Annotated in this window: 52 protein-coding genes, 1 tRNA gene and 2 pseudogenes (1 of these 55 running past the window's edge); 28 read left to right on the top strand and 27 right to left on the bottom strand. The window is 72.2% G+C overall.

From position 1 onward, the window contains the following. A protein-coding gene (locus ACFVWU_RS03525; RefSeq protein ID WP_387614980.1) for a BTAD domain-containing putative transcriptional regulator crosses the window boundary here: on the bottom strand, positions 1-2,742 show its 5' portion. The gene continues 183 nt to the left of window position 1, outside the view; the window shows 2,742 of its 2,925 coding nt (coding positions 1-2,742); the start codon lies at positions 2,740-2,742; its stop codon lies off the left edge, out of view. Positions 2,743-2,873: 131 nt separating this feature from the next. Here ACFVWU_RS03525 and ACFVWU_RS03530 point away from each other — a divergent pair, with 131 nt between their 5' ends. Continuing rightward, positions 2,874-4,346, top strand: a complete 1,473-nt coding sequence (locus tag ACFVWU_RS03530; RefSeq protein ID WP_387614982.1) for a BTAD domain-containing putative transcriptional regulator — start codon at positions 2,874-2,876, stop codon at positions 4,344-4,346. Between the two features lie 19 nt (positions 4,347-4,365). On the opposite strand, the gene ACFVWU_RS03535 is transcribed toward ACFVWU_RS03530, so the two are convergent. From ACFVWU_RS03535 to ACFVWU_RS03555, 5 genes are all read right to left on the bottom strand, one after another. Next, positions 4,366-4,848 carry a hypothetical protein gene (locus ACFVWU_RS03535; RefSeq protein ID WP_387614985.1) on the bottom strand — a complete coding sequence of 161 codons (483 nt, stop codon included), beginning with the start codon at positions 4,846-4,848 and terminating at the stop codon, positions 4,366-4,368. A 189-nt stretch (positions 4,849-5,037) separates the two neighbouring features. Beyond that, a complete protein-coding gene (locus tag ACFVWU_RS03540) occupies positions 5,038-6,246 on the bottom strand; it encodes an esterase/lipase family protein (RefSeq protein WP_387614987.1) in 1,209 nt (402 codons plus the stop codon). A gap of 232 nt (positions 6,247-6,478) precedes the next feature. Next, positions 6,479-6,619 carry a hypothetical protein gene (locus tag ACFVWU_RS03545; RefSeq protein ID WP_387614990.1) on the bottom strand — a complete coding sequence of 47 codons (141 nt, stop codon included), beginning with the start codon at positions 6,617-6,619 and terminating at the stop codon, positions 6,479-6,481. 128 nt (positions 6,620-6,747) lie between these two features. Beyond that, positions 6,748-6,948 carry a DUF397 domain-containing protein gene (locus ACFVWU_RS03550; RefSeq protein WP_387614992.1) on the bottom strand — a complete coding sequence of 67 codons (201 nt, stop codon included), beginning with the start codon at positions 6,946-6,948 and terminating at the stop codon, positions 6,748-6,750. A gap of 10 nt (positions 6,949-6,958) precedes the next feature. Beyond that, positions 6,959-7,792 (bottom strand): helix-turn-helix domain-containing protein, encoded by an 834-nt coding sequence (locus ACFVWU_RS03555; RefSeq protein ID WP_387614995.1) that lies wholly within the window; start codon positions 7,790-7,792, stop codon positions 6,959-6,961. On the opposite strand from ACFVWU_RS03555, the gene ACFVWU_RS03560 reads away from it, so the two are divergent. The 5 genes from ACFVWU_RS03560 (at position 7,709) to ACFVWU_RS03580 (ending at position 10,813) form a co-directional block, all read left to right on the top strand. Next, entirely contained in the window at positions 7,709-8,104 is a 396-nt protein-coding gene (locus tag ACFVWU_RS03560) for an ATP-binding protein (RefSeq protein WP_387614998.1), read from the top strand. The genes ACFVWU_RS03555 and ACFVWU_RS03560 overlap by 84 nt on opposite strands. Then, complete coding sequence (locus ACFVWU_RS03565) at positions 8,101-8,349, top strand: hypothetical protein (RefSeq protein WP_387615001.1); 249 nt, start codon at positions 8,101-8,103, stop codon at positions 8,347-8,349. Before ACFVWU_RS03560 ends, ACFVWU_RS03565 begins: the two co-directional genes overlap by 4 nt. Before the next feature lie 105 nt (positions 8,350-8,454). Next, positions 8,455-8,778 (top strand): hypothetical protein, encoded by a 324-nt coding sequence (locus ACFVWU_RS03570; RefSeq protein WP_387615003.1) that lies wholly within the window; start codon positions 8,455-8,457, stop codon positions 8,776-8,778. Positions 8,779-9,058: 280 nt separating this feature from the next. After that, positions 9,059-10,348 (top strand): RNA-guided endonuclease InsQ/TnpB family protein, encoded by a 1,290-nt coding sequence (locus tag ACFVWU_RS03575; protein ID WP_387615005.1) that lies wholly within the window; start codon positions 9,059-9,061, stop codon positions 10,346-10,348. Between the two features lie 9 nt (positions 10,349-10,357). Next, positions 10,358-10,813, top strand: coding sequence for a hypothetical protein (locus tag ACFVWU_RS03580; protein ID WP_387615008.1), 456 nt, complete (start codon positions 10,358-10,360; stop codon positions 10,811-10,813). Here ACFVWU_RS03580 and ACFVWU_RS03585 read toward each other — a convergent pair. After that, positions 10,810-11,193 (bottom strand): hypothetical protein, encoded by a 384-nt coding sequence (locus ACFVWU_RS03585; protein ID WP_387615011.1) that lies wholly within the window; start codon positions 11,191-11,193, stop codon positions 10,810-10,812. The genes ACFVWU_RS03580 and ACFVWU_RS03585 overlap by 4 nt on opposite strands. A gap of 201 nt (positions 11,194-11,394) precedes the next feature. On the opposite strand from ACFVWU_RS03585, the gene ACFVWU_RS03590 reads away from it, so the two are divergent. Continuing rightward, entirely contained in the window at positions 11,395-12,621 is a 1,227-nt protein-coding gene (locus ACFVWU_RS03590; RefSeq protein ID WP_387615014.1) for an alpha/beta hydrolase family protein, read from the top strand. Positions 12,622-12,676: 55 nt separating this feature from the next. Further along, a complete protein-coding gene (locus ACFVWU_RS03595; RefSeq protein WP_387615017.1) occupies positions 12,677-13,912 on the top strand; it encodes an IS701 family transposase in 1,236 nt (411 codons plus the stop codon). Positions 13,913-14,082: 170 nt separating this feature from the next. Here the strand turns inward: ACFVWU_RS03595 and ACFVWU_RS03600 are convergent, their stop codons facing one another. Together ACFVWU_RS03600 and ACFVWU_RS03605 are read right to left on the bottom strand one after the other, a co-directional pair. Next, positions 14,083-14,361, bottom strand: coding sequence for a hypothetical protein (locus tag ACFVWU_RS03600; protein WP_387615225.1), 279 nt, complete (start codon positions 14,359-14,361; stop codon positions 14,083-14,085). Positions 14,362-14,405: 44 nt separating this feature from the next. Next, a pseudogene (locus ACFVWU_RS03605) lies at positions 14,406-14,783 on the bottom strand (DUF3592 domain-containing protein); the annotation flags it as partial. Positions 14,784-14,960: 177 nt separating this feature from the next. Between ACFVWU_RS03605 and ACFVWU_RS03610 the strand changes: the two are divergent. Further along, positions 14,961-15,626, top strand: a complete 666-nt coding sequence (locus tag ACFVWU_RS03610) for a hypothetical protein (protein ID WP_387615020.1) — start codon at positions 14,961-14,963, stop codon at positions 15,624-15,626. Positions 15,627-15,682: 56 nt separating this feature from the next. Here ACFVWU_RS03610 and ACFVWU_RS03615 read toward each other — a convergent pair whose 3' ends face one another. Further along, positions 15,683-16,354, bottom strand: a complete 672-nt coding sequence (locus tag ACFVWU_RS03615) for a DsbA family oxidoreductase (RefSeq protein ID WP_387615023.1) — start codon at positions 16,352-16,354, stop codon at positions 15,683-15,685. 174 nt (positions 16,355-16,528) lie between these two features. Between ACFVWU_RS03615 and ACFVWU_RS03620 the strand changes: the two genes are divergently transcribed. Then, the gene (locus ACFVWU_RS03620) at positions 16,529-16,813 is read left to right on the top strand and encodes a hypothetical protein (RefSeq protein ID WP_387615026.1); all 285 of its coding nucleotides are present in this window, start codon (positions 16,529-16,531) and stop codon (positions 16,811-16,813) included. A 58-nt stretch (positions 16,814-16,871) separates the two neighbouring features. Here the strand turns inward: ACFVWU_RS03620 and gcvH are convergent, their stop codons facing one another. Further along, positions 16,872-17,261 carry a glycine cleavage system protein GcvH gene (gene gcvH / locus ACFVWU_RS03625; protein WP_387615029.1) on the bottom strand — a complete coding sequence of 130 codons (390 nt, stop codon included), beginning with the start codon at positions 17,259-17,261 and terminating at the stop codon, positions 16,872-16,874. 90 nt (positions 17,262-17,351) lie between these two features. Beyond that, complete coding sequence (locus ACFVWU_RS03630; protein ID WP_387615032.1) at positions 17,352-18,266, bottom strand: aminoglycoside phosphotransferase family protein; 915 nt, start codon at positions 18,264-18,266, stop codon at positions 17,352-17,354. 192 nt (positions 18,267-18,458) lie between these two features. Between ACFVWU_RS03630 and ACFVWU_RS03635 the strand changes: the two genes are divergently transcribed. Next, positions 18,459-19,673: a serine hydrolase domain-containing protein gene (locus ACFVWU_RS03635; protein ID WP_387615035.1), complete on the top strand. Its 1,215-nt coding sequence runs from the start codon at positions 18,459-18,461 to the stop codon at positions 19,671-19,673. Between the two features lie 77 nt (positions 19,674-19,750). On the opposite strand, the gene ACFVWU_RS03640 is transcribed toward ACFVWU_RS03635, so the two are convergent. Beyond that, positions 19,751-20,470, bottom strand: coding sequence for a chitinase (locus ACFVWU_RS03640; RefSeq protein ID WP_387615038.1), 720 nt, complete (start codon positions 20,468-20,470; stop codon positions 19,751-19,753). A gap of 239 nt (positions 20,471-20,709) precedes the next feature. Between ACFVWU_RS03640 and ACFVWU_RS03645 the strand changes: the two genes are divergently transcribed. Beyond that, positions 20,710-22,644, top strand: a complete 1,935-nt coding sequence (locus tag ACFVWU_RS03645; protein ID WP_387615040.1) for a tetratricopeptide repeat protein — start codon at positions 20,710-20,712, stop codon at positions 22,642-22,644. A gap of 6 nt (positions 22,645-22,650) precedes the next feature. On the opposite strand, the gene ACFVWU_RS03650 is transcribed toward ACFVWU_RS03645, so the two are convergent. Then, positions 22,651-22,842, bottom strand: coding sequence for a DUF6011 domain-containing protein (locus tag ACFVWU_RS03650; protein ID WP_387615043.1), 192 nt, complete (start codon positions 22,840-22,842; stop codon positions 22,651-22,653). Between the two features lie 57 nt (positions 22,843-22,899). Here ACFVWU_RS03650 and ACFVWU_RS03655 point away from each other — a divergent pair, with 57 nt between their 5' ends. The 3 genes and pseudogenes from ACFVWU_RS03655 to rarD all read left to right on the top strand — a co-directional run bounded on the left by ACFVWU_RS03655 (position 22,900) and on the right by rarD (position 24,988). Next, a complete protein-coding gene (locus tag ACFVWU_RS03655; RefSeq protein ID WP_387615045.1) occupies positions 22,900-23,664 on the top strand; it encodes a TetR/AcrR family transcriptional regulator C-terminal domain-containing protein in 765 nt (254 codons plus the stop codon). Between the two features lie 50 nt (positions 23,665-23,714). After that, positions 23,715-23,870: pseudogene (locus ACFVWU_RS03660) on the top strand (KR domain-containing protein); the annotation flags it as partial. A 146-nt stretch (positions 23,871-24,016) separates the two neighbouring features. Further along, entirely contained in the window at positions 24,017-24,988 is a 972-nt protein-coding gene (rarD, locus tag ACFVWU_RS03665; protein ID WP_387615048.1) for an EamA family transporter RarD, read from the top strand. Positions 24,989-25,011: 23 nt separating this feature from the next. Here the strand turns inward: rarD and ACFVWU_RS03670 are convergent, their stop codons facing one another. From ACFVWU_RS03670 to ACFVWU_RS03680, 3 genes are read right to left on the bottom strand one after another with little or no spacing between them, the layout of a single operon-like run. Next, on the bottom strand, positions 25,012-25,884 hold the full coding sequence (locus ACFVWU_RS03670; RefSeq protein ID WP_387615051.1) for an ABC transporter permease: 873 nt from the start codon (positions 25,882-25,884) through the stop codon (positions 25,012-25,014). Further along, complete coding sequence (locus ACFVWU_RS03675) at positions 25,871-26,935, bottom strand: ABC transporter ATP-binding protein (RefSeq protein ID WP_387615054.1); 1,065 nt, start codon at positions 26,933-26,935, stop codon at positions 25,871-25,873. Before ACFVWU_RS03675 ends, ACFVWU_RS03670 begins: the two co-directional genes overlap by 14 nt. A gap of 3 nt (positions 26,936-26,938) precedes the next feature. Continuing rightward, complete coding sequence (locus tag ACFVWU_RS03680; RefSeq protein WP_387615057.1) at positions 26,939-28,177, bottom strand: outer membrane lipoprotein carrier protein LolA; 1,239 nt, start codon at positions 28,175-28,177, stop codon at positions 26,939-26,941. Positions 28,178-28,358: 181 nt separating this feature from the next. Between ACFVWU_RS03680 and ACFVWU_RS03685 the strand changes: the two genes are divergently transcribed. Together ACFVWU_RS03685 and ACFVWU_RS03690 are read left to right on the top strand one after the other, a co-directional pair. Then, positions 28,359-30,947, top strand: coding sequence for a bifunctional FO biosynthesis protein CofGH (locus ACFVWU_RS03685; protein WP_387615060.1), 2,589 nt, complete (start codon positions 28,359-28,361; stop codon positions 30,945-30,947). Between the two features lie 169 nt (positions 30,948-31,116). Next, entirely contained in the window at positions 31,117-32,232 is a 1,116-nt protein-coding gene (locus ACFVWU_RS03690) for an ADP-ribosylglycohydrolase family protein (RefSeq protein ID WP_387615218.1), read from the top strand. Between the two features lie 95 nt (positions 32,233-32,327). Here ACFVWU_RS03690 and ACFVWU_RS03695 read toward each other — a convergent pair whose 3' ends face one another. From ACFVWU_RS03695 to ACFVWU_RS03705, 3 genes are all read right to left on the bottom strand, one after another. Further along, the gene (locus ACFVWU_RS03695; RefSeq protein ID WP_380611855.1) at positions 32,328-32,537 is read right to left on the bottom strand and encodes a DUF397 domain-containing protein; all 210 of its coding nucleotides are present in this window, start codon (positions 32,535-32,537) and stop codon (positions 32,328-32,330) included. Then, positions 32,534-33,397 (bottom strand): helix-turn-helix domain-containing protein, encoded by an 864-nt coding sequence (locus tag ACFVWU_RS03700; protein WP_380611856.1) that lies wholly within the window; start codon positions 33,395-33,397, stop codon positions 32,534-32,536. Before ACFVWU_RS03700 ends, ACFVWU_RS03695 begins: the two co-directional genes overlap by 4 nt. 572 nt (positions 33,398-33,969) lie before the next feature. Further along, positions 33,970-34,710: a GPP34 family phosphoprotein gene (locus ACFVWU_RS03705; protein WP_387615064.1), complete on the bottom strand. Its 741-nt coding sequence runs from the start codon at positions 34,708-34,710 to the stop codon at positions 33,970-33,972. Positions 34,711-35,008: 298 nt separating this feature from the next. Between ACFVWU_RS03705 and ACFVWU_RS03710 the strand changes: the two genes are divergently transcribed. Continuing rightward, entirely contained in the window at positions 35,009-37,552 is a 2,544-nt protein-coding gene (locus tag ACFVWU_RS03710; protein ID WP_387615067.1) for a D-alanyl-D-alanine carboxypeptidase, read from the top strand. Between the two features lie 96 nt (positions 37,553-37,648). On the opposite strand, the gene ACFVWU_RS03715 is transcribed toward ACFVWU_RS03710, so the two are convergent. Next, positions 37,649-39,199 (bottom strand): glycosyltransferase family 39 protein, encoded by a 1,551-nt coding sequence (locus tag ACFVWU_RS03715; RefSeq protein WP_387615070.1) that lies wholly within the window; start codon positions 39,197-39,199, stop codon positions 37,649-37,651. A 178-nt stretch (positions 39,200-39,377) separates the two neighbouring features. Here ACFVWU_RS03715 and ACFVWU_RS03720 point away from each other — a divergent pair. Then, positions 39,378-39,450: transfer RNA gene (locus tag ACFVWU_RS03720), tRNA-Arg, on the top strand. Between the two features lie 68 nt (positions 39,451-39,518). On the opposite strand, the gene ACFVWU_RS03725 is transcribed toward ACFVWU_RS03720, so the two are convergent. Beyond that, positions 39,519-40,331, bottom strand: coding sequence for a phosphatase PAP2 family protein (locus tag ACFVWU_RS03725; protein WP_387615072.1), 813 nt, complete (start codon positions 40,329-40,331; stop codon positions 39,519-39,521). A 436-nt stretch (positions 40,332-40,767) separates the two neighbouring features. Here ACFVWU_RS03725 and ACFVWU_RS03730 point away from each other — a divergent pair, with 436 nt between their 5' ends. Together ACFVWU_RS03730 and ACFVWU_RS03735 are read left to right on the top strand one after the other, a co-directional pair. Next, entirely contained in the window at positions 40,768-41,739 is a 972-nt protein-coding gene (locus ACFVWU_RS03730; RefSeq protein WP_387615075.1) for a sigma-70 family RNA polymerase sigma factor, read from the top strand. Between the two features lie 172 nt (positions 41,740-41,911). Continuing rightward, a complete protein-coding gene (locus ACFVWU_RS03735) occupies positions 41,912-42,145 on the top strand; it encodes a hypothetical protein (RefSeq protein ID WP_387615077.1) in 234 nt (77 codons plus the stop codon). Here the strand turns inward: ACFVWU_RS03735 and mscL are convergent. The 4 genes from mscL to ACFVWU_RS03755 form a co-directional block, all read right to left on the bottom strand. After that, positions 42,142-42,558: a large conductance mechanosensitive channel protein MscL gene (gene mscL / locus ACFVWU_RS03740; RefSeq protein ID WP_387615080.1), complete on the bottom strand. Its 417-nt coding sequence runs from the start codon at positions 42,556-42,558 to the stop codon at positions 42,142-42,144. The two genes, ACFVWU_RS03735 and mscL, sit on opposite strands and share 4 nt — an antisense overlap. A 590-nt stretch (positions 42,559-43,148) precedes the next feature. Continuing rightward, a complete protein-coding gene (locus ACFVWU_RS03745) occupies positions 43,149-43,466 on the bottom strand; it encodes an FmdB family zinc ribbon protein (RefSeq protein ID WP_387615082.1) in 318 nt (105 codons plus the stop codon). A gap of 126 nt (positions 43,467-43,592) precedes the next feature. Then, positions 43,593-44,852 carry an MFS transporter gene (locus ACFVWU_RS03750; protein ID WP_387615220.1) on the bottom strand — a complete coding sequence of 420 codons (1,260 nt, stop codon included), beginning with the start codon at positions 44,850-44,852 and terminating at the stop codon, positions 43,593-43,595. A gap of 417 nt (positions 44,853-45,269) precedes the next feature. Next, positions 45,270-46,754 carry a potassium/proton antiporter gene (locus tag ACFVWU_RS03755; RefSeq protein ID WP_387615085.1) on the bottom strand — a complete coding sequence of 495 codons (1,485 nt, stop codon included), beginning with the start codon at positions 46,752-46,754 and terminating at the stop codon, positions 45,270-45,272. Positions 46,755-47,127: 373 nt separating this feature from the next. On the opposite strand from ACFVWU_RS03755, the gene ACFVWU_RS03760 reads away from it, so the two are divergent. Then, positions 47,128-49,848 (top strand): penicillin acylase family protein, encoded by a 2,721-nt coding sequence (locus tag ACFVWU_RS03760; protein WP_387615088.1) that lies wholly within the window; start codon positions 47,128-47,130, stop codon positions 49,846-49,848. A gap of 78 nt (positions 49,849-49,926) precedes the next feature. On the opposite strand, the gene ACFVWU_RS03765 is transcribed toward ACFVWU_RS03760, so the two are convergent. Then, positions 49,927-50,502 carry a 5-formyltetrahydrofolate cyclo-ligase gene (locus ACFVWU_RS03765; RefSeq protein ID WP_387615091.1) on the bottom strand — a complete coding sequence of 192 codons (576 nt, stop codon included), beginning with the start codon at positions 50,500-50,502 and terminating at the stop codon, positions 49,927-49,929. 62 nt (positions 50,503-50,564) lie between these two features. On the opposite strand from ACFVWU_RS03765, the gene ACFVWU_RS03770 reads away from it, so the two are divergent. From ACFVWU_RS03770 to ACFVWU_RS03795, 6 genes are all read left to right on the top strand, one after another. Next, positions 50,565-51,473, top strand: a complete 909-nt coding sequence (locus tag ACFVWU_RS03770; RefSeq protein WP_387615093.1) for a GGDEF domain-containing protein — start codon at positions 50,565-50,567, stop codon at positions 51,471-51,473. Positions 51,474-51,524: 51 nt separating this feature from the next. Beyond that, positions 51,525-52,445: a UTP--glucose-1-phosphate uridylyltransferase GalU gene (gene galU, locus ACFVWU_RS03775; RefSeq protein ID WP_387615095.1), complete on the top strand. Its 921-nt coding sequence runs from the start codon at positions 51,525-51,527 to the stop codon at positions 52,443-52,445. A gap of 26 nt (positions 52,446-52,471) precedes the next feature. Next, positions 52,472-53,809: a gephyrin-like molybdotransferase Glp gene (gene glp / locus ACFVWU_RS03780; protein ID WP_387615097.1), complete on the top strand. Its 1,338-nt coding sequence runs from the start codon at positions 52,472-52,474 to the stop codon at positions 53,807-53,809. Between the two features lie 348 nt (positions 53,810-54,157). Continuing rightward, positions 54,158-54,598: a cyclic pyranopterin monophosphate synthase MoaC gene (gene moaC, locus ACFVWU_RS03785; RefSeq protein WP_387615223.1), complete on the top strand. Its 441-nt coding sequence runs from the start codon at positions 54,158-54,160 to the stop codon at positions 54,596-54,598. After that, positions 54,595-55,113 (top strand): molybdenum cofactor biosynthesis protein B, encoded by a 519-nt coding sequence (locus ACFVWU_RS03790; RefSeq protein ID WP_387615100.1) that lies wholly within the window; start codon positions 54,595-54,597, stop codon positions 55,111-55,113. The genes moaC and ACFVWU_RS03790 overlap by 4 nt, the downstream gene beginning before the upstream one ends. A gap of 14 nt (positions 55,114-55,127) precedes the next feature. After that, a complete protein-coding gene (locus tag ACFVWU_RS03795) occupies positions 55,128-55,736 on the top strand; it encodes a GNAT family N-acetyltransferase (RefSeq protein ID WP_387615103.1) in 609 nt (202 codons plus the stop codon). Positions 55,737-55,869: the final 133 nt, after the last annotated feature.

Genomic DNA, 55,869 nt, shown 5'->3' on the forward strand with positions numbered 1-55,869 from the left:
GAGCGGGAGGACGGCTTCGGCGGCGTCGACGGCGAGCAGCCAGCGGCCGGCCTCGGCGTGGATGCGGGCGGCGAGGTCGCCGGCCGCGGCGGCGAACACGGTGACCTGGAGGGTGGTGAACTCCTCGCGGGCGCCGACGGCGTGGGTGAGCGCCGCCTCCGGGTCGCCGCACAGCCGTAGCACCCGGGCGAGGTAGTAGCGGCCGATCGCCGCGGAGACCGGCCCCGAGGCGCTCATCAGGTGGGCGCAGCGTTCGGCGGCGTCCCGGGCTTCGGCCCGGCGCCCGGTCTGGGCGGCGCTGAAGGCGAACTCGCCGAGCGCGCTGCCCTCGGCGCGCTGGGCTCCGAGGCGGTGGAAGAGGTCGGCGGCGCGGCCGGCGTGCTCGGCGGCCTCGGCGTAGCGGCCGTGGACGCGGGCGTTGCTGCCGAGGGTGATCAGGGCCTTGGCGAGCACGCGCTCGGTCCGCTCGTCGGTACAGAGCTCGACGGCCCGGCGGATCTCCTCCTGGGACTCGGTGTAGCGGTTGATGTGCCAGAGCATGCTGCCGCGCAGGTAGCGGGCGAGGGCGTGCGGCCCGTGCTCGCCGCGGGCCTCGGCCTCCCGGGCGAGTCGCCCGGCGAGGTCGACGATGACGCCGGTCTGGGTGCGCTCCGGGATCACGGCGCCCATCCGGTCGGCGAGTTCGGCGGCGCGGTCGAGCGGCAGGGCCGGGTCGGCGCAGCTGAGCGCGATGGCGGCGGCGTTCACCTCGGCCTGGTCGCGCATCCACCGCACGGCCTCCGCGCCGTCGGCGATGGCGCGGCCCGGGGAGGCCACGGGCGCGCCGAGCAGGCTGAGTTCGGCCGGTTCGGCCTTGCGGGCGGCCTGGTCGGCGCTGCGGGCGGTGGCGAGGCAGAAGTCGAGCAGCCGGTCGGTGGCGGCGGTACGGTCGGCGGCTCTCTCCTCGTCGGCGAGCCGGCCGCGGGCGTAGGCGCGGACGAGGTCGTGGAAGCCGTAGCGGCCGAAGCGGGGGGAGTGCAGCAGGTTGAGGTCGACGAGTTCTTCGAGCAGCAGGTCGGTCTGGTCCTCGGTGCGGTCGAGCAGGGCGGCGGCACAGGACAGCGGGACGTCGGGGGCGTCGGGCAGCGACAGCAGGCGGAAGGCCCGCGCGAGTTCCGGGTCCAGCCGGTGGTAGGAGAGCGCGAAGGTGGCTTCCACGGTCCGTTCGCCGTCGCTGAGTTCGGCCAGCCGGTGCTCGTGGCGCAGCCCCTCGGCGAGCGCCGCGAGGGTGAGCGAGGGGTCGGCGGCGAGCCGGGAGGCGGCGATGCGGACGGCGAGCGGCAGTAGCCCGCAGGCCCGGACGACCTCCTCGGCGGCCGCGGGTTCGGCGGCGACGCGTTCGGCGCCGACGATCCGGGTGAGCAGTTCCAGGGCCTGGGCGGGGGGCAGGGTGTCCAGGCGCAGCTGGTGGGCCCCGGCGAGGCCGGTCAGCCGGTGGCGGCTGGTGATGAGGACGGCGCAGCCGGCCGAGCCGGGCAGCAGCGGTTCGACGTGGCCGGAGTCGGCGGCGTTGTCGAGCACGAGCAGGACCCGGCGTCCGGCGAGGGCCGAGCGGAAGAGCGCGCTGCGTTCGCCGGTGTCCGGCGGGATCTCGGCGGGGTCGACGCCGAGCGCGCGCAGGAAGCCGGCCAGGACGGTGCCCGGGTCGGGCGGGGCGTGGTCGGCGCCGCGCAGGTCGGCGAAGAGCTGCCCGTCGGGGAAGCGTTCGCGGGCCTGCCGGGCGACGTGCACGGCGAGGGAGGTCTTGCCGACACCGCCCATACCGTCCAGGGCGGAGACCACGACGGCGCGCCCGCCGGCTCCGGAGAGCCGGTCCGCGAGGGTCTCCACCTCCTCGACGCGCCCGGTGAAGTCGGGCAGTGCGGTCGGCAGCTGGTCGGGGGCCTGCCAGGTGTCGGTGGCGGGCTCGGGGACGGCGGGCCCGAACGGGAGCAGTGAGGCGTCCTCGCGCAGGATGCGCAGCTGGAGCTCGGCCGGGGCCGCCTGCTCGTCGGACGCCAGCGTCGGGCGGGCGTCCTCGTAGACGGCGAGCGCCTCGGCCTTGCGGCCCGCCTGGTAGAGGGCGCGCATCAGGACGGTGGTGAGCCGGGGCCGCCCGGGGTGCTCCAGGGCGAGCGCGGCGGCCTCCGCGGTCAGGTCGGTGCGGTCGCCGAGTTCGACGTCCAGCTCCAGCTGCGTTTCCTTGGCCGAGATCCGCTGCTCGGCGAGCCGGGCCCGGACGGCCTCGGCGTGCGGCCCGGGCAGCCCGGCGAGCGGTTCGCCGGCCCAGAGCCGCTGGGCGTCGCGCAGCACCTCCCGGACCTGGCGGGGCGGCGCGTCGGCCCGGCGCAGTTCCGCGGCCTCGGCCAGCAGTGCCTGCCACGCGGCCGCGTCCACCTCGGCCTCGGGCGCCCGCAGCGCGTAGCCGTCGCCGACCCGCACCAGCGGCATCCGCTCCGGGTCGTCCCCGGCGTACGTCCGGAACGCGGTGCGCAGCCGGGAAACGGCCAGTTGGACGGCCTTGCGCGGATCGGCCGGCGCGGCCCCGCCCCACACCCCCTCGACCAGTACCGGCACCGCCACCGCCCGCCCGGCGGCGTCCAGCAGCACGGCGAGCACGGCCCGCTGCTGGGGCCGGCCCAACTCCAGCTCCTGCTCCCCGTACCAGGCCCGCAGCGGGCCCAGCAGTCCGAACCGCAGCCCGGCTCCCCCCATGTCACCCATGTCCCGTCCCCGAAAGTCGTCCTGCACCGGTATCCCGCCACTTCCGTCCGGACAGCGGCGCCCCCATACCCCGGCGGCCTATGCTTCTGTCACAGATTGTGCACCGGATTCCGAGCTTCGAGGGGTGGGCTGTGCGGCTCGAATTCCGCGTGCTGGGGCCGCTGAGCGCCAGGTGCGACGGCCGTGAGATCGAGCTCGGCCGTCCGCAGCAGCGGGCCGTGCTGGCCGCGTTGCTGCTCGCCCCGGGGCAGTTGGTGCCCACGGACCGGCTGGTCGAGGGCTTGTGGGGCGAGGACGACACCCGCTGGCCGAAGGATCCGGTCGGGCAGATCGGCACCCATGTGCACCGGCTGCGGCGGGCGCTCGGCGCGTCCGAGCTGCTGGTGGCGGCGGCGGGCGGCTACCGGCTGGCGGTGGATCCCGCCGCGGTGGACCTGTTCCGCTACGAGGCGGCGGTGGCCGAGGCCGTCGCGCTGCGTCACCAGGACCCGTCGCGGGCCCGGGAGTTGCTCGGTGCGGCGCTCGGGGCCTGGGAGGGCGGCCGCGCGCTGGACGGCGTGCCGGGGTCGTTCGCCGAGCGGGCCCGGGAGCGGCTCGCGGCCGGGCGCTTCGCGGCGGTGAAGGCGCTGCTCGACCTGGACCTCGCGCTCGGACGGCACGCCGAGGCGGTGGAGCCGCTGGCCGGACTGGCGGCGGAGCATCCGCAGGACGAGGAGGTGCACCGGCTGCGGCTGCTGGCGCTGCACCGCTGCGGCCGTACGGCGGAGGCGCTGGCGGCGTACGAGGCGCTGCGGGAGCGGCTGGACCGCGAGCTGGGGCTCGAACCGGCTTCCGCGGTCGTCGAGTTGGTCGACCGCATCCGGCGCGGACAGCCGACGGTGTCGTTGCGGCGGCTGCCCCGGCCGTGCCAGCTTCCGTCCGACATCCCCGACCTGGTGGGGCGGGCCGGGCTGGCGTGGCAGGCGGAGCGGGCCCTGCGGGCGGCCGAGGGGGCGCCGGCGGGTTCGCCGGTGGCTTCGCCGGTGGCTTCGGTGGTGGTCTCGCCGGTGGTCGGGCTGTCCGGTCCGGCGGGCAGCGGGACGTCCGCGCTGGCGGTGCACATCGCCCATGCCGTCCAGGACGCCTTCCCGGACGGGCAGTTGTACGCGAGCGGCGGCGAGCCGGACGCGGTCCTGGCGGGCTTCCTGCGGGCCCTGGGGGAGCGGCCGGCGGGCTCCGCCCCGGTCGGGGAGCTGACCGGGCGCTACCGGGCGGCGCTGGCCGGGCGGCGGGTGCTGGTGGTGCTCGACGGCGCGGCCGACCCCACGCCGCTGCTGCCCGCGACACCGGGTTGCGCGGCGGTGGTGACGGGGGCGGACCCCGGGATGCTGCCCGGCGAGGCGGTCCGGCTGACGGTCGGACCGCTGGAGCCGCACGACGCCCACGAGCTGCTGGCGCGGATCGTGGGCGTCGAGCGGATCAGCCGGGAGCCCGACGCGGCGGTGGAGTTGGCCGGGCTCTGCGGCCACCTGCCCGTCCTGCTGCGGACGGCGGCGACGCGGCTCGCGGCCCGGCCCTGGTGGTCGGTGGCGGACCTGGTCAGGTGGCTCGCCGAACGGGGGTGAGGGCCGGGCGCGAGGTCGTTTAGTACGGGTCGGAGCTGCGGAGCGTGTCCGTGATGACGCTCCACTCGCGGGGGTTGGTGAAGACGACCTTGAGGCCGCCCTTGTCGGCGACCACCACACCGGCGCGCTGGAAGGAGCTGGTCTTGAACGTGTTGCTGGCCCAGCAGACGCGGTTGTAGGCGCCGTAGACGACGAAGTTGCCGTCGCCCTGCATGATCGCCCTGTCGCCGCAACCCAGGGTTCCCGGGGCAACCCACACCACATTGGCCGGCCCGAGCGGGGGAACCCGGTAGAGGACGAGGTTGCCGTCGCCCTGCATGATCAGCTGGGTGTCCCCTGCGACGATGCGATCGCCCTGGGAGAGGATCCCGGGCTCGTCCAACTCCGAGTTGTAGATGGTGTCGGCCTGGGCGGCCCCCGCCGACACCATCGTCCCGACCAGCGCCAGCACACCGGCTGCCGTCCCGACGGCCATGCGCCGCAGCGTCTTCGTCGCCTTCATGTCCCCGTGTTACCTCTCTCGTGCTCCGCACCCGAGATCGTCGGGCGCCCTGTGGAGATGAGCATGGTCGAAGGCGGTAGACAAACGATTAACGTCCCGTCGAGGGGCATCGCGGTGGGGGCGGAACGACCCCCGCCCGCTCGCCGGAGTGGCGAGCGGGCGGGCTTCAGGCGGTGGTGCGGGTGGGGATCAGTCGGGGAGGCGCTCCAGGAGCCAGGAGCCGAGCTCCTCGGTGATGGCGGTGTGGGCGGTGGTGGTGGAGGAGCAGATGAAGTCGTCGACGTCGCTCTCGTCCGGCGAGAGGTCGTCGACCTTCGCGTACAGGTCGTCCTGCTTCTCGATGTCACGGATCGCGACGGCGCTGACGGACGGGACGAAGCAGATGTCCTCGTGCTTCAGGCCCGCGGTGTCCTTCAGGGTGTCGGCGAGGATGCGGTACGTGTGGAGGGTGCCGCCGGGGGCGCCGTCCAGCTCGGGGAAGCCGTCGGTGGTGACCTCCTGCTTGCCCGGCGGGACCAGGCGGAAGAGCTCGGCGGACTTGGCGCCGGCGCCCTGCGCCTGGACGTAGAACTTGCTGCCGCGGTAGAGCTTCTTGAGCTCGTAGGCGACGTCGCCGGGCTTCACGTCCGGCAGGCCGATGCCGTCGCCGCGGCCGTTGGCGAGGGCGATCAGGCGGGGGATGCGGGGCCAGCCGCCGACCTCGTCCAACTTCCTGAGGAACTCGGTGCGCTCCGGGGCGACGCCGATCTTCTTCGTCTTCGGGTCGTAGTGGCGCCACAGGAGCTGCCGGGCGGCCGGGCTGTCCATCTGCCGCGCGAAGTCGTTGGCGAACGGGATGAAGTGCGAGAACGCCTGGAGGCCGACCGGGATGGTGGCGCCCCGGTGCGGGCTGTCCCAGGAGAAGTAGAGCCGGGTGCGGTGGTCCTTGCGCTGCATCTCCAGCCTGGCCAGCGCGTAGCGGGTGACCAGGCCGCCCATGCTGAAACCACCGACGGTCAGCGGGGCGTCGCCCAGCTGCTCGGCGAGGGTGCGCCGGATGGCGACGATCGCGGCCTCGGCGTTGTCGAGGATGGAGGCGCTGCGCTCCTCGAAGCCGAGCAGGATGACGTCCCGGCCGCGCTGGCGCAGCTGCGTCATGAGGGGGTAGTCGGCGTCCAGGCCCTCGGCGAGCCAGCGCAGGTCGCTCTTGCCGAGGTTGAAGCCGTCGGCCATGATCACGGGCCGGGTGATGCCCTGGTTGCCGTCGCCGTAGAAGACCCAGGCGAAGCCGTTCGGGAGCTCCCACTTCTCGTCCGGCTCGCGGAACGCGGGCGGCCGGGCCGGCTGGGTGGTGAGAGGGGCGGCGATGGTGAAGGCGCCGACTGCCTGCTCGGCGAGCTCACCCTGCGGTGTGGTCAACGTGTCCTCCGGGGTTGGCTGTGCACGACTGTCATGCACGAACGGTTCTGCACGAATCGCCCCATGATCAAGCGTCAGTAAGCGTGCGGAGTGGAGGACATGGTCCGGTTCATTCGTTCGGGCGGGAGGGTCACGGCGAACGTTTGGCAGCCGGGGGGAGTGGAGAAACCGACCCGCCCGCTCGCCGATGCGGCGAGCGGGCGGGGGAAGAGCGAGGTGGTGCGGCGGTGCGTCAGCAGCACGAGCCGCCGTTGCCCATGGCGGTCTGGACGTGCTGGGTGGGTGCCGGGGTGGCGTCGCTGGAGGTGGTGGCGAACAGGGCGACGGCGGCAACGGCCAGGCCGGTGGCGGCGGCGATCAGCATGGTGCGCATGGTGGGGTCCCCCTGGAAGACGCGTGGTCGGGACCCTGAGTCAAGCGGTGTTGGCGGCGACCTGTCAACGATTCGGTTCCGCCCGAATCGTTGGAGTCCAACGATTCGGGCGGGGGAGGGGGCGGGGTTCAGCTGAGGTGGTCGAACTCGCCGGCCTTGGCGCCGAGGATGAAGGCGCGGAGCTCGGCGGTGGTCGTGGTGACGACGGTGCTGGGGTCGTCAGACTCGCGAAGGTGACAGACGTCCTCAGCTCCGGCTGCGAGTTCAACGCAGTTGCCGCCCTCGTTCGATCCACTGAACGATGACTTTTGCCAACGGAGTTCGGACATCGGGCGCCTTTCAAGCTTGCAACAAGTAGAGAAGATGTCGAATGAGTCCCCACGAGTCGCGCGAGGAAAGCGTCGTCAAGGACTGATTGACAGGCGGCAAGGCCAGCTCGCTCAGCTGGTTGAAGGTCCTTCGGTAGGTCTCGATCGAATGCTGGTCGCCAAGATACTCGGTGTGGCTTGGGTGATCCACGACGACGGTGGAGAGCTCCGGAGCTCCAGGGTCGAATAGTACGAACGGGCCGGTGGAAGGCGGCTTCTTCGTGGCGGTGAACGGCAAGACTTGAATACTGACGTTCGGCAGCTCAGAGATTTCCAGCAGATGCACGAGTTGCTCCCTCATGACTGCATCGCCAGGGAATCGCATTCGCAACGCTGTCTCATGGATGACGAATCGGAACTCGCGGCGTGGCAAGTCTGTGAGAATGCGCTGTTGCTGCTTCCGGAACTCGATCTCGGCCTCGACGTCCAACTTGCGGTGCTGGCTGGCATCTTCGTAGATCACCTCGATGTAGGCGGGTACCTGGAGCAGGCCAGGAACGTAGAACGTCTCGAAGTTGTCCATCGAGGCTGCGCTGTGATCCGCCTCCGCGAGATCAAGCAGCAAGGTTGGAACTCGGTCCGCGAGATCAGTCCACCAGCCCTTGCCGTTGCTCCGCCCCATCTCGGCGAGCTTTGCGCGGAAAACCGGGTCGGTGCAGCCGTACGCGTCGAGCCAGATCTCAAGGCGCTCGGAGTTGAGCGTGATCCGACCGGCCTCGGTGTGGCTCACGGCCGGACCCTTCATCCCCACAAGCGCGCCAGCTTCTGGCGCAGACAACCCCGCTGCCGTACGCAGGCGTTGCAACTCCTCGCCTCCGCCGGGTGGCCGCCCGCCCTCGTCGCCGACGCCGAGCTCGCGCTTCACGAACTCTTCGTCAACGCCTGGAAGCACGCGGGGAGTCCGTCCCCGCTGGTCACCCTCGCCCTCTCTCCGCAGCTCCTCCGCGTCTCCGTGAGCGACGACAGCCCGCTCCTCCCCGAGCCCCGCACCCCTTCGGACCCGCTCGCCCTCTCCGGCCGGGGCCTCCACCTCGTCCAGTCCCTCACCCACCGTTTCGGCGCCGACCTGCGCAAGCGGGGCAAGGTCGTCTGGTTCGAGCTGGAGGCCACCGCATGACGCGCCAGCCGATGAAGCCCATCGACCCCCGGATCCGGGCCTACACCGACGAGCACATCCGCACCCTCCTCGCCGAACTCCACGAGCGCGGCAAGAAGTTCGGCCTGATCTTCCCGTCCGCCACCACGGACAAGACCCTCGACGGCCGCATCCTCGTCCGCTTCAACACCGCGCCGGCCTCGACCTTGCTCAACCTCCTCACCCTCCTCCTCGACGCGGACCGCGAGCGCCAGTGCGGTTCCTGATCGCCACGGCCTTCGCTGTCCTCCTCGCCCTCGCGATCACCACGGTCGCCCTGGGCGTCATCACCGCGATCAATGTTGCAAGGCCCGACGAAGAGGAGCACTGACATGTCCGACCCCGACCCCGACCCGGCCGTGGCCAACGCCCTCGCCGCGACCCACTACGCCGTCGCCGCCGCGTTCAACTCCCTCGCCGCCACCCCCGTCACCCCGCCCGTCCCCGACGACTTCGACTGGCCCGACCTCGAATCGTTCGTCTTCCGCCTGGGCTTCGCCGCCGACGGCTCCGACACCGCCCTCAACCTCTACCGCCTGCTCTTCGCCGTCCAGCGCATCGCCTACCGCGAAGCCGCCGGCCGTAACTCCCCCTGGCTGACCACCCGCCTCAACCCCCGCGCCCAAACCGGTGGAACCGGGGGCCACTGGCTTTAGCCGGTGGGGGAGTCCGGCTTCCCGCGATGGGGGCGCCCCCAGCCGGAGGCTGGGGGAGGGGCGGGGGTAGCCGAATCTCCGTCAAGGTGATCCGATGTCTCGGGAGAGGCGGCGGTGAGGGCGACCTCAAGCAGGTTCAGAAACTCGGGAGTTGAGGGGCTGGCGGTCGGGGGCCGCCTGATTGGCGAGCCGGGCGCGCAGGTTGTCGGGGAGGCCAAACGTGAACTTGATTACGCGAGCCATTGCGTGACTATAGGATGACACAGTGTCACGTTTTCGGATGTATCCGACGCCCGCGCAGGAAGAGCGGATGCTCTTGCACTGTGCGCACGCACGGTATGTCTGGAACCTCGCGGTCGAGCAGCACTCTCATTGGACGCTGGGCCGCAGAGCCGCGCCCGGGTTTGCGGAGCAGTGTCGGCAGCTCACCGAGGCCCGGCGCGCGAATGAGTGGCTCGGCGCAGGCAATGCGGACGTTCAGCAGCAGGCGCTCAGGGACTTCGCGAAGGCCAAGCAGGCGCGATTCACCTCCGGGTTCGGTGAGCCGACCTGGCGCAAGAAGGGCCGGCATGAGGGCTTCCGGGTCATCGGCACCGACCGCGTACCCGAGTGGGAGACGGGCGGGTCGCCGAAGTTGAACGCCAAGGGTCGTCAGGTCACGGGCCGTTCCGCGGTGGTGCACAAGCTCAACCGCCGGTGGGCTCAGGTCAGGGTTCCCAGCTGCGGGTGGGTCCGCTTCCGTCTCACCCGCGCAGAGCTTCCTTCGGCGAAGACGTTCCGTGTCACCTGGCGAAACGGTCAGTGGCACGTCGCGTTTGCCGTCATACCCGAACCGATCAACGCCCCCGGAAGCGGTGAGATCATCGGCATCGACCGGGGCGTGGCCGTCACCGCCGCCTTGTCCGACGGGCGGAGGCTGAACTGCCCGCAGCTCACGGTCAAGGAACGCGCGCAGATCCGCAAGGCTCAGCGACGCGCTGCACGCGCGCCGAAGGTCAGCGATCGCAGGAGGGCCGAGTACGCCAAGGCCGCACGGCTCAAGGCGCGTGAGGCGAACCGGCGCAAGGACTGGTGTGAGAAGACAAGCACCATGCTCGCCCGCTCCTACGACGTGATCCGGTTCGAGAAGCTGAACATCAAGAACATGACCGCCTCCGCCAAGGGCACGGTGGAGCAGCCAGGCAAGAACGTCACCCAGAAGTCCGGCCTGAACCGGGCCATTCTCGCCCAAGGCTGGGGCCTCCTGCGCCAGCGCACCGAGCACAAGGCCCCCGGACGTGTGCAGGACGTTCCCGCCCCGTACACCAGCCTGCGGTGCAGCGCCTGCGGATGGATCGAGAAGAAGTCGCGCAAGAGCCAAGCCGACTTCGCATGCGTATCCTGCGGGTTCACCTGCAACGCGGACACCAACGCAGCATCCAACGTCGCGGTAGGACAGGCCGTAAGGCCCCGGAAGGCACCTTCCGGTACCGGAGGGGCGACACCGCGCCAGCGGTCGAGTGCCCGTGAACCTCAACACCCCACCGGTGTTGGAATCCCCCGGCTTTTAGCCGAGGGAAGATGTCAATAGCCTGACCGCATGGACGAGTTCGCGACCCGCCTTCACGACGCCTGGGAGTGGTGGCACGCCGCCATCGAGGACGCCCAGGAGGGTCGGTGGACCCGCACCCCTCTTGAGCGCCAGGTGATGGACGACATCGCTACCGCCACCATCGGATTCGGTTATCCGGACCCGTCCGTCGAACCCTCCTTGCGCGCCCGCGTCTGCCGCATCGCCACCTGGGCGGGCGTGCTCCGCCTCGCCGCCCGGGCCGGCGGCTGGGAACTCGCCCCCGTCGTCGGCGCCACCCCTCCCCGTCCGGCGGGCATGGCCGAACTGCTCTCCGCCGTCTACGCGGTCGGCGAGCAGGGCGAGACCTGGCTTCGGCGGCTCCCCACCGACGGCCCGCCGCCGCCCCGCGCGGTCGCCCGGTTCGAGGCCTTCGTCACCGGCCCCGGCTCGGTCGAGGACCTCCGCCAGTTCTTCTACGACTAGTGCAGCGCCGAGTTGATCCTTCGGGGGTTCATGCGGTTTTGAGTGGGCTGCCGTCGTAGGTCCAGCGGTAGGGCTTGACGTCGTGTTCGTCGTAGGCCAAGACGAAGGTGGCGCTCGACGGCGGCCAGCCGGAACAGCGCCCACCCTGCCGCCACCGTGAGCGGCAGGCCCACCAGGCCGGCCGGCGCCAGGCAGGCGGCGACGACTAGCGCGGCCAGTCCCGCCAGCGCCACCAGACCGTCAAGTACCAGGTGGATCGACGCCCGCCACAGCACGGGGGAGGCCAGCGCGCGCAGCGGATTGCCCGGCACCACCTCGCGGGGTGGCCGGGCGTCCGTCCCGGCTTTGCCGGTGGCACGGCCGGCGATGTTCTCGGTCACCTGCCTCAGACCCGCTCTCGTGGGCGGTGCGGGCGGCGGCCAGGTCACCGTCCGCGCCTCGATTCGACAAGGGGACGGTACCCAACCCGACCACCCGTCGGCAGCGAGGAGAGCCCATCAGCGGGGGTAGGGTTTACCCCCCGTCCGGCCGGTGGGTTCACACTGCCGACCCGGCGGCGCCCGGTGCGACATCGTGGGGACATGACCGATCGACACTCGAGCCGCGAACTCGGCCGCGTCCGCAATCGCCGTATCAGCGCTGTCGCGGTGCTGGCGCTCGCCGCCCTCATCACCGGAACCGGCGCCGGGTTCGCCGCCACGACCACACCGTCGGCCACACCGGTGGCCACGCACGCGTTCGACACCGCACCGGCCCAGGCCGCCGCGCCCACGCGGTCCTTCCAAGGCACGCTCCCCGCGCCGACCGGCCCCTACGCCGCCGGCGAGGACGTCATCCACCTCACCGACGCGAGCCGTCCCGACCCGTGGGTGCCGTCATCCGGCCCCCGCCAACTGGCCGTCACGATGGTCTACCCGGCCGTCCCCGGGACCGGGACTCCGGCCCCTTACATGACCCTCGGCGAGGCAGCCGGAGTCCTCCAGCGCCAGAAGGTGCCGGCGGGCTCCGGCATCACCCCGCAGAGCCTTTCCAACGTCGCCACTCACGCCTTCGACGGCGCGCGGCCCCAACGCGGCAAGTATCCGCTGGTGGTCCTCTCACCCGCGCACGAGGACCCGCGCATCACGCTCACCTCGCTCGCGACCGACCTGGCCAGTCACGGCTACGTCGTCGCGCTCGTCGGCGACACCTACGAGGACAGCGGCGAGACGCTGGCGAACGGCCAGACGCCGCCGTGCGCGATCTGCGATGACCCGACGCTGATCGACTCCATCCCCGCCAGCCGCGCGCGGGACGTGTCCTTCTTGATCGACCAGTTGACGCATGGCAATACCGCGTGGCGCCTGGCACACCTCATCGACAAGCACGAGATCGGCATGGCCGGACATTCCATCGGCGGAGCGGCGGCCGCCGCCACGATGATCGCCGACCCGCGAGTACGGGCCGGAGTGAACATGGACGGCAAGTTCCACCCGGCCCCGATGCCCGGCCAGATCAACCGGCCGTTCCTCATGCTGGGCGAGGCCGACGGCGGCGGCGGGGACACCACGTGGGGGCAGGCCTGGGCCGCCCTCAGCGGCTACAAGAAGTGGCTGACGGTCGCCGGCGCCGACCACTTCAGCTTCTCCGACCTGGACCTGCTTCACGAGCAGGCCGGGTTCCCGACGCCGCCCCTCTCCCCGGAACGCGGGGTGGAGATCACCCGCGAGTACGTGACAGCGTTCTTCGACCAGACGCTGAAGAGGATCCACCGTCCGCTGCTGGACGGCCCCTCGCCGAACAATCCGGAAGTACTCTTCCAGCCCTAGTAGTACTTCGTTAACTTAACTTGATCTTGGTCTTCGGGTCGGGCATCCTGTTGGCGTGGATTTGGGGGAGATCGAGCAACTCCGCGGCGAGCTGGGCGCGTTTGTGGCCGAGGTGTTCGTCTCGGTGTCGCGGAAGGACACACGCGGGTGGGGTGACTGCTACCTGCGCGGGTTGATGCTGGACGGTCGCAGGAAGTCGATCCAGCCGATGGCCGAGCGGCTGCCGGACGGGGACATGCAGGCCCTGCAGCAGTTCGTGAACCAGTCGCCGTGGGACCACGCGCAGGTGTTGCGGGCGGTAGCCGTCAAGACGGTTCCGGTGGTCGATCCGGTGGTGTGGGTGATCGACGACGTGTCGTTCCCCAAGGACGGGCGAATGTCGGTCGGGGTGGCCCGGCAGTGGTGCGGGGCGCTGGGCAAGCAGTCGAACTGCCAGGTGGGGGTGAGTCTGCACGCGGCCTCCGACACCGCGTCCGTGCCTATCTCCTGGCGCCTGTTCGTGCCCGCGGAGTGGCAGGACGACACCGAACGTCGGACGCGGACAGGCGTGCCCGAGGGGATCGGGCACCGGGAGAAGTGGCGCCTGGCCCTGGACCTGATCGACGAGGCGATCACCTGGGGTCTGGAGCCGAAGGTGATCGTCGCCGACGCCGGCTACGGCCAGATCACCGCGTTCCGCCAGGGCCTGGCGGAACGCGGGCTGGACTTCGTCGTGGCCGTCCGCTCGGACGAGTCCGCACACCCGCACGACGCGGTGCCCAGCGCCCCGGCCTGGAGCGGGAACGGCCGCAAGCCCGCCTCGCGCTACCGGACCAAGCCCGGCTCGCTGCAGGCCCTGGCCATCGACAGTGGACGCAAGGCCTTCCGCCAGTCCACCTGGCGCCACGGCTCGAAAGGCCCGATGCGCTCCCGATTCCGGGTGCTCACGGTGCGGCCGGCGGGTGTCGCGGCCCGCACCCACGCCATGGCCCAGGCCGGCGGAGCGGGCACCTGGGACGGCGTCCTGCCCGAGGCCACACTGCTCAGTGAGTGGCCCACCGGCGAGAAGGCGCCCACCGAGTACTGGCTCACCAGCCTGCCCGCCGACAGTCCGACCCGCCACCTCGTCCGCCTGGCCAAGATGCGCTGGCGCATCGAGCACGACTACCGCGAGATGAAGCACGGCCTGGGGCTGGACCACTTCGAGGGCCGCACCTGGCGCGGCTGGCACCACCACGTCACCCTCGTCACCGCCGCCCACGCCTTCCTCACCCTCCGCCGACTCGACCCAAAAGTCCAAGCACCGGCCTGACTCTCTACCAGGTCCTCGACCAGCTCCAGGACCTGCTGAGCTGCTGGACCGGTGTCTGCCACACCTGCCAACGCCCGCTTCCCACAAGAAGATCCACAAACCGCGCCCGACAGCCCGCCCCGACCTAACGAAGTACTACTAGGGCAGCGCCGCGTTGGTCCTTCGGGGGTTCATGCGGCTTTGAGTGGGCCGCCGTCGAAGGTCCAGCGGTAGGGCTTGGCGTCGTGTTCGTCGCAGGCCGACACGAAGGTGTCGATGGCCGCGGCCAGTTCGTCGAGGGAGGCGAACTGGCCGCGGCACAGTAGACGTCGGGCCAGGGTGGAGAAGAACAGCTCGACCTGGTTGAGCCGGCCGGCGGGTTCGGGGGTGTTGCTTGAGCACTGATCGGTGCGCTCCCGGCTTCCGGGCCGACTCGGGAGCGGACCGTGCGCCAGATGAATACGAAGCAAACCAGCGCGCCAGTGCACAGCAGGCTGGGGATCACCGACTCTGTCCTGTGGAGTTCGGCGGACTCGATCGTGTCCGAGGGGTCGGCCGGGTTGTAGACCACGTTGATCACGTCGCCGACCTCGCCGGGAGTGTCGGCCCAAGTGTCCGCCGGCGCGTTCGGGGCGGGACTGAAGTGGATCAGGTAGTTGGACTGGCGGTTGGCGTGCGAGGCGACGACGATGGTCGCCGTGGTGCGCACGCCGTGTCGATCGAGGGTCCAGTAGAAGTGGTGCTCCCACTGTGCTGCCCCAACCAGCAGGCCGGGCCCCACTGTTGTCAAGAAGATCGCAATGGTCCACCGCTGCGCCTGGCTTCGCCGCACCTGGTCGGTCGTCCCTCTTCGCGCGTGGCGATCTTCGCAGGGCGGGGGATCGCCGGTCATCGCACTGTCCACTCGACGCCGCCTGGTTGCTGCGCAGGGTTGCACCGGACAGCCAGGATGATCACATGGCTGAACGGGTGTGGGCCCGGGAGGCGGTCGCAGGCAGGGCGGACATCGCCTGATGTGGCATGAGAAATCCGCAGGACAGCCCACCCTGACCTCCGGTACGACAAACTGGTGAGACTGAGAACGAAGATCCACCGGGCCCGCCTCGGCCGGGACGAATACCGGGTGATCACCCCGGCCGGGCAGAGCGCCGGCGCCTTCCTCTACGCGAGCCCGGGCAGCTGGTTCATGGACCTGTACGTCGACCGGCAGGGCGCCGAGGACCTCGCGACGCTCTGGGCCCTGGCCGCCCGCTCCCAGCGGTCGCTGATCCACCTGCCGCTACGTGCCAGCACCGGCCCGACCGGCCTGCCCGACGTCCCGGCCGAGGACCGGTTGGACCTCCTGCTCGTCCATCACAGCCTCGGCTTCCCGCCGTCCCGCTGGAAGGAGGTCCGCGCCCGCCTGGGCGCCGGGATTCCGCACACCGTCGACCTCCCGGCCACCGACTTCCCGTCCGAGGAGGCGATCGACTACGAGCGCCACAACTTTGCGGGCTTCCGCGACCAGCTGCGCTTCACCGGTGCCGCCCACACGCTGGTGGTCACCGGCAGCCCCACCGCCTTCCGCTGGACGGGCTCCCTGCTCCACGGGCTCAGCCGCGAGGCTCCCGGCTGGCGGCCCGACGCGCACTACTGCGTCACCCTCACCCACGAGGGCTGGGGCTCCGGCCGCGCGGCCAAGGGCGTCCCGGGAGGCCTGCACATCACCTACGCCCACCGCTGGCGCGCCCAGTGAGTCGACCGGCCCCGGAGCGGGAAGTCGGCGGGTCCGACATCCTGCTCCGTGCCTCTTCAGTTCCCGGGCTTGAGGGGCATCAACGGCACCGTCACCCGGCTCTCCCAGGCCTGTTCCAGCGCCCGGGTAAACGTTTCTGCAGGCTGGGCGCCCGAGACGCCGAGCCGCCGGTCCAGGACGAAGAACGGTACGCCCGTCGCCCCCATCGCGCTGGCCGTCGCCTCGTCCTCGCGCACCGCCTCCGCGTACGCCTCCGGGTCGGCCAGCACGGCGGCCGCCGCCCCGCCGTCCAAGCCCGCCTCGACGGCCAGCTCGACCAGCCGCCCGTCCTCGAACGCGGAGCGCTCCTCGGCGAAGTTGGCCCGGTACAGCGCGTCCAGCAGCTGCCCCTGCCGGCCGTGCTCCTTGGCGAAGTGCAGCAGGCGGTGCATGTCGAAGGAGTTCGCCGCGTCGCGCCCGTCGTCCAGGTACGGCAGCCCCTCGCCGCGCGCGTTCTCGGCGATCCGGGCCTCCGCCGCCTCGGCCTGCTCCAGACTCATCCCGTACTTGGCGGCCAGCAGCGGGATGACCGGACGGGCCTCGCGCGGCGCGTGCGGGTCCAGCTCGAAGGAGCGGTGGATGACCTCCACCTCGTCGCGGTGCGGGAAGCGCTCCAAGGCCTTCTCGAACCGGGCCTTGCCGATGTAGCACCACGGGCAGTTGATGTCGCTCCACACTTCGACGCGCACGGCGCTGTACTCCTTCCAGCCTTGCGCGGACCTCCCGCGCGAACACCAACCGGAACACGGTCGTCCGCGTGAATATTTCTCGTCCTGAAATATTCAGGTGCGGGAGGAGCGGTGCCGCCGGGAGGATGGTCCGGCGAAAGGGTCCGTCTCCGATGTCCGGTTGGGGGAGTCGCCGTGTCCTTCGAGTTCGTGCGCCGTCTGGACGGCCTGGTCTACCGCTACCGCCAGAACGGCGAGTTCAACGGCAGGCCGTCGTTCAAGCGGGTGGACCTGGACGTGTGGTGCCGCTGGCTGCCCGAGCGGGGCTGGTGCACCGTCGGCGTCGACGGGATCGGCAATGGCTGGCCGCTGCTCGGGCGGACCGGGGAGGGGGCGTTCCCGCCGCTCGGCCCCTGGCGCAGTTGGAAGGCCGGCAAGTCGTACCTCTACGACCTGCGCCGCATCGACGGCCCTGCCTAGGGCGCCCGGCCCTCCTCGCGGCGGGTGCCGCGCGAGGAGGGCCGGGAGGTGGTTGCGTCTACTCCTCGGCGATGTAGGCCTCGTACTCGGCGGCCGAGAGCAGGGCCTCCAGCTCACTGGCCGTGGTCAGCTTGAGTTCGATGATCCATCCGTCGGTGTGAGCGTCGGTGTTGATCAGCTCGGGCTCGTCGCTCAGGTCCTCGTTGATCGCCGAGACCGTTCCGGACACCGGGGCGTAGAGCTCGCTCACCGACTTGACCGACTCGACCGTACCGAATGCCTTGCCGACATCGAACTTGTTCCCCACCTTGGGTAGTTCGACGAAGACGATGTCGCCGAGCTGCTTCTGGGCGTATTCGGTGATGCCGACCCGCGCCTTGCCGTCCGTCGTGGGCTGCACCCACTCGTGGTCCTTGGAGTACCGGAATTCCTTCGGGTAGTAGGCCATGGGAGTCTCCGTAGGGTTCGCCGTCACGTCTGACGGTGCGTCAGTCGCGAGGAGGAGCCTGCTACAGATCCCCGCCACCAGCCGCGATAGTCACTCGACCGAGTGAGTCAGGCGCCGCAGGGCGGCGCGGGCGGGCGGCCCCCAGCTGGCCTTGCCGCCGGGGAGGCCGCGCAGGCCGGCCTGCCCGATCCGGAGGCCGCTGAGGGCACGCAGTACCGCCCAGCCCCGGGCGCGGCGCAAGGTCGCGGTGTCCGGGGTCGGGCGGTGGGCCGCGTGGAAACGGTCGCGGGCGCCGTCCGGCAGCAGGACCCACGCGGCGGCGAGGTCGCAGGCCGGATCGCCCGCGCAGAGGTCGCCGAAGTCGATCACGCCGCAGATGGTGCCGTCGGCGGTGAGGACGTTGGCCGGATGCAGGTCGGCGTGCAGCCACACCGCCGGTCCCGACCACGGCGGTGCGGCCACGGCGTCGGCCCAGACGGCGCGGACGGCGTCCGGGTCGGGGATCAGCCCCAGGTCGACGGCCTCGGTGAGCTGCCGGTCGAACCCCTCGGCGTGGTCGGCCGGCGGCCCGCCGCGGCCACGGCCGACCGGAGCTCCGGCGGGGGCGGGGCGGTGGAGGGCGGTCAGGAAGGCGGCCAGCGCGTCGGCCGCCGCCTCGGCGCGGGTGGCGGGCTCACGGTCAGCGGGTGCTCCCGGCACCCAGGTGGTGACGAGCCACGGGCGCGGGAACCGCTCGGAGGGCTCGCCGAACCGCTGCGGCACCGGGACGGGCAGCGGAAGGTGCGGCGCGAGGCTGGGCAGCCAGGCGTGTTCCTTGCGCAGCAGTGCGTCCGCGTCCTTCGTGGCCCAGGGCAGCCGGACGGCGAGGTCCTCGCCCAGTCGCCACAGCTGGTTGTCCCAGCCGCGCGCGCCGAGCCGCACGGGGCGGTCGGCCAGGTCGGGGTGCTGGTCGCGCAGCAGCTGCCGGACCAGTTCCGCAGTGATCTCGGGCTCGGTGCGGGTCATGCGGAGCAACGGTAGCCGGGCGGCCGCGAGTTCGGGCCGCTTCCGCTGATTGGTGGTCACCCTCAGGTGGCGGCAGGGCTGATCAGGGGCGGTTCAGGGTTGATCCCGATACCGGTCGGGGCGGCGGCCGAGCAGGATCGAACACGTCGCCAAGAAGCCGTTCACGAGCGGCTCGTCCCAACGGAGTGTCCCATGAAGCCCCTCGCCCGCCGCGCCGCCGCCCTCGGACTGGCCTGCTCCGCCCTGGTCGGCCTGACCGCCGCCTCGGGCGCCCAGGCGTTCGCCGCCGGAGGCCCGGGCACCACGACGGCGTTCCCGCCGCTGAACCCCGCCGCGCTGGAGGCTGCCCTCCAGACCCGGCCCGGTGACGGCGCGGCCGGCGCGATCGCCCGGGTCGTCGAAGCGGGGCAGCTGTGGAAGGGCTCCACGGTTGACTCCCAGACCGGCCGGAAGATCCCGGAGAACGCGCACTTCCACGCCGGCAGCATCTCCAAGGTCTTCCAGTCCACCGTCACCCTCCAGCTCGCCGCCGAGGGCCGGATCGACCTCGACCAGACCGTCCAGCACTACCTGCCCGACCTGCTCCCGGACACCTTCCGGCCGATCACCGTCCGCCAGCTGATCAACTACACCAGCGGCCTGCCGGACGTGGACGAGGGCAAGCCCGACGCCGGCGTCGACGACACGATCGCCAACCGCTATACCTACCGGACCTTCGACCAGGTCATCCAGGACACCCTGCGCCCCACCGGCCGTCCGTGGCCCGGCCCGCACTTCGACCCCGGCACCAAGCAGGAGTACAACTCCCTCGCCTTCCGGATCGGAGGCAAGCTCATCGAGCAGGTCACCGGCCACTCCTACAGGGACGAGGTCGCCAACCGCATCCTGAAGCCGCTGCACCTCGACCAGACCTCGGTGCCCGAGGACGACCCCGAGATGCCCCGGCCGTACCTCCACGGCTACATGGCCGACAGCAGCGGCCAGGCGGTGGACGTCAGCGAGCAGGGCGGCACCCCGTCCAACATGATCTCCACCCCGGCCGACCTCGACCACTTCATGACCGCGCTGTTCCAGGGCCGGCTGCTGCCCGCCGCGCAGCAGAACGAGCTGTTCACCCTGCCCAAGGACAACGAGGGCAAGCTCGTCCCGTTCGTCGGCGGCACCTCCTGCAACAAGGTGGCCTGCTTCGGCGCCGGACTGATGTCCACCCCGCTGCCGAACGGCACGGTGCTCTGGGGCAAGACCGGTCACGACGACGGCTACGCCAACGGCATGTTCGCCACCCGTGACCTGTCCCTGCGCGCCGTCTACTCGATCTCCAACCTCAGCTCCGACTTCGCCGCCCCGACCCCGCTGTCCAACCGCCTCCTCATGGCCGTCCTGAACCCGTCCGCCCCGCAGCACTGACACCGGCCCACCCGGCACGGAAACGTGCGGAGCGGGAAGTCGGCCCGGCCGACTTCCCGCTCCGGGACACCGGGGGCTCAGCAGGAGATGTTGCCGCCGCCCACGTTCGTGCCGAGGACGCCGACGAACTTCTTGAACAGGTTGATCCGGTCGTTGCGCTCGTCCGGGTTCTTGCCGTTGCACTCCAGGTCGCCGTTGATGCTGCGGATGGTCTCGCCGAAGCCCTTGTCGTCGACGATGGCGTCGTGCCCGGTCATCGTCCCGGCGCCCTTCTGGCTGTTCCAGAACCAGAGACCGGTCTTCCAGGAGACGGCGGAGTCCCGCTCCACCTTGTACGGGTCGTGCAGCAGGTCGATGTGCAGGGCGTCGCCCGCGGCCTTGTAGTTGAAGTTCCAGCTGAGCTGCAGCGGCCCGCGGCCGTGGTACGCGGAGGTTCCGGCGGGGCAGCCGTACGGCTGGGTGGTGTCGCAGTAGTGGCTGTAGTTGGCCTTGTTCTGCTCGACGACGTACGTCAGGCCGACGGTCTCGTGGCTGACGTTGGCGAGGAAGGCGGCCGCCTCGCGCTTGCGGGTGGCGTCGTCGCCGGTCTTGGTGAAGCCGGGGTAGGCGCTCAGGGCGTCGGTCAGGCCCTGGTACGTGTAGAAGGGGTTCCGGTTCGGGAACATCTGGTTGAACTGGGCCTCGCTGACCACGAAGGAGCCTGCGGCGGCGGCCCGGGTGGCCGTCGGCGCGGCCAGGACGAGGGTGCCCAGAACGGCGGCCGAGGCGGCTGCGGACAGCACGCGGGAGAGCTTCATCAGGTCCTCAAGGGGTCGTCGGTGAACGGTGCTTCGCTCTCGAAGCACCGGAGCCATCGTGCTGGGCGGTATCCGGGATCTGAACGTTTCCGAGGTCTAAACCACTCGTAAGGGTCGTATCCGATCGAGGAGTTGGCGCTCCGTTCACCCCAGGGTGATCATCCGGCGGTCGGGTGCACCGGATAGCCTCGTCCGCGCACGGGGAACGAGTGATCACGGCGCGACCGGGGGACAGGGCGATGGCGCACACCGACGACGAGGGCGACGAGCGGCTGGCGGCCGAGGGCGAGGTGGCCGTCGCCCGGCTGGCGATCGACTCCGGGGACCTCACCCACGCCGCCGACCACCTCGCCGACGCCATCCTCTCCGACCCCCAGCTGCCCGAACTGCACGAGGCGCTGGCCGAGTTGTGTGCGGCGGCGGGCGGCCCGGCGGCGGCGCGCGAGCTGTTCCCGCTGGACGGCGAGGTCTACCTCGGCACCGTCGCCTGCCGCGCCCACGTGGAAGCCGCCGCCGGGGACTGGGACACCGCCGTCGGCCTGCTCGCCTCGGCGATCCAGTACGAGCCGGCCCGCCCCTGGGCGCACGCCGCCTGGCTCGCCCGTGAGGACCTGCCCGCCCTGGTCGACCCGGACGCCGTCGCCCAGGCGGTGGCCCGCGCCGCCGGCGCCCTGCCCGACCCGCTGCCCGCCGAACTCGCCGACGCCGTACGGCCCTTCGAGGAGTTCGTCCGGGCCGTACTGGTCCGCAACGGCGAGCACGCGCTGCTGCTGGCGATGGCCTCCGGCCTGACCCGCCGCCTCGGCGCCACCGCCCGGGCCGTCGAACTCGCCGAACGGGCCCACCGGTCGGCCCCCGGCTACCTGCCCTCCGTGATGCTCGGCAACGCCCTGCGCTCCGACGGGCGGCCCGAGGCGGCGCTCGCCGTCTGGGAGGCCGAACTGGGCCGGGAGGCACCGGAGAAGGACAACTCCAGCAGCTACCTCGCCGTCGACGTGGCCGAGCTGTACGGCGCCCTCGGCCGCCCGGCCGACGGCCTGCCCTGGCTGGACCGGGTGCTCGCCACCGCGCCCGACCACCCCAAGGCCGCCCCGGCCCGGTACGGGCTGCGCCACGCCCTCGACGGGGACCCGGTGCACCTGCTCGGTCTGGCCGACCACCACCGCGCCCACCCCGACCACGAGTACGCCCAGGACCTGCTGGAGCGGCTCAGCCACCGTGAGCCCTGGCTCGGCATGGTCTCCGGCACCACCGAGGCGACCGTCAATGTGCTGCACCAGGTGCTCGGCGCCGACGGTACCGGCCGTGACACCGAGATCGACTGCACCGCCTCCGCCGTCGAGCCGCCCAGCTCACTGCTGGCCGTCCACCTCGCCCTGCCGCGCTCCACCGTCTCCTACCAGTCCGTCGGCGATCCCGACCCCCGGCTGCCGCTGACCGAGCCCACCACCCGGATCTGGTCCTGGGACGGCACCGACCCGCGCCCGGCCGTCGCCCCGCCCGCCGCTTCGAGCGCCGAACTCGTCCGCGCCACCGCCGAGATCGTCTGGCCGACCATCCCCGCCGCCTACGACCACGCCGTCCGACTGGCCGGACTGCCGCTGGAGGAACTGCTCGGCGCACTGGTCCACCCGCCGCTGCCCCGCGAGGACGACCTCGGCCGCGCCCTGCTCGCCCACCAGCCCGAACTGTGGGTGCGCGCCGTCCAGACCTTCACCTGCCTCGGCATCGCCCACCACCGCACCGACCAGCCGTGGGAGGGCTCGGAGCGCCGCCGGGTGCTGCGCGACCTGCTGCTCGGGCCCGAGGACTGGGTGGTCGAGGCGGCCGGCTTCGCCCTGGTCGCGATCGGCTGGACGCACCCGGACACACGGGCCGACATCGCCGGGCTGCTGCACCGGCGGCTGGAGTACGGCGCCCGGGCGCGCCGCAGCCGGGTGGTGACGATCCAGCGCTCGTTCGCCGCCCTGGTGCTCGCCGCGCCGTGGACGGACCCGGCCGACCGCGACCTCGCCCGGCGCCTGCTGGCGGAGGAGGACGGCCGGGACACCGGCGGCGCGGCGAGCACCAAGGACACCGGGAACACCGAGGAGGAGGCGGCGGTGGAGCCGAGCGCGCCGCAGCGGCCCGAGCCCCGCCCCGGCCTGATCCGCCGTCTCTTCGGGCGGTCCTAGACCGTCCTAGACCCCCGGCAGCGTCTCCTGGTCCACCTCGAACCGCGCGACCCGCTCCGCCGGGTCGCGGCACTCCGGCCCCAGCCGCAGCATCCGCGACTCCGGGTCGTGCAGCGGCCGGTGGCAGCGGCGGCAGGTGACCCGGGGCCGGAGCGCCTGGGCGGTGTCCGTGCCGGGGAGTGGCTCAGGGCTGGTCATGGGGAGACGGTAGCCGCCCACGGCTGCCGGGGCCCGCGCCGTGAAAGGATCCGTCCCATGGCCACGGACCGCAGCAGCGCAGGAGACCCGGCGCGCACCCTCGCCCTGCTCTGGGGGCTGACGGCCGAGGAGAAGCCCGGCCGGCGCGGCCCGAAGCAGGCCCGCTCCACCGCTGAGATCGCCGCCGCGGCGATCGCCCTGGCCGACGCCGAGGGCGTGGACGCCGTCACCATGCGCCGGGTCGCCCAGGAGCTCGGGCTGTCCCCGATGGCGCTCTACACCTACGTCCCCGGCAAGGCCGAGCTGCTCGACCTGATGCTGGACACCGTCTACGCCACGATGCCCCGCAGCGCCCCGGCCGACGCGGGCTGGCGGGCCAGGGTCACCGCCGTCGCGGACGACAACCGGGCGCTGTTCGGCGCCCACCCCTGGGTCGCCGCCGTCTCCACCAGCCGCCCGCCGCTCGGCCCCGGCCTGATGGCCAAGTACGAGTACGAGCTGCGCGCCTTCGAGGGCACCGGCCTGCCGGACGTCGAGCTGGACGCCGCGCTGACCCACCTGCTCGGCTTCGTCCAGACCTGCGCCCGGATGGCCGCCGACGAGCGCGCCGCCCAGCAGGACAGCGCGCTGACCGACGCCCAGTGGTGGGAGGCCAACGCCGAGCTGCTCGCCCGGGTCTTCGACGCCGAGCGCTACCCGGTCGCCGCCCGCGTCGGTGCCGCCGCCGGCCAGGCGCACGGCGGCGCGTACAGCCCGGAGCACGCGTACGCCTTCGGGCTGGGCCGGGTGCTGGACGGGCTGGCGGCGCTGATCAAGGAGTAGTGCTGATCAAGGAGCGGTAGGCCGCCCGTCGTACTCCTCGCGGGCGGGCCGCGGGGCTGCCGGAGGGCTTCGCGGAGCTGTTCCCGAACACCGACGCGGCCATCGCCAGGGGCGAGCCGGCCCTGCGCACCGGTGACCTGGCCCGGCTGATCGGCCGTCCGACCGTCCCGCTGGCCGAGTCCGTCCGCGCCGCGCCGGGTGCCTGAGGCAACCGCCTGACCTGCGAAAAGGCCGGGAACCGTCCAGCATTCAAGCAATGTCATGACCAAAATCCGAAAACGGAGATGACAGCCTCCCCTCCCGCCCGCTACCGTCACCTCGATACATCGCGCGCGCGGGAGGGCACTCGGCCATGCCACAGACAACCCAGCAGGACAGCGGCCGAGGCCTCTGGTACGGCATGGCGGCCTACGGCATCTGGGGGCTCTTCCCGCTGTTCTGGCCGCTGCTGGAGCCCGGCGCCGCCGACGACATCCTGGCCAACCGGATGGTCTGGTCCCTGGTCGCCGTGGTGCTGATGCTGGTCGCCCAGCGGCACTGGAGCTGGATACGCCCGCTGCTGCGCCAGCCCCGCCGACTCGCCATGCTGGCCGGTGCGGCCACGGTGATCTCCGTCAACTGGGGCGTCTACATCTGGGCCGTCAACAACGGTCACGTGGTGGAGACCAGCCTCGGCTACTTCATCAACCCCCTGGTCACCATCGGCTTCGGCGTCCTGGTGCTCAAGGAGCGGCTGCGCGGCGCCCAGTGGACGGCCGTCGGCATCGGCGCCGCCGCCGTCGCGGTCCTGACCGTCGCCTACGGGCAGCTGCCCTGGATCGCGCTCGTCCTGGCGCTCTCCTTCGCCACCTACGGCCTGCTGAAGAAGCAGGTCGGGCTGAGCGGGCTGGAGAGCCTGGCGGCGGAGAGCGCCTTCATGTTCCCCTTCGCCCTCGGCTACCTGATCTACCTGGAGCTCAGCGGGCACGGCACCTTCGGGCACACCGTGCCCGGCTCGTACGGCTGGGGGCACTCGGCGCTGCTGATGCTCAGCGGCGTGATCACCGCGATCCCGCTGCTGTTCTTCGGCGCGGCGGCTGTGCGGGTGCCGCTGACCGTGCTCGGGCTGCTGCAGTACCTGGCGCCGGTGTTCCAGTTCCTGATCGGCGTCGCCGTCTTCCACGAGTCGATGCCGCCCGCGCGCTGGGCCGGCTTCGCCCTGGTCTGGGCCGCGCTCGCGCTGCTCACCTGGGATGCGCTGCGCCAGGTGCGGGCCGACCGCGCGGGGCGGGCCGCGGCCGTTCCGCAGCCCGCCCCCGTCCAGCGGGAAGCCGTCACGCGCTGATGCGGCTCACGCGCTGATACCGCTCATGCGCTGATGTCGCGGCTGGTGAACCGCGACCAGGCCGCCGAGCCGAACACGGCGACGTAGGCGGCCTGCAGACCGAGGTCCTTCCACACGCCGTCCCAGTACATCGGTTCGCGCAGCAGGTCGGAGAAGTTCATCCAGTAATGGGTGAACAGGAACGGCCGGATCGCGTCCAGCTGCGGGAAGGCGTCCAGGATCTGCACGGTGATCACCAGGCCGACGGTCGCGGCCATCGCCGCGATGCCGCTGCCGGTGAGGGTCGAGACGAACAGCCCGATCGCCACCAGCCCGGCCAGCGAGAGCGCGACCACCCCGGCCACCAGCACCGCCCGCAGCAGCGCGTCCGAGAAGCCGATGGTGTCCCCGGAGATCAGCGTGACCTCGCCGAGCGGGAACAGCGCGGCCCCGGTGGCCAGCGCCGACAGCGCGACCGCCGCCGTCGCGGCCAGGCAGAACACCAGCCCGGCGGTGAACTTGGCGGCCAGCAGCCTGGTCCGCCCGGCCGGGGCGACCAGCAGGTAGCGCAGCGTCCCGGTGGCCGCCTCGCCGGCGACCGAGTCCCCGGCCACCACCCCGACCGTCATCGGGAGGAAGACCGGCAGCGCCACCGCCAGCGCGGTGAACACCAGGAACAGCCCGTTCTGGGTCGTCTGCGCGATGAAGCTCGGCCCGCCGCCGCCGTCGTGCGGGCTGTCGGTGTTGAGCTTGACCACCACGCCGATCAGGATCGGCAGCACCGCCAGGATGCCCAGCAGCACCTTGGTGCGCAGCCGGCGGAAGGTCAGGTGCAGCTCGTTGCGGAACAGCGCCAGGAACCCGGCCGCGGTCTGCGGCCGACGCCCGGCCACCGGCAGCGCCTCAGCCTGCGACATCGAAGCCCTCCCCGGTCAGCGCCACGAAGGCGTCCTCCAACGTGCCCCGCTCCAGCCCGAATCCGTGCACCCGCACCCCGGCCTCGACCAGCGCCGCGCACAGTTCGGGCAGCACCTCGTCGCCGCCCCGGGCGCCCAGCTCGCCGTCCACCCGGCCCTCGCCGGGCACCAGCGAACCCACCTGGTGGGCGGCCAGCACCTTGGCGGCCTGCGCCACGTCGGGGGTGCGGACCACCAGCCGGCCCTGGGCCCGGGCGGCCAGCTCGGTGACGGTGCCCTGCACCACCAGCCGGCCCCGGGACATCACCGCCGCGTGGGTGCAGACCTGCTCGATCTCGTCCAGCAGGTGCGAGGAGAGGAACACCGTGGTGCCCTCCGCCGCGACCTCCCGCACCAGCGCCCGGATCTCCCGCATGCCCTGCGGGTCCAGGCCGTTGGTCGGCTCGTCCAGCACCAGCAGCTCGCGCGGCTGCAGCAGCGCGGAGGCCAGGCCCAGGCGTTGCTTCATGCCCAGGGAGTAGGCGCGGGCCTTCTTGCCGGCCGCGGCGCTCAGGCCGACCCGCTCCAGCGCGGCGTCCACCCGCTGCCGGCGGGTGCGCGGGTCGGCGGTCGGGTCGGCGGAGTCGAAGCGGACCAGGTTGTCCCGGCCGGAGAGGAAGCCGTACAGCGCCGGGCCCTCGATCAGCGCGCCCACCCGGGGCAGCACGGAGGCGACGGACTGCGGCATCGACTCGCCGAGCACGGTGGCCACGCCGGAGGTGGGGGCGATCAGGCCCATCAGCATCCGGATGGTGGTGGTCTTGCCGGAGCCGTTGGGGCCGAGGAAGCCGAACACCGAGCCGCGCGGCACGGCCAGGTCCAGGCCGTCCACGGCGAGCTGGCCACCCCGGAAGCGCTTGGTCAGGCCGCGGGTTCTGATCACGTCGTCGGTCGAGGAGGCGGGAGGAGCGGAAGGAGCGGGCGGAGCGGAAGGAGCGGGGGCCGGGCGCGGCGCGGCGCCCGGACCCCCGGCCGACTCCGTAACGTCCCCCGTTACGGGAGCCTTGGACATCCGTCAGTTCACCCCGGCGGCGTGCTGCAGGACCGGCAGGGTCACCGCGCCGGCGAAGACCCGGCCGTCGTCGGTGAGCAGGACGTTGACGACCTTGGTGCTGATCAGCGTGCCGCCGCCGACCGGCTTGCCGAGCGACTTCACCAGCGCCTGCGGGTTCATCGGCTGGCCGTGGTGCTTGCCCTGCTTGCCGTTGTCCGTGCCCTTCGGCGTCTCGACGCCGCTGGGCAGCTGCGCGGAGACCACGGCCGTCCAGCCCTCGCCGATCACGTTCACGCCGCCGTGGTCCTTGGCGGCTTCACCCTTGGCAGCCTCGCCCTTGCCGGCGTGGCCCTTGGCCGCGTCGTCCGCCTTCTGCTCCGTCACCTTGGCGCCCTTGGGCACCGTGAAGTCGAAGGTCTTGGCGGCCGGCTTGGCGAAGGACACCTCGGTGAAGTGGACGTCCAGCACGGTGGAGCCGTCGGTGGACTTCACCACCACCGCGAGCGGCACGCCGTTGTCGGCGGCCACCGAGATCCGCACCTCGGCGACGGTCGAGCCGGACTGGGTCGGCTTGACGCTCAGCTGGTACGCCTTCTGCCCGGCCACCGTGGCCGTCCCGGCCACGGTGACGGAGGTGGTGCCGGCGCTCTCGGTCAGGAACTGCTTGGCGGCCTCCTGCGGGGTGGTCGGCACCCCGGTCAGCGGCGCCTCGGGCCGGTGCTCGCCCGCCGGACGCCCGGTCAGGTGCACCGCGCTGTTGGTCGAACTGTCCCAGGCCCAGCTCTGGTCGCCGTTGCGGACCAGGGTGTAGCCCGCCATGTTCTCCATCAGGTCCACCCGCTGGCGGTCCGGCCCGTCCACCGCGACCCGCAGGGTCTGGTCCCCGCCGAGCAGGCCGAGCAGCTTGGTCTGCGGGTCCGCCGAGGAGCCCTTGCCCTGCTCGCCGCCGTGCCCGGCCGCCGCGGCGAGACCACCGGCCCCGCTCAGCAGTTGGCCGGGCAGCCCGAGGTCGGTCGAGACCGACACCGTCCCGGACAGGGTCTGGGTGTCGGAGCCGAGCGCCTTGGCCACCAGCGCCTCCGCCGAGACGGCCGGCAGGTCGGGCGGGGAGTCGGCGGCCAGCGCGGGCACCAGTCCGACCCCGGTGGCGATCACCGCGGCCACCACCAGCGGGACCCCGGCCCGTACCAGGGTGCGCCGCCGTGAACGGAACGGCACTCCGCCGTCCTGCTGGTCCCCCGCCGCCGTGTCATTGGTCATGGCGTCCTCAACTCCTCTGCGAACCTCTGCGATTGGCACTGTCCCTCCATTAGAGGCGGGCGCCGCCACGCCGTCATCGCCCTGCAGGGCCAGATCGGGGTGACCCTGGTGTGTACATCGACCCTGAGAAGCCTCAGGGTTGGCTCATCCGAACGTACGACACCTGGCGTAGGGTCGCGCCATGGACGGAACCGCCGTGGACGCAAGCACCCCTCCGACCGCGAACGCGATGCGGCGCGCCCTGCGCCGCGCCCGGGACGGCGTGGCCCTCGATGTGACCGAGGCGGCCGTGCTGCTCCAGGCCAGAGGCGAGGACCTGCGCGACCTGTGCGCCGGTGCCGCCCGGGTGCGCGACGCCGGGCTGGAGGCGGCCGGCCGTCCCGGCGTCATCACCTACTCCAAGAGCGTCTTCATCCCGCTCACCCGGCTCTGCCGCGACAAGTGCCACTACTGCACCTTCGCCACCGTCCCCGGCAAGCTGCGCCGGGCCGGGCACGGGATGTTCATGTCCCCGGACGAGGTGCTGGAGGTGGCCCGGCGCGGGGCCGAACTCGGCTGCAAGGAAGCCCTGATCACGCTCGGCGACAAGCCCGAGGACCGCTGGCCCGAGGCCCGTGAGTGGCTGGACGCGCACGGCTACGACGACACCATCGCCTACGTGCGGGCGATGTCCATCCGCATCCTGGAGGAGACCGGCCTGCTGCCGCACCTCAACCCCGGGGTGCTGAGCTGGACGGACTTCCAGCGGCTGAAGCCGGTCTCCGCCTCGATGGGGATGATGCTGGAGACCACCGCCACCCGGCTGTGGAGCGAGCCCGGCGGCCCGCACTTCGGCTCGCCGGACAAGGAACCGGCCGTCCGACTGCGGGTGTTGGAGGACGCCGGCCGCAGCTCCGTCCCGTTCACCAGCGGCCTGCTGATCGGCATCGGCGAGACGTACCAGGAGCGCGCCGAGTCGCTGTTCGCGCTGCGCAAGGTCTCCCGGGCCTACCACGGCGTCCAGGAACTGATCCTGCAGAACTTCCGCGCCAAGCCGGACACCGCGATGCGCGGCATGCCGGACGCCGAACTGGACGAGCTGGTGGCCACGGTGGCGGTGGCCCGCCACCTGCTCGGCCCGGCGGCGTGCCTGCAGGCGCCGCCGAACCTGGTGGACGGTGAGTACGGGCGGCTGATCGCGGCCGGCATCGACGACTGGGGCGGCGTCTCCCCGCTGACCCCGGACCACGTCAACCCCGAGCGCCCCTGGCCGCAGATCGACCGCCTCGCCGAGCGCTCGGCCGCGGCCGGCTTCGAACTGCGCGAACGCCTCGCCGTCTACCCCGAGTACGTGCTGCGCGGCGAACCCTGGCTGGACCCGCGGGTGCTGCCGCACGTGCGCGCCCTGGCCGACCCGGCCACCGGCCTGGCGAACCCGGACGCGGTGGTCGAGGGCCGCCCCTGGCAGGAGCCCGAGGACCTCCCGGAGGCGTACGGGCGGACCGACCTGCACACCGCCGTCGACACCGAGGGCCGCACCGGCGACCGCCGGGCCGACTTCGAGGACGTGTACGGCGACTGGGAGGTGCTGCGCGAGCAGGTGCTCGCGAAGGGCGCGCCCGAGCGCCTCGCGGGCGACCTGCGCGAGGCTCTGGCGGTGGCCGCCGACGACCCGACCGAGCTCACCGACGACCACGCGCTGGCCCTGTTCCACGCGGACGGCCCGGCCCTGGACGCCCTGTGCCGGATCGCCGACGACGTCCGCCGGGACGCGGTCGGGGACGACGTCACCTACTGCGTCACCCGGAACATCAACTTCACCAACGTCTGCTACACCGGCTGCCGCTTCTGCGCCTTCGCCCAGCGCCGCACCGACGCCGACGCCTACACCCTCTCCCTGGAGCAGGTCGCCGAACGGGCCGCGCAGGCCTGGGAGGTGGGCGCCACCGAGGTGTGCATGCAGGGCGGCATCCACCCGGACCTGCCCGGCACCGCCTACTTCGACATCGCCCGCGCGGTGAAGGAACGGGTGCCCGGCATCCACGTGCACGCGTTCTCCCCGATGGAGGTGGTCAACGGCGCGACCCGGACCGGGCTTTCGATCCGCGACTGGCTGCAGCGGGCCAAGGAGTCGGGCCTGGACACCATCCCGGGCACCGCCGCCGAGATCCTGGACGACGAGGTCCGCTGGGTGCTCACCAAGGGCAAGCTGCCGGCCGCGACCTGGGTCGAGGTGGTCACCACCGCGCACGAGCTGGGCATCCGCTCCTCGTCCACGATGATGTACGGGCACGTGGACACCCCGAAGCACTGGCTCGGCCACCTGCGGCTGCTCGCCGAGATCCAGCAGCGCACCGGTGGTTTCACCGAGTTCGTCACCCTCCCGTTCATCCACACCAACGCCCCGGTCTACCTGGCCGGCATCGCCCGCCCCGGCCCGACCGCCCGGGACAACCGCGCCGTGGTCGCCATGGCCCGGCTGCTGCTGCACCCGCACATCCCCAACATCCAGACCAGCTGGGTGAAGCTGGGCGCGGAGGGCGCGGCCGAGATGCTCCGCTCGGGCGCCAACGACCTGGGCGGCACGCTGATGGAGGAGACCATCTCGCGGATGGCCGGCTCGGCGTACGGCAGCTACAAGTCGGTGCGCGACCTCCAGGCGATCGCCGAGGCCGCGGGCCGCCCCCACCGCCAGCGCACCACCCTCTACGGCGAGGTGCCGGTCGAGCGGCGCGCGGCGGCGCTGGCCTCGGACGGGCACCTGCCGGAGCTGCTGCCGGTGCTGGACTAGGGCCGACCGCGGGACCCCGGCCGTCGCGGAGACGGCGGCCGGGGTGGGGAACCGAAGTACGAGGGACGCCGTCGTTCCGCTCGCGCCTTCGAATACAGTGCCAGGGCGCGCGGCGGCCGTGCGTCGCGCGGACCCGCCCCCCGACCCCGACGAAAGGCGCCCCGTCGTGATGCCCCTGTGGTCACGAGCCCAGCAGCAGGACTTCCGCAGCCGCGTGCGGGGCTGCCTGCTCGGCGGTGCCATCGGTGACGCGCTCGGCGCCGGCGTCGAGTTCGAGCCGCTGGAGAAGATCCGGGCCCAGTACGGCCCGCGGGGCGTCACCGGCTACGTCCCCGCCTACGGGCGCACCGGCGCCGTCACCGACGACACCCAACTCAGCCTGTTCACCGTGGACGGCCTGATCCGGGCCCACATCCGGCGCGACACCGGCAGCTGGCACCCGCCCACCGACCTGCACCTGGCCTACCTGCGCTGGGCCGCCACCCAGCGCGACTGGGGCCCGGACGAGCGCCGCCCCGACCTCGGCTGGCTCGGCCGCGAGGAGTGGCTGTACGCCCAGCGCGCCCCCGGCCAGGGCTGCCTCACCGGCCTGACCGGGCCGGACGGCTCGCGGCTCGGCACCCTGGAGCGGCCCAAGAACCCGCACTCCAAGGGCTGCGGCACGGTGGTGCGGGCGGCGCCGTTCGGGCTGCTCACCACCTGGGAGCCGGGCCTGGTCTTCCAGCTCGCGGTGGAGTGCTCGGTGCTCACCCACGGCCACCCGACCGGCTACCTGGCGGCGGGCGCGTTCGCGGTGATCGTCCAGTCGGTGGCCCGTGGCGGCACCCTGGAGGAGGGCGTCCACCTCGCGCTGGCGCTGCTCTCCGAGCGGCAGGCGCACGAGGAGACCACGGCCGCGCTGCGGGCCGCGCTGGACGCCGTCCGGGCCGGCGAGCCGTCCGCCGAGCGGGTCGAGGCGCTGGGGGAGGGCTGGGTCGCCGAGGAGGCGCTGGCGATCGCGGTCTACTGCGCCCTGGTCGCCCACGACGTGCGCTCGGGCCTGCTGTTGGCGGTCAACCACTCCGGGGACAGCGACTCCACCGGCGCGATCTGCGGCAACCTGCTCGGGGTGCTGCACGGTGACACCGCGCTGCCGCCGGGCCTGCTGGCGGGGCTGGAGGGACGCGGTGCGATCCTCGAACTCGCCGACGACTTCGCGCTGGAGCTGATGCACGGCACCGAACTGCACGACCGGCAGACCCCGGAGGGCGTCAACTGGTCGGTCCGGTACCCGGTGGTGCACTGAACGAACGCCGCGGAAACGGCAGTCGCCCGTAGCATCGGCCGCCGCTCGGGGCGACGGACAGCGCTACGGGCAACTCGTCCGAGCACGGATCCCGGTCAGGCCTCGCCGAAGGCGCCCGCCGCCGCGGCCGACGCGAACGCGTTCCAGGCCTCGGTGGAGAACAGCAGCTGCGGGCCGAGCGGGTCCTTGGAGTCCCGGACCGCCACCGCCCCGGCGGCAGGTCCGGCGATCTCCACACAGGCGCCTTGGCCACCACTGTGACTGCTCTTGCGCCAGGGGGTTCCGTACTCGGAGGGGGTGCTCATTCGTGGTATCCCTTTTCGATGTCGGCTATCAGCGACCGGCTCTCCGCGACACCGAGTGCGGCCGCTCTCAGGTAGTCGTACAGACCGGTATAGCGGCGCACGTCGGCCTCCTTCTCCAGGTAGAGATCGCTCGTCACACCTTCGAAGTAGACAACCGTGGAATCGGCTGACTCCGGGAACTCCAGCAGGGAGAATGTCCCGGTCATGCCGGGATGGGCGCCGTGCGAGAACGGGATCACCTGGATGGTGATGTTCGGGCGCAGGCTGAGCTCCAGCATCTGCTGGAGCTGTCGGGCCATGATCTCCCGGCTGCCGACCTCGCGGCGCAGCGCCGCCTCGTCTATGACGGTCCACAGGCTGCCGAGCTGGTTCTCGCCGTGGACGCGCTCCTGGCGCTTCATCCGCACCTGCACCCGGCGCTGCACCGCGATCGCGTCGGTGTCCGGCTGGGTGCCCTCGACCACGGCCTGGGCGTACTGCTCGGTCTGGAGCAGCCCCGGGATGAAGGAGGACTCGTAGGCGCGGATCGAGGAGGCCTCGGCCTCCAGGCCGATGTAGACGCTGTACGGGGTCGGCATGTCGTTGAAGTCGTGCCACCAGCCGCGCTGGCGGGACTCCTTGGCCATCTCCATCAGGCTGCTGCGCATCTGTTCGTCGGACACGTTGTAGACGTCGCAGAGGTCGCGCACGTCGCGCTGGCTGATGCTGCGACGGCCGTTCTCCAGCCGGCTGATCTTCGACTGGGAGACCATCAGCCGGCCGGCCACCTCCTCCGCCGTCATCCCGAGGCCTTCGCGGAGTTTTCGCAGCTCCGAGCCGAGGCGCCGACGACGCACGGTGGGATTGATGTTCGCGGACACGTCGACCTCCGGCCGGACCTCTGGTGATCGTTGGAACGGCAGCCCTCGGAACACTTCGGACATTGGGACCAACCCCCCTGACTTGGAGCAGCATGACACCTTGGGCCAGGTCGGCGCCGGGGAATCACAGCAGCGCGGTAGAACAGATCATCGGAAAAGCGCTTCTGTGAGACAGCGCAGGCCCCCAGGTGGTAATACGGCTCGACGATTCGGACCGGTGGTTCCGGAAGGCCTCGACGGGCCTCCGGGAACGGCAGAGGGGCGGTCGCCGGGCGACTTGCGTCGCGGGGCGACCGCCCCTCCGTGCTTCTGGTGGTGCCGGTGGTGCCGGGTGGCGCCCCGGGTCGCCCGCCGCCCTCGGGCGGCGCGGACGGGACGGTGTGCGCCGTCGGACGTGTCGTCGGCGAGTCGGGCTCGGCGCGCCGGGGGTCGTTGTGGTCAGCGGCCTACCGGGATCGGCTGACCGCCCGGCTCAACCGACCGCCTGGCTCAACCGACCGCCCGGCTCAACCGACCGCCTGGCTCAACCGACCGCCCGGCTCAACCGATCGCCAGGATCAGCAGACCCGGGATCAGCGGACCCCGACCCGAGGGGCGGAGACCCGCCCGCCGGAGGCCCGGCCCGCCGCGCGGGCACCGGAGCGGCCGGTGCCGGCCCCGGAAGCCTGGGAAGAACGGTTCTGCTGCGCAGGCAGGCCGTTCTGCACGTCCATCACGGCGTGCGCGACCATCCCGCCGAGCGGGTCGTACCGGATCAGGTCGCGCAGTCGAGACCGCGAGGACCGGCCCTCGTTGCCCGGGTACAGGTGCTTGCCCAGCCCCACCGAGTGGGCGAGGGCCGCGAGCGCGGCCGTCCGCGGGTCCGGCGGCACGCCGGTGCGGATCGCGGTGTCCAGCCGCTGCTTGATCGCGGCGTTGGTGCAGTCGTCGGACGCCTGGTACCGGGTCGTCGGCAGCACTCCGCACATCTGGCCGGGCACGGCGGTGACCATGCCGCAGCGCTCCAGGTGCGCCAGGTACGTCTGCCGAAGTCCCAGTCGGGGCCCGCCGATCCAGTGCGCCGCGCGGACCGGGCTGCCGCGTCGGCGCAGCAGCTCCAGTGCGTGGTCAAGGGTCGGGTCGCCGGTCGGTCGTGCGAGCACGACGGCGATCCGGTCGCCCTCCGGTACGATCCGTCCGGCCAGGGACAGCTCGACGAGCTGCGCCCCGGCGAGTCCGAGGTCGAGGGTCTGCGGCTGCGCCGTGGTACCCGTGGTCGGGTCCAAAGCGAGCAGCAAGAGTTCCTCGGGAACAGTTCTGCGGCTCTTGCCCATCCAAGCCTCCCCGCGTGGATGAGAGACAGGGTGACGCCTCTCACACGGGCTTGTCGAGTACGCCTCCGAATCGTGACCTTGCGGTGAAGGGGCGGAACCGGCGGCCGTGACCCCGGCGTCTGACCGTTGAACAGACCGCGATGCGGCCGTGCGGCGGCAATAAGCGCCGGTCGGGCGGGGTGTGCGCGGCCGGATCGACCGCATGTGGCGGAGACTGTACAGGTACACGGGGCGGGGCGTCGGCTTCCCGAAATCGGGTCTGCCGGTGCCCCGCCGGGCGTTGAGGAGGCTGGGATACGTGGGCGAGTCCCCCGACAGGGTGCTGAGGGACGACGAGCGGGAGCGGGGCGGCGAACGCGAACGGACCGGTACGGCGGCCGGCACCGCTGAGGGTGCCGACGGCGGATCGGCCGACCCGGCGGCTGCCGGGGCGTCAGCCGGGGCCGCCGCCAAGGCATCCGCGGAGACCGCCGCCGGGACGCCGGCCGAGTCCTCGGCCGCGGCGTCCGCCGAGCCCTCCTCCGAGGCGTCCGCCGAAAAGCCGTCGGCGGGGGCCGGGGGCGGTTCGACCGTACAGATCCGCGTCCGGGATGTGGACAGCCGGACGACGATGCTGCGCCTGCCGGTGGACAACAAGACCACCGCGCTGCGGCTGCCCGAGGAACTGCTGAAGGCCGCGAGCGGCGACAGTTCCGGTGACGGGGCGGAGGAGGAGTCGGCCTCGACGGCTGACGCGGCGAAGGAGACCGCCGAACGGGCATCCGGCGCCGACCCGCGTCTCACCATGCGGACGGCTGGCGCGGCGGCTGCGAAGGGTGCCGGGAAGGCTTCCGAGAGCGCTTCCGAGAGCGCTTCCGTGAAGGCTGCGGAGAAGGCTTCCGAGAAGGCCGAGAAGGCCGAGAAGGTCGAGAAGGTCGAGAAGGTCGAGAAGGTCGAGAAGGTCGACGAGCCTGAGGAGGCGTTGGAGCAGCCCCTCGCGAAGACCGGTTCCGCGGCCGACACGCCGGAGAAGGCGAAGCCGGCAGAGCGGGCCGACACGCCCGAGGCCGTCGAACCGAAGGAGTCCGCGGCGTCCGGGCAGCCCGCCGAATCCGAGGAGTCCGCCGAGTCCGACAAGGCCGCTGAAGCAGAGGCAGACCAGACCGCCGAGGGCGACAAGGGCGCCGAGTCCGACGAGGGCGACGAGCCGTACGACCCGACCAAGACCATGCTGCTCACCAAGCCCCCGGTTCCGACCGGCAAGGCCGAGAAGCTGGAGAAGCCCAAGCCGCTGGGCGCCCCCGCCGCCGGCACCGTGCCCGAGCCCCCGGAGCCCACCCCGCTGCCCGAGCCGGCGCCGGTTCCCGAGCCCGTCCCCGAGCCGCACCCGGCGCCGAAGCCCGTCCCCGAACCGGAGCCGACCCCGGGGCCCGAACCGCTGCCCGAGCCGGCCCCGAGGCCCGAGCCCGGTCCGGCCCCGGCGCCCACCCCGCTGCCCGAGCCCGACCCGCGGCCGGTGCCGCCCGTCCCGCCGCTGCCCGGGCCCGAGCCGCTGCCCGCCCCGCAGCCGCTGCCCTTGCCCGAGAACACGGCCGAGGCGATGGAGGTCCTGGCCTCCCTCAACTCCCGTCCGGTCTCGCCGCTGCGCCGCGCGCTCAAGCGGATCACCATCTGGACGGCGTTCCTGGCCGTGGTGCTCGGTGCGGCCGTGGTGGCCCAGCTGCTGCGCCCGTTGCCGGACGTGACGGTGAGGATGTCGGCTGCGGGCACCTTCACCTTCCCCGGCGACACGCTCGACCTCGCCTGGCCGGCCAAGGGCCAGTCCGCCGCCGAGGTGGTCGGCGTGGGCAGCCTCGGCAGTTCGGGCCAGGAGACCCCGGCCTCGATCGCCAGTGTCACCAAGGTGATGAACGCCTATCTGATCCTGCAGAAGTACCCGCTGAAGAAGGGGGAGAGCGGCCCGAAGATCACCGTCGACCCGCAGGCCGCGCAGGAGTCCGGCAACGCCGACGAGTCCCGGGTGACGCTCACCGCGGGCCAGGTGCTCACCGAGTACCAGGCGCTGGAGCTGCTGATGCTGCCGTCCGCCAACAACGTGGCCCGGCTGCTCGCCCGCTTCCACTCCGGCTCCGAGGAGGCGTTCGTCAAGCTGATGAACGAGACCGCGGCCAAGTTCGGCATGACCAACACGACCTACGCCGACCCGGCGGGCTTCAACGCGGACACCAAGTCCACCGCCAAGGACCAGCTGAAGCTGGCCGAGCAGGTCATGCAGGACGAGATCTTCCGGCAGATCGTCGCCACCCCGGACACCACCCTCAACGGTGTGAAGATCCTCAACACCAACAACCTGATCAACCCGAAGACCGGCGTCATCGGCGTCAAGACCGGCTCCAGCACCCCGGCCGGCGGCTGCCTGATGTGGGCCGCGTACAAGGAGATCGGCGGCGTGAAGCGGCTGATCCTCGGCGTCACCCTGGGCCAGCAGGCCACCTCGCCCAAGGACGGCGACGGCATCCTGCCGACCGTACTGAAGGTCAGCGGCAAGCAGATCCAGGCCGCGCAGAACGGGCTGACCGGCCAGGCCGTGGTGAAGAAGGGCGACGTCGTCGGCTCGGTGGAGGACGGGCTCGGCGGCAAGGTCCCGGTCGTCGCGACCAAGGACCTCGTGGTGGCGGGCTTCCCCGGTGTCAACGGCACGATCACCCTGGACCCGGCCAAGCTCCGCCACAACGAGAAGGCGGGCACGGAGGTCGGCACGCTGCGGGTGGGCGCGGGCGACGGCAAGACGGAGGTCCCGGTGGCCCTCCAGTCCGACCTGAACCCGCCGTCCATCCAGTCGCGGCTGCTGCGCATGCTGTGAGCGCGTCGAACGGTTGAACGACCGAAGGGGGAGTCGGAACGATCCGGCTCCCCCTTCTCCGTGCTCCCGGGGCCGGGTGTCCCAGGTCCGGGTGTCTCAGGTCGCGGGATCGAGCAGCGCGAGGGTGAGACCGCCGAGCGGTACCACCTTGTCCGGCGCGCCGTACCGCTGCCTGAGCGGCTGCGCCTGCTCCTCCGGCAGGGCCGCCAGCGGGTCCGGGGTGTCCCCGAGGACCAGCACCCAGACCCGCGGTACGTCCCCCAGACAGGCCTCCGGCCGCGGGCAGGGTTCGGGGGCCAGCTCCTCGGCGTCCTCGGCGCTGCGCGCGACGAACACCGGGAACGGCTGGACGTCCGGGCGCAGGTAGTAGCTGACGCCCGGCCAGACCATCGCCCAGGACTGGTCGCTCATCGGGGCCGCCAACCCGTCCCCGGGACGGTACCCGGCGGTGATCTCCGCGGCCGCCGCGCGGAACGGCTCCTTGGAGTGGGTGTGCGCGTCCGCGTACCGCACCGCGGGCTGCTCGGGCAGCGCCGCCACGGCCGGGAGGGCGAGCAGGCCCACCGCCAGCAGCCCGGCCGTCGCCACGGCCACCCGGGGCTGGACGGTCCGTCCCGGCGCCCACCGCCGCCCGGCCAGGGCCGCCACCGCGCGGTACACCGCCGCGACCCCGCCCCCGGCCAGCACCGCCCAGGCGGGCACCGTGAAGAGCAGGTACCGGTCGAGGAAGTACGAGGTGGTGCCCCGCGACACCAGCCAGACGGCCACCACCGGCAGCCCCGCCAGCAGCAGCAACTGCCAGGCCCGAAGCCGCCGGCCGGGCAGCAACAGCGCGGGCAGCGCCAGCAGGACGAAGGTCCGGGCCACCTGGTCCGAGCCGAAGAGGTGCCCGCCGAAGTCGGTCAGGTCGGAGAAGGACGGCGTCTTGATCCAGCCGAGCTGCCGCTCGGACTGCCGGCTGCCGAGCAGCGCCACCGGCAGCACCGGCAGCACCGCCGCGGTCACGGCGGCCGGGTACTGCCACCGGATCCGCCGTTCCGCCCCCGTCCGGGGGCGCCGCAGGTGCAGCAGCACCAACGCGGCCTGCCCGGAGACCGTACTGAACGAGACCAGGTGCCAGGCCCCGGCCAGCGCCATCGCCACGGAGTACGGCGCCCAGCGTCGCAGGCCCGGCCGCTCCAGCGCCCGCAGCAGGAAGTAGGTGGCGGCCGCGATCGAGCAGGTCGCCAGTGCGTAGGCGCGGGCTTCCTGGGCGTAGTGGGACACCTGGGGCGGCACCGTGAACAGCAGCCCCGCGCCGATCGCCGCGACCCGGTGGCCGAACAGCCGCTCGGCGGTCAGCGCCACGAAGGCGGCCGCCGCCGCCATCGCCAGCACGGAGGGTATTCGAAGGGCCACCGCCGAGTCGCCGAACACCGCCGTCCAGCCGTGCATCAGCAGGTAGTACAAGCCGTTGCTGGCGTCTATGTGCTGGAGCAGCCGCAGCAGGTCGCCCAGCGAGCGGGTGGCCACCGTCCAGGTCGCCATCTCGTCCCGCCACGGCTCGGGCGTGCCCAGCCGGTACGAGCCGACGCCCAGCATCACCACCGCCGGCCAGAACCACACCTGCCCCAGCAGGCGGACGGCCGGGCGCACAGCTGGTGTCATCGGGGCCTTCGTCTCCTTGGGGCGGCACGCCGGGGCGATTCGAACACTTCTCGGCAGGCTACTTGACCTGCTCTGACGCCCCGTCGGCACCCGCCCCCCGGCCACCATCCCCGGCCACCACCCCCCAGCCGACCCCCGATCCGGTACGCTGTGAACGGCCTGGTCACAGACCGGCCCCGCCTCAGTAGCTCAGGGGATAGAGCACGGCTCTCCTAAAGCCGGTGTCGCAGGTTCGATTCCTGTCTGGGGCACACCAGCACAGCCCGCAGGCCCCCCGTCCGACCTCGGACGGGGGCCTGCGGCGTTGTTCCCGGAGGCGTCAGCGGACGGGCTCGTCCGGGCGGTCGACGGGGTCGTCCCGCTCCGCGTCCTCGGCGTGCGGCGCTCGGACGTAGGGCACGATGACCCGCTGAACCCGGGGCCGGGTACGCCAGTTGACCCGTCGTACGTCCCGGGCCAGCGCGCCCGGGCGCCAGAGCTCGATCGCGGCGGTCACGAGGCCCAGTACGACGCCGGCCGCCAGCCAGCCCGCCAGTACGTCGCTGGGCCAGTGCACCCCGAGGGCGACCCGGGTCCAGCCGATGACGAGCACCGTCCCGGCGGCCACCGCGCAGGCGGCGATCCGGCCGCGGCGGTGGACCCGGTACCAGACCAGGCCGACCAGGACGGCGCAGGTGATCGCCGAGGCCATCGCGTGCCCGGAGGGGAAGGCCGGGCCGCCGGCGTGCGAGACCGGGTCGTTGAAGACGGGGCGCTGGCGATCGACGGCCAGCTTCAGCGCCCATTGGGCGCCCCAACCGGCCAGGGCCTGGGCGGCCACCCAGCCGGCCAGCACCCGGGCGCCGATCAACAGGAGCCAGACGGCCGCGACGCCGAGAAGTGCACGCATCGTGACGGGGCCGCCGATGTCGGAGAGGGTCTGTACGGCGGCGGTCCAGATCCGGTGTTCCCGTGCGTAGATGTGGAGTTCGCTGATCCAGTGCTGGTCGAACTCGCGCAGAGGGTGCCAGTGGCCCGTTACCAGCGCCGACAGGAGGCCGAACAGCGCGGCGCAACCCAGCGCGACCGTGGTGTCCCGAAGGAGGCCGCGATGACGCACGGTGACGGAGGTCGAGCTGTTGGTCAGGTGCATGCCTGACACCTTCCCAGCGTGCTGTGCCGATCGGGAGCTGGACCGATAGCGATTTGGCATCTTTTGTGAGGAGGACCTGCGTGCGCCGGGGCGTGAGCGCGGGTGGAAGTCGGGGGGCTCGTGGGAACGCACACGGCCGTTCGCCGGTTCAACGGGTGGATGGCGGTTGCATGGAGGGCCGGTGAAGAGGTGTCCCGGTCGATCGCGCGAAGCGATCGCATGCGGGCGCATTGGGTGCTCGGCCGGTCACCGAGCGTCCAGAACCGGGATGAAAACCGGCAGGATACTGCATCGCGAGGAAGAATCTGAGTGACTTGGGAATGTTGTCCGGATTCTGTTCGTTGGATCGTTACGTGTGAGGCCCGTAGGGGCCCGCACTTCTTGCCCTCACGGGCAGGCAGGCAGACCTCGGCAACACCAGTCAAAGGGAGCAAGCATGGCCACCCGTGCCGTCGTTCGCGACAGGGCCGACCGGAGTCGCGCGGCCCGCCCGACCAACCTTGAGGCCGACCGCGACCTGGTCGGCATGTACCTCGACGAGATCGCCAGGACGCCCCTGCTCGATGCCGCCGAGGAGGTCGAGCTCTCGCTGCGGATCGAGGCCGGCGTGTACGCCCAGCACCTGCTGGACGAGGACGGACTTCCGGACGGCGTCACGCACGAGGAGCTGGAGGCGATAGCCGAGGACGCGGAGCGCGCCAAGGACGTGTTCATCCGCTCCAACCTCCGCCTGGTGGTCGCGGTCGCCCGCCGCTACCCGCGCAGCGGCCTCCCCCTGCTGGACCTCATCCAGGAGGGCAACGCAGGCCTGGTGCGCGCCGTCGAGAAGTTCGACTACGCCAAGGGTTTCAAGTTCTCCACCTATGCCACCTGGTGGATCCGGCAGGCGATCACCCGCTCCATCGCCGACCAGTCCCGCACCATCCGGCTGCCCGTGCACCTGGTCGAGGAGCTCGGCCGGATCCGGCGCGTGCAGCGCGAGAAGTCGAAGGAGCTGGGCCGCGAGCCCGAGCCGGCCGAGATCGCGGCCGAGCTGGACACCACCGAGGCCCGGATCAAGGACGTGCTGGACTGGGCGCGCGACCCGGTCAGCCTCAACATGTCGGTCGACGACGAGGGCGAGACCCAGTTCGGTGACCTGGTCGAGGACACCGGGGCGACGTCCCCCGAGGACGCCGTGATGGTCATGCTCCGCCGCGAGGAGCTGGACGGTCTGATCGGGCGGCTGGACGACCGCACGGCCTCGATCATCCGCTCCCGCTACGGCATGGAGGACGGCCGCGAGCGCACCCTGACCGAGGTGGGCAAGCAGCACGGCCTCACCCGCGAGCGGATCCGCCAGATCGAGAAGCACGCGCTCGCCGAGCTGAAGAAGATCGCCGACCACGCGGGCTTCGAGGCCGCCTGAGGAGCCGCCTGACGAACGAGCCCACGGCCGAGCCCGTCTCGGCCGGGAGCAGCCGAGCCCGTCTGCCTCCCGGGCCCTGGTGCGGAGCGCTCCGCACCAGGGCCCGCGGCGTGCCACCGGGCTCTTAGGCTGGAGGGACAGGACGGCCCGGGTGATCAGGGGAGTGGACAGAGTGAGCGAGCAGGAACAGGGCGAGCAGGAACAGGTCCGGCAGGAGCGGGACGAGCAGCCGGCGACCCGGCGGACGGCCGCGGCCAAGGCCCGGCTGGTCTTCCGGGACCCGTTGGACCAGCAGTCCCGGGACGACACCGACGCCGGCTGGGGCGAGCGCCCCGGGACGGGGGAGAGCGGTGGGCGGGGGCTGGACTGGTACCTGAGCCAGCGTCCGCCGCACCACGGGGACTAGCGCGCCGCGACCAGCGCGTCGCGGATCTCGGTCAGCAGTTGGACCTCCTTGGCCTCGGCCTCCGCCGCCGCCTCGACGGCGGACTTGCGCCTGGCCGCCATCCTGTTCATCGGCACGATCAGGACGAAGTAGACGACGACCGCAGTGATCAGGAACTGCAGGGCGGCGCTGAGCACCGACCCCCACAGGATGAGGATTCCGGACGTGACCTCACCGGTGGCGCTCACCTCGCAGGGGCCCTTGAGGCAGGAACTGTAGGATCCCAGGTCCTTCGTCCCGAACACACCGACGATCGGATTGATCACGCCCTTGACGAAGGCGTTGACGATGTTGGTGAAAGCCGCGCCGATGACCACGGCGACGGCGAGTTCGACGACATTTCCACGCAGCAGGAATTCCTTGAAGCCTTTCATGCCGCCTCGAACGACGAAGTCGTTCCGGGGTTACGGGTGATCCCCCGCCGGCCCGGATTGACAACCCGTACGGCTCACGGCGCCCCCTGAGGGCGGCGGCAGCCCGGCCCGCGCGGGCCCGAGCGCCAGCGCCGCCGCCACCGCCAGGAGCACGAGCGCGGGCACCCCGGCCCGCCGCCGGACGGCCCGGCGCCAGCGGTGCCACCCGCCGCAGCCGCGCCGGATCGGGGGGAAACTCGGCACCTCCCGCCGGGGTGGCACGGTGGGCGCGGGCAGTGGGACGGACAGGCTCATGGTCGTCATCGACATGACCTCCGGGCTCGATCGGTCGGTCTCCGGTGACCCACACGATGCGCGCCCCGGGCGCTACCGGAAAGCCTTGTCCCTCAGCCTGTGGACAACCCGCCCCTGTGGATAACTTCGTACACTCGCGCGGGTGAGATCGACCTCCGCAAGCTGACGAAAGCCCGCGCCGGACGGCGAACAGGGCAAGCGGAAAGGCCCGCCGCCCCGCGTGAAGCGGGGCCGACGGGCCTTTCTCGAAGCTTCCGAGCAGTCGCCGGACGCCGATCCGGCGCCGAGCGCCGGGGTCAGCTCGCGGCCGGAGCCGGGCTGCTGGTCGAGCTGGTCGAGCTGGACGAGGACGACGAGCTCGAACCCGCCGAGGACGTCGAGGACGACGACGTCGAGGAGCCGGAGGACGAACCGGCGCCCACCGAGCTGCTGGAGGACGAGCGGCTGTCGGTCCGGTAGAAGCCCGAGCCCTTGAACACGACGCCCACGGCCGAGAAGACCTTGCGGAGCCGTCCCTGGCAGTCGGGGCACGTGGTCAGCGCCTCGTCGGTGAACTTCTGCACCGCCTCCAGGCCGTTGCCGCACTCGGTGCACTGGTACTGGTACGTGGGCACTTGTCTTCCTCCTGGCACTCTCGCCTGATGAGTGCTAACGATGGTCAATGATGCGGTATTCCGTTGGATCAGTCCAGCGAATCCGGTGTGAGATGAGCCGACCCCGGGCCGCGTCCGACCGCCCGGTCAGCCCTTGACCGCACCGACCAGCTGCGCCGCACCGCCGCGCTCGGCGGATCCCGCCACCACGCGGCCCGCCCCGCCCGGCGCGACCAGCAGGTGCCGCAGCGACACCAGCGCGATCAGCCCCAGCCCGGTACCGGCCAGCGGCACCAGGAACCCGGTGGACGGCCCGTGGCTGTCGATCAGTCGCCCGGCGACCATCGAGCCGACCGCCAGGCCCAGGCCGATGGCGCCGGTCAGCCAGGTGAACGCCTCGGTCTTGGCCCCGTCCTCGACCAGGGTCTCGACCAGGGTGTAGCCGCTGATCAGGGTCGGCGCGATGGCCAGGCCGCAGACCAGCCCGGCGATCGAGAGCGTGACCAGGTTGGGCATCGCCCACAGCGTCGAGCAGCCCACCACCAGCAGTGCGTAGCTGATGATCATCCGGTGCTGGACGGCCCGGCGCCAGGCGATGACGCCGTAGAGCACGCCCGCCACCATCGAGCCACCGGCGAAGATCCCGTACACCGTGCCGGCGGCACCGTGCTGGCCGACCGAGTCGGCGAAGGCGTTCACCGAGACCTGCATGCCGCCGAACACGGCCCCCACCCCGAGGATCACGCCGGCCAGCAGTCGGACGCCGGGCGAGGCCAGCGCGGAGGCGCGCCGCGCGCCGGGCTGCGGCGCGATCCGGGCCGGGGCGGTGCGGCGCTGGGCGGCGAAGACCAGGCCGCCGACGAAGGTCAGCGCGGCCTCGGTGATCAGGGCGGTGGCCGGGCTGACCGAGGTGGCGATCTTGGCGGCCAGGATCGGACCGACCACGAAGGTGAACTCGTCCGTCACGGACTCGAAGGCGAACGCGGTGCTCACCTTGGCCGCGGAGGAGGCGGAGGCGCCGTCGGCGCCGATCGTGGCCACCCAGCGGGCCCGGACCATCGCGCCGATCTGCGGAACGCTCGCGCCGGCCGGCACGGCGGCCAGGAACAGGCTCCAGGCGGGCGCGTGGCCGAGCGCGAGGGCGATCAGCAGGGCGACCGAGGCCGCGTGCACCACGACGGTCGGGACGAGGACGGCGGCCTGGCCGTACCGGTCGGCGAGCCGCCCGGTCTGCGGGCCGATCAGGGCCTGGGCGACGGCGGCGATCGCCGTGACGGTGCCGGCGGTGCCGTACGAGCCGTAGGTGTCCTCGACGAGCAGCAGGATGCCCATGCTGAGCATCGCGTAGGGCAGTCGCGCGATGAGCGCGGGGACCAGGAACGTCCACGCGCCGGGCGTGCGCAGCAGTGCGCCGTACCCGACCTTGGCGGGCGCCGCGGCGGTGGGGTCGGCGGGGTGCGCGGTGGTGTCCGCGGTGGTCTCCGCGGCGATGTCGACCGTTCGGCGGGCCGTCACGGTCGGTCCTTCCTGCTGCCTGGTAGCGCGGCAGGGCATGGGGTGGCCCCGACGGCGCCGAGAGTCGTCCTCTCGCGCGTCGACCGGGGTAGATACCGGGTCGGCCGGGCCTGGTGGGCCGGGGCCTAACCGCGGCCGCCGAGCGGTCGCGCCAACTCTGCGTCAGGCAGATGCTGGGGGTGGTCTAACGGTAGTTATACGGCGTAGTCGAACCAGCATACAGTTACGCGCGTAGATTCCGCCAGGCCACCCGGATCACCCAGACCGCCCAAGCCACCCGGATCACCCGGGCCGCAGCGGCCCCGGCCCTCAGCGCCCGTTCAGCCAGTCCGCCAGCTTGCCGCCCTTGTCCACGGCCCGCAGCCGCCGCTCCGCGGCCTCGCTGACCTCGTCCGTGGTGACCACCAGCAGTTCGTCCCCGCCGCGCAGCACCGTCGCCTTGTCCGGCACGAAGGAGCTGCCCTCGCGCACGACCAGGGTGACCGCCGCCCCCTTGGGCAGCCGCAGCTCGCCGATCTCCACGCCGGACATCCGCGAGGTCGGCGAGAGCGTGATCGACAGCAGGTGTCCGTGCAGCTTCTCCAGCGGAGCGGACTCGATGTCGAGGTCCTGGCCCATCGCGCCCTCGCCGATCCGCAGCCGCTTGGCCATCCAGGGCAGCGTCGGACCCTGGAGCAGGGTGAAGACGACGACCAGGATGAAGACGATGTTGAACACGTCCCCGGCCTCGTGCGCGCCGGAGACCACCGGGATGGTGGCCAGCACGATGGGCACCGCCCCGCGCAGTCCGGCCCAGCTCAGCAGCGCCTGCTCGCGGCCGGGCACCTTGAACGGGGTCATCGTGAGCACCACCGACAGCGGCCGGGCCAGGAAGACCAGCACCCCGCCGATCACCAGCGCCGGCACCACCGCGTTGCCCATGCTCTCGGGCGCGGCGAGCAGTCCGAGCAGCACGAACATGCCGATCTGCCCGATCCACGCCAGCCCGTCGGCGAAGCCGCGCACGGCCGGTCCGTGCGGCAGCTTGGAGTTCCCGAGGATCACCGCGCTGATGTAGACGGCGAGGAAGCCGGAGCCGTGCAGCAGCGCACCGCCGGCGTAGGCGAGCACGGTCAGCGCCACCACGGCGATCGGGTACAGGCCCGAGGAGGGCAGCGCGACGTGCTTGACCGCGTACGCGCCCAGCTTGCCGACGGCCAGACCGACCGCCGCGCCGATCGCCAGCTCGGCGATGATCGTGCCGAGCAGGACGTACCAGGAGTCCAGCTCGCCGGCGGAGGCGAAGGCGACGACCAGGATGACCACGGGCGCGTCGTTGAAGCCGGACTCGGCCTCCAGCAGGCCGGTGAGCCGGTGCGGCAGCGGGACCATCCGCAGCACCGAGAAGACGGCGGCGGCGTCGGTGGAGGAGACGATCGCGCCGAGCAGCAGCGAGGTCCGCCAGTCCAGGCCCACCAGCCAGTGCGCGCCGGCCGCGGTGACGAAGACGCTGATCGCGACGCCGACCGTGGCCAGCACGGTGGCCGCAGGCATCGCCGGTCTGACCTCGCGCCAGCTGGTCTTGAGGCCGCCCTCGGCCAGGATCACCACGAGCGCCGCGTAGCCGAGCACCTGGGTCAGCTCGGCGTTGTTGAAGGTGACGCCGATTCCGTTCTGGCCCAGGGCGACGCCGATCCCGAGGTAGATCAGCAGGCTGGGCAGTCCTGATCGGGTCGAGAACCGCACGGCGACCACCGCGAACAGGAGGATCACGGAGGCTTCGAGCAGGAGCTGGTTCAGGTGGGCGACGTTCACGCAGTGGCACCTCGGGCAGGCATGGGCGGGCGGGGTGTCAGGTGGTGCTGGGTCGTGCTGGGAGGGTCGGAACCGCTGGGTGGCTCCGAGCATGCGCGGGCGCCGTGGGGGCGCTCGCGGAGACCCGTTAAGAAAGCGTCAATGCTCCTCTTGCGGATCGTTACTCAGTCTAACATTTTGCCATATCTTTAGTTTGGCTGCCTCCGTCGCCGCCCACCGGCCCGTTCCGGGTCGCTCCCTGACCTCCCGAGATCCCGCCCGGAGCGTCCCCCGTGCACGCCCGTCCGCGAACTCGGCCTAATGTGGTGCCCTGTCACGGCCCCAGGCCCTGGACACGCCCGCCCGCCCCGAAGTCAGGACCGCAAGGACCCAGATGCCCCGCTCGAAGAAGTTCCGGCGCGCCCGTCTGATCGTGATCGTGCTGGTCGTGCTGCTGGTGGCCGGCGTCGGCTACGGCGGCTACCGCGGGGTCGCCGCGGTCCGCGCGTCCTTCCCGGAGGTGGACGGCAGCGTCAAGGTGGCGGGCCTGAGCGCGCCGGTCGACGTCAAGCGCGACGCCAACGGCATCCCGCAGCTGTACGCGGACACCCCCGAGGACCTGTTCCGCGCCCAGGGCTACGTCCAGGCGCAGGACCGCTTCTGGGAGATGGACGTCCGCCGCCACATCACGGCCGGTCGGCTGTCCGAGATGTTCGGCGACAGCCAGGTCGACACCGACACCTTCATCCGCACCATGGGCTGGCGGCAGGTGGCGCAGAAGGAGTTCGACACCAAGCTGTCGCCCGAGACCAAGAAGTACCTGCAGGCCTACGCGGACGGCGTGAACGCCTGGCTGGCCGAGCACCCCGGCGGCGAGAAGGCCTCGCTGGAGTACACCCTGCTCGGCGCCGTCAACAGCGGCTACAAGCCCGAGCAGTGGACCCCGGTCGACTCGGTGGCCTGGCTCAAGGCGATGGCCTGGAACCTCTCCGGGAACCTCCAGGAGGAGATCGACCGCTCGCTGCTGGCCCAGGACTTCGGTCCGGACAAGATCGCCGAGCTGTACCCGGACTACCCGTACTCCCGCAACGGCACCATCGTGAAGACCGGCACCGTGGCCGGCGACACCTACCGCCCGGCCGACGGCTCCACGCCGTCCGGCGCGGCCCCCGGCTCCGCCACCGCCCAGGGCGCGGTCACCACCAAGGCGCTGATGCAGGGCCTCACCGACCGGATCGACGCGATGCCGCAGCTGCTCGGCCGCCCCGGCCAGGGCATCGGTTCCAACTCCTGGGTGGTCGCCGGTTCGCACACCACCACCGGCAAGCCGCTGCTGGCCAACGACCCGCACCTCGGCCCCGGCCTGCCCTCGGTCTGGTACCAGATGGGCCTGCACTGCCGGACGGCCTCGCCGGCCTGCCAGTTCGACGTCTCCGGCTTCACCTTCGCCGGCATGCCCGGCGTGGTGATCGGCCACAACAAGGACGTCGCCTGGGGCTTCACCAACCTCGGCGCCGACGTCACCGACCTGTACCTGGAGAAGGTGACCGGCCCGGACACCTACCAGGTGGACGGCAAGGACGTGAAGTTCGACCTCCGCAAGGAGACCATCAAGGTCGCCGGCGGCGAGGACCGCACCATCACCGTCCGCACCACCCAGACCGGCGCCCCGCTCATCTCCGACCAGAGCACCGAGCAGCAGAACGTCGGCAAGTACGCCCCCAACGGCACCTCCGCCCCCGACCGCGGCACCGGCGGCTACGGCGTCGCCCTGCAGTGGACGGCGCTCAGCCCCGGCAAGACCATGGACGCCGTCTTCGAGCTGGACAAGGCGAAGAACTGGGACGACTTCCGCAACGCCGCCAAGGACTTCGCCGTCCCCGCGCAGAACCTGATCTACGCCGACGCCAAGAACATCGGCTACCAGGCCCCGGGCGTCATCCCGGTCCGCGGCAAGGGCGACGGCTCCATGCCGGCCCCCGGCTGGGACTCCTCCTACCAGTGGAAGCCGGACCCGGTCCCCTTCACCGCCCTGCCGTACAGCTTCAACCCGTCCGTGGGCTACATCGTCACCGCCAACCAGGCCGTGGTGGACCAGAGCTACAAGTACAACCTGACCAAGGACTGGGAGTACGGCACCCGGGCCAAGGAGATCACCGACCAGATCGAGGGCCTGCTCAAGAACAACGGCAAGATCTCGCCGGACGACATGCAGAACCTGCAGCTGGACAACACCAGCATCATGGCCAAGACGCTGGTCCCGCTGCTGCTCAAGCAGCAGATCGACGACCCGTACGTGCGCGAGGCCCAGGACCTGCTGAAGGACTGGAACTTCCACCAGGACGCCGACTCGGCCGCCGCCGCCTACTACAACGGCGTCTGGCGCAACCTGCTCAGCCTCGCCTTCGGCCAGAAGTTCCCGGCCGACATCCGGGCCAAGGACAACTGCCTGCTGGTGCGCCAGCAGGACGACCCGACCAAGCCGGACAGCTCCAGCAAGATCGTCACCCAGTGCGGCACCCGCGACCCGGGCAAGGCCCAGCCGGACGGCGGCGACCGCTGGACCGAGGTGGTCCGCACCCAGCTGGACAAGCCCGACAGCTCGTGGTGGACGTACATCGACTCCCAGCACAAGGAGCAGAAGGGCCTGGACAACCTGCTCAAGGAGGCGATGAAGAACGCCCGGCAGGACCTGACCTCGCTGCTCGGCAAGGACATCTCCACCTGGAGCTGGGGCCGCCTGCACAAGCTGGAGCTGCGCGAGCAGACCATGGGCACCGACAACTCCTCGATCGCGTCCGGCGTCGTCCACAAGCTGCTCAACCGCGGCCCCTACCGCCTCTCCGGCGGCTCGGCGGCGGTCGACGCGGCGGGCTGGAACGCGGCGGCCGGCTACCAGGTGGACTGGATCCCGTCGATGCGCATGGTGGTCGACCTGAACGACCTGGACTCCTCGCGCTGGATCAACGTCGGCGGCGAATCCGGCCACGCCTTCCACGCGAACTACAACGACCAGACCGACCTCTGGCTCAAGGGCAAGCTGCTGACCTGGGCCTTCACCCCCGACGCGGTGGAGAAGGCGACCAAGCACAAGCTGGTGCTCACCACCGGCTGACGCCGGTACGACGCGCGGGCGGCCCCGTTCCCTTCCGGAGGGAGCGGGGCCGCCCGCGTTCCGGGGGCCGACGACGGCTCACCCGAAGGTCCGCACCCCCGACGGCGTGACCGCCAGGTCCACCGGCCGGTCGTGCGGCTCGGCCGGCACCCGCTCCAGCAGCTCGTGCTCGTACAGCAGCACCGCCAGCACCGGCCGCGCCCCGGCCCGCTCCAGCCGGGACAGCACCCGGTCGTAGCTGCCGCCGCCCCGGCCCAGCCGCAGCCCGTCGCGGTCCACCGCCAGGCCCGGCAGCAGCACCAGCGAGGCTCCCGTGACGGCCTCCGGCCCCAGCCGCGGTCCGACCGGCTCCAGCAGCCCGCGCCCGGCCGGGGCGAGTGTCTCGGGCCCGGCGTACTCGGCCCAGTCCAGGTCGTTGTCGGCGAGCAGCACCGGCAGCAGGACCCGCACTCCGTCCTCGCGCAGCGCGTCCAGCAGCGGCCTGGTCCCGGGCTCCGGGCCCACCGAGACGTACGCGGCCACCGTGGCGCCCGCCGCGGCCAGCTCCCAGGCGTGCCCGGCCAGCGCACGGGCGGCCTCCGCGCGGCCCTCGGCCGAAAGCGCGCGGCGCCGCGTCAACAGCCGTGTCCTCAGGTCGCTCTTCTCGTTGTGCACCGGATCCTCCGCGTCTCCAGACCATCGACGCGCAGAGCCTGCCACGCGAAAGGGCGCCCCGATTGTCCACCCCGCTGCTGGTCCAGGCCCTGGCCGCGCTGAGCGCCCCCGCGCTGGCCGGCGCCACCGTGCTCGGGCTGCGCGCGCGCCGGGAGCGGGCCGGGGCCGCCGGGGAGCGGGAACGGCTCCGGGCGCGGGTCGCCGAACTGGAGAAGCGCTGCGCCGAGCTGGAGCGCACCGCCTCCTGCGACCCGCTCACCGGCGTGTGGAACTACCGCCACCTGCAGCTCACCCTGGACCGGGAGATCGAACGGGCCCGCCGCGCCGAGCACACCGACCAGGCCGACGGCCCGCGCCCGCTGGCGGTGCTGCTGCTGGAGATCACCGGTTTCGACGCGGTCATCGCCGAGCACGGCCGCGCCCGCGGCAACGCGATACTGCGTGACCTCGCCCAGCGGCTCGCGATGGAGATCCGCCGCGCCGACACCCTCGGCCGCTACAGCGGCCAGGAGTTCCTGGTGGTGCTGCCGGACACCGGCGCCGAGGGCGCCGCACAGGTCGCCGAGCGCCTGGTCTGGTCGGTCCGCCGCCACCTGCTGCTCGACTGGTCCTCCGGCACCCGCGCGCCCCGGCCGGCCCAGGGCAACGGCCTCACCGCCGCCGCCGGCGTCGCCGTGCTGCCCGAGGACGGCACCCACGCAGCCGTCCTGCTGCGGGCCGCCGACGCGGCGCTGGCCGAGGCCCGGGCGGCCGGAGGCGACTGCTGGCGGGTCGTCCCGAGGCCCGGGCAGCGTCCCACCGGGCGCCGTGAACAGGCCGCTTCCGCTACGGAAGGGGCAGCGACTGCCGAGGGTGACCGTTCGGGAAAGGCGGGTAGTCTGTCCGCCTGTACCGGAGGGGACCCCCTCTCCCAGCCGGTCGCTTCCCATACGCCTGCCACCGTGGCCGTGCCCCGCGACGCGCTGTCCTAGCCGTCCGACGGCGCTCGGCCGGGCGAAAACGTGCCTGAGTAAGGTAAACGCATGACGACGACCACCTCCCGTATTCCGGTAACCAAGGCCGTGGTACCCGCAGCCGGACTGGGCACCCGCTTCCTCCCGGCGACCAAGGCCACCCCGAAGGAGATGCTGCCCGTCGTCGACAAGCCGGCGATCCAGTACGTCGTGGAAGAGGCCTCCGCGGCCGGCCTGTCCGACATACTGATGGTCACCGGCCGCAACAAGCGCGCGCTGGAGGACCACTTCGACCGTGCCTACGAGCTGGAGGAGCTCCTCGTCCGCAAGGGCGACGAGGACCGCCTGCGCCGGGTCCGCGAGTCCGTCGAGCTGGCCAACATGCACTACGTCCGCCAGGGCGACCCCAAGGGCCTCGGCCACGCCGTCTCGGTCGCCGAGCAGCACGTCGCCGGCCAGCCCTTCGCCGTCCTGCTCGGCGACGACCTGATCGACCCGCGCGACCCGCTGCTCGCCCGCATGATCGAGGTCCAGCAGGAGCTCGGCGGCTCGGTCGTCGCCCTCATGGAGGTCGACCCCTCCCAGATCCACCTGTACGGCTGCGCCGCCGTCAAGGCCAACGGCTTCGGCGAGGACGTCTTCCAGGTGACCGACCTGATCGAGAAGCCCGAGCCCGGTGAGGCCCCGTCCAACTACGCCGTCATCGGCCGCTACGTCCTCGACCCGCTGGTCTTCGACGTGCTGCGCGAGACCCCGCCCGGCCGCGGCGGCGAGATCCAGCTCACCGACGCCCTGCGCGAGCTGACCACCCGCGATGCCGCGGACGGCGGCCAGGTGCACGGCGTGCTCTTCAAGGGCCGCCGCTACGACACCGGCGACCGCGCCGACTACCTGCGCGCTATCGTCCGTCTGGCCGCCGAGCGCGAGGACCTGGGCCCGGAGTTCCGCTCCTGGCTCCGGGAGTTCGTCGGTTCCGAGATGCAGGACTGACGCCACGACCAGAGAGCGAGCCGCCGATGACCGGGTCCACGGAGCACAGCACCACCCCCGCAGCCTGCTGCGACGGGTCCGCGGACCGGGCACCGGCGGCTCCTCGCTTCTGGACGGTGGACGAGCACCTCGCCGACGTGCTCGCCGCGGTCGGCCCGCTGCCCGCGATCGAGCTCCAGCTGCTCGACGCCCAGGGCTGCCGGCTCGACGAGGACGTGGTCGCCGACGGTGACCTGCCGCCCTTCGACAACAGCTCGATGGACGGCTACGCGGTCCGCACCGCCGACACCGAGGGCGCCACCGACACCTACCCGTCGGTGCTCCAGGTGGTCGGCGACATCGCCGCCGGCACGGGCGAACTGCCCAAGGTCGGTCCCGGCCAGGCCGCCCGGATCATGACCGGCGCCCCCGTGCCGCCCGGCGCCCAGGCCGTCGCCCCGGTGGAGTGGACCGACGGCGGCACCGGCACCGGAGTCGCCGCCGCCGCGATGACCGCGCCGGTCGCCGACGAGGAGGTCCGGGTGCTGCGCCCGGTCGCCGAGGGCGCGCACATCCGCCGCCGCGGCAGCGACGTCGCGGCCGGCGCCACCGTCCTGGAGGCCGGCACCCGGCTCGGCCCCACCCAGCTCGGCCTGCTCGCCGCGATCGGCCGGGCCACCGTGAAGGTCCGCCCGCGCCCCCGGGTGGTGGTGCTCTCCACCGGCAGCGAGCTGGTCCAGCCCGGCGAGCCGGTCGGGCCCGGGCAGATCGCCGACTCCAACAGCTTCACCCTCACCGCGGCCGCCCAGGAGGCCGGTGCGATCGCCTACCGGGTCGGCGCCGTCCCGGACGACGCCGACCGGCTGCGCTCCGTCCTGGAGGACCAGCTCGGCCGGGCCGACCTGATCGTCACCAGCGGCGGGGTCAGCGTCGGCGCGTACGACGTGGTCAAGGAGGTCTTCGAGTCCTACGGCGGGGTCGACTTCCGCAAGCTGCGGATGCAGCCCGGCAAGCCGCAGGGCTTCGGCCGGATCGGCGGCGCTGCCCGGGTGCCGCTGCTCGCTCTGCCCGGCAACCCGGTGAGCGCCTACATCTCCTTCGAGCTCTTCGTCCGCCCGGTCATCCGCACCATGCTCGGCGCCGCCGACATCCACCGCCCGGTGGTGCGCGCGCTCTGCCCGACCGCGCTGCGCTCCCCGGCCGGCCGCCGGCAGTTCCTGCGCGGCCGCCACTCGGCGGCGGACGGCACCGTCGAGCCGGTGGGCGGCGCCGACTCGCACCTGGTCGGCGCGCTGGCCAAGGCGAACTGCCTGATCACCGTCCCCGAGGACGTCACCGAACTGCCGGCCGGCAGCGAGGTCGACGTGGTGTTGCTGGACTCCTGAGACCGCCCCGAGCCGAGTCCCCGCCCCGAGCCGAAGGGGCGCGCCGGTGTCGAAAGGGAGAAGGGCCAAGCCGCCGACGAAGGAGGTGGCGCGGTGCCCGCCGACCGTTGGTGTCGGGTCGGAGGGCTCTGGAGGTGGGTGGGCGAGTGCCCGCCGACCGTCGGCACCGGGTCCGAGCGCCCCGGAGGCGAGCGGGCGAATCACAGCGCGGGCGAGTGGCTGTCACCCCGCGGCCGGGGGAGGGGTACGGTAGCGCGGTATTCGACCTGCGCGCCCCTGGAGCGACCCGTGACGACACCGAGCCCCGGCGACCGCCTCACCCACGTCGACGAGCAGGGCGCGGCCCGGATGGTCGACGTCTCCGAGAAGGCCACCACCGCGCGCACCGCCGTGGCGGCCGGGCGGGTCAGGGTCTCCCCGAAGGTGGTCGAGCTGCTGCGCGGCGAGGGCGTGCCCAAGGGCGACGCCCTCGCGGTGGCCCGGATCGCCGGGATCATGGGCGCCAAGAAGACCCCTGACCTGATCCCGCTCTGCCACCCGATCGCGGTCTCCGGGGTCAAGGTCGACCTCGCCGTCGCGGACGACGCGGTCGAGATCACCGCCACCGTGAAGACCGCCGACCGCACCGGCGTCGAGATGGAGGCGCTGACCTCGGTGACGGTGGCCGCGCTGACCGTGATCGACATGGTCAAGGCCGTGGACAAGGGCGCCAGCATCGAGTCCGTCCGGGTGCTCAGCAAGACCGGCGGCAAGAGCGGCGACTGGTTCGCGCCGGAGGTGTCGGCATGAGTGAGTCGGTCGGGAGGGCTCTGGCCGTCACCGTCTCCAACCGCGCCTCGGCCGGGGTCTACGAGGACAAGGGCGGCCCGCTGCTGGTGGCCGGCCTGACCGCCATGGGCTTCACCGTGGACGGCCCCCGGGTCGTCCCGGACGGCGAGCCGGTGGAGACCGTCCTGCGCGCGGCCGTTGCCGCCGGCTACGACGTGGTACTGACCACCGGCGGCACCGGCATCTCGCCGATGGACCTCACCCCCGAGATGACCGCCCGGGTGATCGACCGGCAGATCCCCGGGATCGCCGAGGCCATCCGCGCGTACGGGCGCGACAAGGTGCCGACCGCGGCGCTCTCCCGCGGTCTCGCCGGGCTCGCCGGACGCACCCTGATCGTCAACCTGCCGGGCTCCACCGGCGGCGTCAAGGACGGCCTGGCCGTCCTGGAGCCGCTGCTCGCCCACGCGGTCGACCAGCTCGGCGGCGGGGATCATCCCCGGCCCGGGGCACCGGCTTCCGGGAGAGCGCACTGAACGCCGGCTGGCCGGTGGAGCTCCACGAGGGGGAGGTCACGCTGCGTCCGATCCGGGCGCGTGACCAGCGCGAGTGGCAGGAGGTGAGCCGCCGCAACCGCGACTGGCTACGGCGCTGGGAGGCCACCGTGCCGCCCGGCCCGGCAGGCCGGGCGGCGGGCCCCCGCCCGACGTACCGGCAGATGGTCCGCTTCCTGCGGCACGAGGCCTCGGCCGGCCGGATGCTGCCCTTCGTGGTGCTCTACAAGGGCCAGCTGGTCGGGCAGTTGACCGTCGGCGGGATCACCTGGGGCTCGATGTGCTCGGCCAATGTCGGGTACTGGATCGACGAGGCGGTGGCCGGTCGGGGCATCATGCCGACCGCCGTGGCGCTTTCGGTGAACTACTGCTTCCACACGCTCGGACTGCACCGGATGGAGGTCTGCATCCGCCCGGAGAACGGCCCGAGCCGACGGGTGGTGGAAAAGCTCGGCTTCCGCTCGGAGGGAATCCGCCCGCGCTATCTCCACATCGACGGCGACTGGCGGGACCACTTGGTCTACGCCCTGACCGCCGACGAGGTCCCGGAAGGGATGCTGGAGCGGTGGCGGGCGATCAGTTCCGGGCATGAGGCAGGTAATTGAATATATGTTCGAAAGAAATATCGATATGGCATCGGCGTGGCGGCGGACCGCCACAAATACCGGCAAAATAGTCGGAGAATCAGCTTGATCACACGACACGCCGCGCCAAATTGCTGCCAGGCCTTCCCTGGCG

Origin of the sequence: Kitasatospora sp. NPDC058190, from assembly GCF_042883685.1 — a bacterium.
Classification (GTDB): Bacteria; Actinomycetota; Actinomycetes; order Streptomycetales; family Streptomycetaceae; genus Kitasatospora.

Coding starts and splice junctions, on each gene's coding strand:
- ACFVWU_RS03535 (WP_387614985.1), bottom strand. CDS start 4,848: ATGAAGGCGACGAAGACGCTGCGGCGCATGGCCGTCGGGACGGCAGCC.
- ACFVWU_RS03545 (WP_387614990.1), bottom strand. CDS start 6,619: ATGCGCACCATGCTGATCGCCGCCGCCACCGGCCTGGCCGTTGCCGCC.
- ACFVWU_RS03550 (WP_387614992.1), bottom strand. CDS start 6,948: ATGTCCGAACTCCGTTGGCAAAAGTCATCGTTCAGTGGATCGAACGAG.
- ACFVWU_RS03565 (WP_387615001.1), top strand. CDS start 8,101: ATGACGCGCCAGCCGATGAAGCCCATCGACCCCCGGATCCGGGCCTAC.
- ACFVWU_RS03570 (WP_387615003.1), top strand. CDS start 8,455: ATGTCCGACCCCGACCCCGACCCGGCCGTGGCCAACGCCCTCGCCGCG.
- ACFVWU_RS03575 (WP_387615005.1), top strand. CDS start 9,059: ATGTATCCGACGCCCGCGCAGGAAGAGCGGATGCTCTTGCACTGTGCG.
- ACFVWU_RS03580 (WP_387615008.1), top strand. CDS start 10,358: ATGGACGAGTTCGCGACCCGCCTTCACGACGCCTGGGAGTGGTGGCAC.
- ACFVWU_RS03590 (WP_387615014.1), top strand. CDS start 11,395: ATGACCGATCGACACTCGAGCCGCGAACTCGGCCGCGTCCGCAATCGC.
- gcvH (WP_387615029.1), bottom strand. CDS start 17,261: ATGGCCTACTACCCGAAGGAATTCCGGTACTCCAAGGACCACGAGTGG.
- ACFVWU_RS03630 (WP_387615032.1), bottom strand. CDS start 18,266: ATGACCCGCACCGAGCCCGAGATCACTGCGGAACTGGTCCGGCAGCTG.
- ACFVWU_RS03635 (WP_387615035.1), top strand. CDS start 18,459: ATGAAGCCCCTCGCCCGCCGCGCCGCCGCCCTCGGACTGGCCTGCTCC.
- ACFVWU_RS03640 (WP_387615038.1), bottom strand. CDS start 20,470: ATGAAGCTCTCCCGCGTGCTGTCCGCAGCCGCCTCGGCCGCCGTTCTG.
- ACFVWU_RS03645 (WP_387615040.1), top strand. CDS start 20,710: ATGGCGCACACCGACGACGAGGGCGACGAGCGGCTGGCGGCCGAGGGC.
- ACFVWU_RS03650 (WP_387615043.1), bottom strand. CDS start 22,842: ATGACCAGCCCTGAGCCACTCCCCGGCACGGACACCGCCCAGGCGCTC.
- ACFVWU_RS03655 (WP_387615045.1), top strand. CDS start 22,900: ATGGCCACGGACCGCAGCAGCGCAGGAGACCCGGCGCGCACCCTCGCC.
- rarD (WP_387615048.1), top strand. CDS start 24,017: ATGCCACAGACAACCCAGCAGGACAGCGGCCGAGGCCTCTGGTACGGC.
- ACFVWU_RS03670 (WP_387615051.1), bottom strand. CDS start 25,884: ATGTCGCAGGCTGAGGCGCTGCCGGTGGCCGGGCGTCGGCCGCAGACC.
- ACFVWU_RS03675 (WP_387615054.1), bottom strand. CDS start 26,935: ATGTCCAAGGCTCCCGTAACGGGGGACGTTACGGAGTCGGCCGGGGGT.
- ACFVWU_RS03680 (WP_387615057.1), bottom strand. CDS start 28,177: ATGACCAATGACACGGCGGCGGGGGACCAGCAGGACGGCGGAGTGCCG.
- ACFVWU_RS03685 (WP_387615060.1), top strand. CDS start 28,359: ATGGACGGAACCGCCGTGGACGCAAGCACCCCTCCGACCGCGAACGCG.
- ACFVWU_RS03690 (WP_387615218.1), top strand. CDS start 31,117: ATGCCCCTGTGGTCACGAGCCCAGCAGCAGGACTTCCGCAGCCGCGTG.
- ACFVWU_RS03695 (WP_380611855.1), bottom strand. CDS start 32,537: ATGAGCACCCCCTCCGAGTACGGAACCCCCTGGCGCAAGAGCAGTCAC.
- ACFVWU_RS03705 (WP_387615064.1), bottom strand. CDS start 34,710: ATGGGCAAGAGCCGCAGAACTGTTCCCGAGGAACTCTTGCTGCTCGCT.
- ACFVWU_RS03715 (WP_387615070.1), bottom strand. CDS start 39,199: ATGACACCAGCTGTGCGCCCGGCCGTCCGCCTGCTGGGGCAGGTGTGG.
- ACFVWU_RS03725 (WP_387615072.1), bottom strand. CDS start 40,331: ATGCACCTGACCAACAGCTCGACCTCCGTCACCGTGCGTCATCGCGGC.
- ACFVWU_RS03730 (WP_387615075.1), top strand. CDS start 40,768: ATGGCCACCCGTGCCGTCGTTCGCGACAGGGCCGACCGGAGTCGCGCG.
- mscL (WP_387615080.1), bottom strand. CDS start 42,558: ATGAAAGGCTTCAAGGAATTCCTGCTGCGTGGAAATGTCGTCGAACTC.
- ACFVWU_RS03760 (WP_387615088.1), top strand. CDS start 47,128: ATGCCCCGCTCGAAGAAGTTCCGGCGCGCCCGTCTGATCGTGATCGTG.
- galU (WP_387615095.1), top strand. CDS start 51,525: ATGACGACGACCACCTCCCGTATTCCGGTAACCAAGGCCGTGGTACCC.
- glp (WP_387615097.1), top strand. CDS start 52,472: ATGACCGGGTCCACGGAGCACAGCACCACCCCCGCAGCCTGCTGCGAC.
- moaC (WP_387615223.1), top strand. CDS start 54,158: ATGGTCGACGTCTCCGAGAAGGCCACCACCGCGCGCACCGCCGTGGCG.
- ACFVWU_RS03790 (WP_387615100.1), top strand. CDS start 54,595: ATGAGTGAGTCGGTCGGGAGGGCTCTGGCCGTCACCGTCTCCAACCGC.